We start from the raw sequence: 57,671 nt of genomic DNA, 5'->3' as shown, positions 1-57,671 counted from the left end.
GCGCTCGCCGACCGGCGCTGGCCGTCGCGCCGCATCGAGCGCGCGCCCCGCTGGTGCTCGGTGGATCTCCGGGACGGGAACCAGGCGCTCGAGGATCCGATGGGCCCGGAGCGCAAGCGGCTGCTGTTCGACGCCCTGGTGCGCGCGGGGTTCCGCGAGATCGAGGTGGGCTTCCCGTCCGCCTCCCGGCCCGAGCGGGAGTTCGTCCGCGAGCTCGTCGAGCGCGGCATCCCGCACGGCGTGACGATCCAGGTGCTCACGCAGGCGCGCGAGCACCTCGTCCGCGCGACCTTCGATGCGATCCGCGGCGCGCCGCGTGCGGTCGTGCACCTGTACAACTCGACGTCCGAGCTGCAGCGGCGCGTCGTGTTCGGCAAGGACCGGGCCGGGATCCGGCAGATCGCGGTGGACGGCACGCGGCTCGCCCGCCGGCTGGCGGAGGAGCTGCCGGAGACCGAGGTGATCCTCGAGTACACGCCGGAGAGCTTCACCGGCACCGAGCTCGACTTCGCCGCCGACGTCTGCGAGGCGGTGATGGACGCGTGGGGCGCCTCGGCGGAGCGGCCGGTGATCCTCAACCTGCCGGCCACGGTGGAGATGTCCACGCCGAACGTGTACGCGGACCAGGTCGAGTGGTTCGCGCGGCACGTGCAGGGGCGCGAGCGCTACGTGCTCTCGGTGCACCCGCACAACGACCGCGGCACCGCGGTGGCGGCGGCGGAGCTGGCGGTGATGGCGGGCGCCGACCGGGTGGAGGGCACGCTGTTCGGGAACGGCGAGCGCACCGGCAACGTGGACCTGGTGACGCTCGCGCTCAACCTGCACACGCAGGGCGTCGATCCCGGCCTGGACCTCGCCGACCTCGACGCGCTGGTCGAGGTGGCGGAGCGGGCCACGCGGATGCCGGTGCACCCGCGCCACCCCTACGCCGGGGCGCTCGTCTACACCGCGTTCTCCGGCTCGCACCAGGACGCGATCAAGAAGGGCTTCGCCGCGCTCCGCCGCACGAGCGGCGACCGCTGGGAGATGCCGTACCTGCCCATGGATCCGGCGGACGTGGGCCGCACGTACCAGGCGGTCATCCGGGTGAACAGCCAGTCCGGGAAGGGCGGGGTGGGCTGGGTGCTCGAGGAGCACGGCGGCATCACGCTCGGGCGCGAGGAGCTGGTCCGCTTCGCGGCGGTGATCCAGGGCATGGCGGAGGCGCGCGGGACGGACCTCACGCCGGCCGAGATCCTCGAGGTGTACGCGCGAACGCACGGGGGCGCGCCGGGCGTCCGCGCGGTCGCGCAGGGATGACGCGGCGGAGCGCGGCGCGGGCGGTTATGAGTCGCCCCGCCGCGCCCTCCGGCGCGGCCGGAGGCCATCACATGGAGCGGCGCACGCTGGGCACGCAGGGGCTCACGGTCTCGGCCGTCGGCCTGGGCTGCATGGGCATGAGCGACTTCTACGGCGGCGCCGACGAGCGCGAGTCGGTCGCGACCATCCACCGCGCCATCGAGCTCGGCGTCACCTTCCTCGACACGGCCGACATGTACGGTCCGTTCAAGAACGAGGAGCTGGTCGGGCGGGCCGTGCGCGACCGCCGCGACCGGGTGGTGCTCGCCACCAAGTTCGGGAACGAGCGCCGCGCCGACGGCACCTTCGTCGGCATCAACGGGCGACCCGAGTACGTGCGCGCCGCCTGCGACGGCTCGCTGCGGCGGCTCGGGGTGGACCACGTGGACCTCTACTACCAGCACCGGGTGGACACGACTGTGCCCATCGAGGACACCGTCGGCGCGATGGCCGACCTGGTGAAGGCGGGCAAGGTCCGCTACCTCGGCCTCTCCGAGGCCGCGCCGGGCACGATCCGGCGCGCGCACGCGGTGCACCCGATCTCGGCGCTGCAGACCGAGTACTCGCTGTGGAGCCGGGATCCCGAGGACGAGCTGCTGCCCACCCTGCGCGAGCTCGGCATCGGCTTCGTCCCGTACAGCCCGCTCGGCCGCGGCTTCCTCACCGGCCGGTTCCGCTCGCCCGACGATCTCCCCGAGGGCGACTTCCGGCGGACCTCGCCGCGCTTCCAGGGCGAGAACTTCCAGCGGAACCTCGACCTGGTGGACCGCATCCGCGACATGGCGAGCGCGAAGGGCGTCTCGGCCTCGCAGCTCGCGCTGGCCTGGGTCCTCGCCAAGGGAGACGACATCGCGCCCATCCCCGGCACGACCACGCGCCGGCACCTGGAGGAGAACGTGGCCGCGGCCTCGATCCGGCTCACGCCCGAGGACCTCGCCGCCATCGACCAGGTGGCGCCGAAGGGCGCCGCCGCCGGCGATCGCTACCCCGCGTCCGGCATGGTGCGCGTCAACCTGTAGCTGCGCCCGCTGACGGCGCGTAGCTGCGCCCGGTCACGGCGCGCCGGCCTCCGCGCCGGCCCCGAGGCCCATCTCGGCGGCCAGCTCGGCGAGGCGCGTCGCCAGCGCCGGCCCGCGCGCCTCGTCCTCGTGCTTGAAGTACGCGTACGCCTCCGCCCAGGGCTGCGCCGCGATGGCGTGCAGGGCGGACCGCAGCGCCGGGTCGCCGTACTCGGTGCGCCGGAGCCGCAGGTAGCCGAAGCCGGCGGTGGCCGCGAGCGGCGTCGAGCCCTCGTCCGCGTCGGTGATGCAGAGCGCGGCCCCGGCCTCGGCCAGCGCGGACCGCACCGCGTCGGCGTGCCAGCTCGGGTGGCGGAGCTCGAAGGCGAAGCGGCCGCCCCGAGGCAGCAGCGACAGGAACTCCCGCAGGAGCGCCAGGTCGAGACGGATCGAGGGCGGCAGCTGGAACAGGATCGGCCCGAGGGCCGGGCCGAGCTCCGCCGCCGCGCGCAGGAACCAGGCGAGCGCGGCCTCGGCGTTCACCAGCTTCAGGCGGTGCGTGATCCGCTGGGGCGCCTTCAGCGCGAAGGTGAAGCCGGGCGGCACGGCCGCGCGCCAGCCCGCGAGCAGCTCGGGGCCGGGCATCCGGTAGAACGTGTTGTTCACCTCCACGGTCCTGAGCCGCGCCGCGTAGGCGGGGAGCATCTGCCCGGAGGGGAGGCCCGCCGGGTAGAACGTCCCGCGCCAGGCCGGGTAGCTCCAGCCGCTCGTGCCGGTGAGGAGGCGCACGCGAGGGATCTGCGCACGCGCGGGGTGAATCGCCCGTCCGGTGCGGGGCGCGTCGGCCGCCGAGCGCCCGCCCGGACCCCCGCCGTCAGGGCTCGCTCGAGGCGCCGTCCGGCCGCACATTCCAGCGTCTCCCGGCCACGAAGGTTCGGGCGGGTTCCCCGCATGTGAGGGAACCCGGCCGGACGCTCCATCGCGGGTCAGCCCGCCGTACGGTGTCCTCCATGTCCGATCCCCTCGAGCTCACGCCCGTCCAGCGCCTGGTCCTCGCGTTCTGGGCGCTCTTCGCCGTCCTCTTCCGGCCCGACGTGGCCCGCGCCGTCCACATGCTCCGCGTGACGCAGGGTGCGCAGGGGTTGCCGCCCCGGCCCGCGGCTCCCGAGCCCTGGCACGCAGCGCCTCCGCCGGTCGCGACGCCGCCGGTGGCGCCGCCCGCGCCGCTGCCGACGCCGCCGGAGCGGGCCCCTGCGCCGCCGCCCACGGTCGCGGCGCCGTCCTCCACGCGCACGCCCGCGCCCGAGCCGGCGAAGCCCGGGGCCGTCGGCCCGATCCCGCCGCCGGCCGCGTCGCCGGCGCCCGCGAGGCCCGCCGCCGCCGAAAGGGCGGTGCCGGAGAAGTCCGCGGCGGCCGCCGTCCGCGCCCCGGAGCCTCCGCGCGCCGACCCGCGCGCCGCGGCGCTCCAGCTCCTGGCGGCGCTCCAGCGCGAGGGGCGGCTGGTGGACTTCCTCGAGGAGGACCTCACCGGCTTCCCGGACGCGTCGATCGGCGCCGCCGCGCGGACCGTTCACGCCGGGTGCAAGCGCGCGATCGAGGCGATGTTCCAGCTCGAGCCGGTGTTCCGCGAGGCGGAGGGCGCGCGCGTCACCGTCGCGGCCGGCTTCGACGCGGGCGCGATCCGGCTGAGCGGCAACGTGGTCGGCCAGCCGCCGTTCCAGGGTGCCCTGCGCCACCACGGCTGGCGCGCCCGCGAGGTGAAGCTGCCGCCGCCGCCCGACGGCAAGGACCTGACCGTCGTGGCGCCGGCCGAGATCGAGCTGTGAGGGACGGCTGATGGCGGACGCCCCGCTGGCGGTCGGCATCGACCTCGGCACCACCAACTGCGCCATCGCCTGGCGCGCGCTGGACGCCGGCCCCGCGCCGGACGGCGCGCGCGCCGAGGCGCTCGCGATCCCGCAGCTCGTGCGCCCGGGCGAGGTGGAGCCGCGCCCGCTGCTCCCGTCGTTCCTGTACCTCCCGCACCCGGCGGAGCTGCCGGCGGGGGCGGCCGGGCTGCCGTGGGCGCCGGACGCCGCGGGGGAGCTCGTGGGCGAGCTGGCGCGCGACCTGGGCGCGCAGACGCCGATCCGCCTCGTCTCCTCCGCGAAGAGCTGGCTCTCCCACCCCACGCTCGACCGGCGCGCCGCGACGCTGCCGGCGGGCGCGCCGGCGGAGGTCCCGCGCGTCTCGCCGGTGGAGGCCTCGGCACGCTACCTCGCGCACCTGCGCGCGGCGTGGGACCGCGAGGTGGCCGCCGGGGATCCCGCCCGCGCGCTGGCGGCCCAGCGGGTGACGCTGACCGTCCCCGCGTCGTTCGACGCCGTGGCGCGCGAGCTGACGGTGGAGGCGGCGCGGCTCGCCGGGCTGCCGCAGGTGGTGCTGCTGGAGGAGCCGCAGGCCGCGCTCTACGCGTGGGTGGAGGCGATGGGCGAGGGCTGGCGCAAGGCGGTCCGGCCCGGCGACCTGGTGCTGGTGGTGGACGTGGGCGGCGGCACCACCGACCTCTCGCTGGTCGCGGTGGTGGACCGCGGCGGCGACCTCGGCCTCGAGCGCGTGGCGGTGGGCGACCACATCCTGCTCGGCGGCGACAACATGGACCTCGCGCTGGCGCACGCGCTCGCGGGGCGGCTGGAGCGCGACGGGCGCACGCTGGACCGCTGGCAGCTGCTCGCGCTGGGGCACTCCGCCCGGCGCGCCAAGGAGGCGCTGTTCGCGGATCCGTCGCTGGACGAGCTGCCGGTCGCCATCCCCGGCCGCGGCTCCTCGCTGGTGGGCGGGGCGCTGCGCACCGCGCTGACCCGCGCCGAGCTGGAGGCGGTGCTCACCGACGGCTTCTTCCCGCGCGTGGACGCGGACGCGAGGCCGCAGGCGCCGCGCCGGGTCGCGCTCACCACGCTCGGCCTGCCGTACGCCTCGGACCCGGGCATCACCCGCCACCTCGCCGCGTTCCTCGCCCGCCACCGCGCCGCGCTCGGCTCGGGCGGGCACGCGGAGGTCCCGCTCGCGGGCGGCGCGTTCCTCCACCCGACGGCCGTGCTGTTCAACGGCGGCGTCATGAAGGCCCCGCCGCTCGCCGCGCGCGTCGTGGAGGTGCTGGCGGGCTGGCTCGCCGCCGAGGGCGCGCCGCCGCCCCGCGTGCTGCCGGCCGCCGATCTCGACCTGGCGGTGGCGCGCGGCGCGGCGGTGTACGGGCGCGTCCGCGCCGGCCACGGGATCCGGATCCGGGGCGGCACCTCGCGCGCGTACTACGTCGGCGTGGAGGCGTCGATGCCGGCGGTGCCGGGCGTCGCGCCGCCGCTCCGGGCGGTGTGCCTCGCGCCCATGGGCATGGAGGAGGGCACGCGCGCGGAGCTGCCGGGCGAGCCGCTCGGGCTGGTGGTGGGCGAGCCGGTGGACTTCCGGCTCTTCAGCTCCTCGGTCCGGCGCGACGACCGGCCCGGCGACGTGGTGGAGGACGCCGGCTCCCTCGAGGAGGGGCCGCCGGTGACCGCCACCATCGCCGCCGGAACGCGCCCGGCGGGCGAGGTGGTGCCGGTGCGGCTGCGCGCGCACGTCACCGAGATCGGGACGCTGGAGCTGGACTGCGTCGGCCCGGACGAGCGCTGGTCGCTGGAGTGGAACCTGCGCCAGCCGCCTGGCGCCGGCGGCGAGCCGGAGCCGGCGGCCCCGCCCGCCTGATCCGGCGCCACATGTCCGGCCCGCGCTACGTCGTCGGCATCGACCTCGGCACGGTCAACTCCGCGCTCGCCTCGGTGGACCTCGCGCGCGCGGGCGACCTCGCCGAGGCGGTCGAGGCGCTGCCGGTCCCGCAGCTGGTCCGGCCGGGCGAGGTGGAGCCGCGGCGCCTGCTGCCGTCCTCGGCCTACCTGCCCGGCCCGGAGCTGCCGCCGGCCGCCACCCGGCTGCCCTGGGGCGAGCGCGCCATCGTGGTGGGCGAGCTGGCGCGCGAGCAGGGCGCCCGCGTGCCGGGCCGGCTGGTGGCGTCGGCGAAGAGCTGGCTCGCGAACCCCCGGGCCGACCGGACCGCGCCGATCCTTCCCTGGGGCGCCCCGGAGGGCGTGCCGCGCATCTCGCCGGTGGCCGCCTCGGCGCTGGTCCTGGGCCACCTCCGCGATGCCTGGGAGGCCGCCCACGCCGGCGCACCGCTCGCCGAGCAGGAGCTGACGCTGGCGGTTCCCGCGTCGTTCGACGCGGCCGCGCGCGAGCTGACCCTCGCGGCCGCCCGCGACGCGGGGCTGCCGCGCGCGGCGCTGGTCGAGGAGCCGCAGGCCGCGTTCCACGACTGGGCCTCGCGCCACCGCGCCGACCTGGGCGCCGCGCTGGGCCTCCCCGGCGGCGAGGGCGCCGCGCAGGTGCTGGTGGTGGACGTGGGCGGCGGCACCACCGACCTCACGCTGGTCCGCGCCGAGGTGCACGACGGACGGCCGGCGCTCACCCGCATCGCCGTCGGCGATCACCTGCTGCTCGGCGGCGACAACGTGGACCTGGCGCTGGCGCGGGCGGTGGAGGGGAGGCTGGGCGGACGGCTCGACCCGGCGCGCTTCGGCGCGCTGGTGCAGGCCTGCCGGCTCGCGAAGGAGCGGCTGCTCGCGGCGGGCGGCCCGGAGCGCGTCCCGGTGGCCGTGGCCGGCCCGGGGAGCCGCCTCGTCGCCGGCGCGGTCTCGGCGGAGCTGACGCGCGACGAGGTGCGCGCGCTGGTGCTGGACGGCTTCTTCCCTCGGGTCGGTCCGGGGGACCGCCCCCGCCGCGCGCCGCGCACGGCCGGGCTGGCGGAGCTGGGGCTGCCCTACGAGCCGGACCCGGCGGTCACCCGCCACGTCGCCGCGTTCCTCGCGCTGCACGCGGCCGAGGCGGGCGCCGTGGGGGGCGGGCCGGCCCGGCCGGACGCGGTGCTCCTCAACGGCGGCACCTTCGCGGCGCCGGAGGTGCGTGCGCGCCTGGCCGAGGCGGTGTCCGCGCTGTTCCCGGGCGCGCCGCCGGTGCGCGCCCTCGCCAGCCCCGCGCTCGATCTCGCGGTGGCGCGCGGCGCGGCGCTGTCGGCGCTGGCCCGGCGCGGCGTGGGCCTGCGCATCGGAGGCGGCACCCCGCGGGCGTTCTACGTGGGCATCGCCGCGCCGGAGGGCGAGCGGGCGCTCTGCGTGGTGCCGCGCCACGCCGAGGAGGGGACGCGGGTCGCGGTGCCGCGCACGTTCCGGCTGGCGCTGGGGCGGCCGGTCCGCTTCGCGCTGCTCGCGTCGTCCGCGCCGCGGCTGGAGGGCCCGGGCGACGTGGTCGAGCCCGGCGACGACCTGGTGCCGCTGCCGCCGGTGGAGACGGTGCTCTCGGCGCCGGGGCAGGGCGACGCCGAGGTGCCGGTGCGCCTCGAGGCGGTGCTCACCGAGATCGGGACGCTCGAGCTGTGGTGCGCCGCCACCGATCGCGACGCGCGCTGGCGGCTCGAGTTCTCGCTGCGGGCGGGCGCCGCCGACGCGGCGGCGCCGGCACGTCCCGCGGAGACGGCGGCGGTGCCGCGCGGGCTCGAGGAGGCGCACGCGCTGGTGGACCTGTTCTACGGCAGGAAGGGGACGGTCGAGCGCAAGGAGGTGAAGGGGCTGCTCCGGGCGCTGGAGAAGGTCCTCGGGCCGCGCGACGCCTGGTCCACGCCGGTGGTGCGCGACCTGTGGGCGGCGCTGCACGCGGGCCGGGGGCGGCGGCGGCGGACCGCCGACCACGAGCGCACCTGGCTCCAGCTCACCGGCTTCTGCCTGCGCCCCGGCTTCGGCGCGCCGCTCGACGCCTGGCGGGCCGGGGAGACCTGGAAGGCGTTCGGCGAGGGGCTGCAGTACCAGGGCGACGCGCGCGCCTGGGCGGCCTGGTGGGTCACCTGGCGGCGCATCGCCGGCGGGCTCGAGGCCGCCGCGCAGCGGCGGCTGCTCGAGACGGTGCGGCCGTTCCTCCGGCCGCGCGATCCCCGCCGCCCGCCACCGAAGGTGGCCGGGGTCCGGCCGATGGCCGAGGACGAGATGGTCCGGCTCGCCGGGAGCCTCGAGCGGATCGATCCGGCGGAGAAGGAGGAGCTCGGCGGCTGGCTGCTCGCGCGCGCCGAGGCGGAGGGCCCGGCGGCGCACCTGCTCTGGGCGATCGGCCGCCTGGGCGCGCGCGTCCCGTTCCACGCCAGCGTGCACCAGGTGGTCCCGCCCGCGGTCGCGGAGGCCTGGATCGACCGGCTGCTCGCGGCCGCGCCGCCGCGGGAGGTGGCGTTCGCGCTGGGGCAGCTCGCCCGCCGGAGCGGCGATCGGGTCCGCGACGTGGGCGAGGCCGCGCGCGCGCGGGCGCTGGCCGCGCTCGCGGCCGCCGGCGTCCCGGAGGAGCAGGCACGGCCGGTGCGCGAGGTGGTCGAGGCGAGCGCGGAGGCCGAGCAGCGGATCTTCGGCGAGAGCCTCCCGGCCGGGCTCCGGCTGGTCGCGGAGGAGGAGGACCCCGCGCCCCCGCCCGCGTGACGAGCAGTGAAGCGCGCTCGCCGGGGCGAACGGCGCGCCGTCGCGCCGGCCGGCGGGGTAGGATGCGCCCCATGGTTCGCCTCAGCTGGCCGCTCGCGCTCCTGCTCGCGGTGGTGATCGCGGTCGTGGCGCGCAGGCCGCGGCTGATCCTGCCGATGCTCATCGTGCTCGGCGTGTGGTTCCTGGTGGAGACCGCGCGCGCCCGCCGGCGGTGAGGCGCGCGCCGGAGCACGCGTGCCCTGCCGCCCGCCCGCCCGCGCCGCGCACGCCCGCTCCCTCGGCCGGTGGGCGCGGGTCCGGCCCGCGCCGGCTCCCCCGCGTGACCATCTTCAGCGGCACGGGGGGATCGGCATGCGGCTGCCCGGCGACGGCATGAGCTGGAGGGAGTTCGGCAAGGGGCTCTACCACGAGCTCGACCACGACAACGTCACCGACCTGGCCGCCACGGTCACCTACTACGGCGTGCTGGCGCTGTTCCCGTTCCTGCTGTTCCTGGTGGCCCTCGCGAGCGTGGTCATCACGCCGGCCCAGGCGCAGCAGCTCGTGCACCAGCTCGCGCAGGTCGCGCCGGGCGAGGTGACGAAGATCGTGGGCGACCGCATCCAGCAGCTGGGGGCCCAGCAGAACGTGACGCTGCTCGGCTTCGGCGCGCTGGGCGCGCTCTGGGCTGCGTCGGGCGCCACGCTCGCGCTCATGCGGTCCCTGAACACCGCGTACGACGTGGGCGAGTCGCGGCCGTTCTGGAAGGTCCGGGCCATCGCCCTGCTCATGACGGTGGTGGCGGGGGTGCTCGCGCTGGTGGGCGCGCTGGCGGCGGTCGCGACCGAGCCGCTGGCGAACGCGATCGGCGGGCGCGCCGGCGCGGCCATCCTGTGGCTGCGGCTCCCGGTCGCGGCGCTGGTGATGATGTTCCTGTGGGCGCTGCTCTACTACGTGCTGCCCGACGTGGAGCAGCGGTTCAAGTTCATCACCCCCGGCTCGGTGTTCGGGGTCGTGCTCTGGGTGCTGGCGTCGTGGGGGTTCGGCAAGTACGTCGCGAACTTCGGCCACTACGACAAGACCTACGGCTCCATCGCCGGCGTCATCGTGCTGCTCTTCTGGATGTGGCTCTCCGCCCTGGTCCTGCTGGTCGGGGCGGAGATCAACGCGCTCATCGAGCACCGCTCGCCGGAGGGGAAGCGCGAGGGGGCGAAGTCCATGCAGGACACGGGGATGGGACCGGTGGCGCGGGCGTCCGCGCCCGACGGGCCGGCCCGGGCAGCCCCGGCGCCCCTGCGTGCGCCGCCTCGCCGCCGGCGGATCGGGGGCCTGACCGCGCTCGTCGCCGGCCTCGCCGCCGGGATCCTGATCGGCCGCAGGGAGGCGTGACCGCAGGCCACGCCCGTCCGGCGCCCCCCGGGCGCCGCGAACCGGGCTAGAATCCCGCGCCCCGCGCCCTCCGGCCCGGGCCCCACGCCATGGAACCGACCGCGCCCGTCCCGACGCCCGCCGCCCCGCGCAACACCGAGTCGACCGCCAAGATCGTCTACGTCCTCTATCTCCTGTCCTTCGCGGCCGGCATCACCACGCTCATCGGCGTGGTGATGGCGTACGTGAACGAGGGCGACGCGCCCGAGGGCCTGCGGACGCACTACCGGTTCCAGATCCGGACGTTCTGGATCGGCCTGCTCTACGCGGTGGTCGGCGGCCTGCTCACGATCGTGGGGATCGGCGCGCTCATCCTGCTGTTCGTGGCGGTCTGGCTGGTGATCCGCTGCGTCAAGGGGCTGAGGTGGCTGGACCAGCGCCAGCCGGTCCCGAACCCGGCCACCTGGCTCTGGTAGCGCCGGCCGCGCGCTCCCCCGGGCGGCGGACGCGCCCCGCGGCGGTGCGGCGGCGGCCGCGTTCGTCTACGCTGGCCGCATGGCCCGCCCGAAGCTCCGCCTCGGCGTCTCGTCCTGCCTGCTCGGCCAGGAGGTCCGCTACGACGGGCAGCACAAGCGCGACGACTTCCTGACCGAGGTGCTGGGCCCGTTCGTGGAATGGGTGCCGGTGTGCCCGGAGCTGGAGCTGGGCCTGGGCGTGCCGCGGGAGCCGATCCGGCTGGTGGGCCGGCCCGCGGCGCCGGCGCTCGTGGCGGAGCGGAGCGGGCTCGATCACACCGAAGCCATGCGGGCCTTCGCGGAGCGGCGCGTGGCCGCGCTCGCGCGCGAGGACCTCTCCGGCTACGTGACCAAGAAGGACTCGCCGTCGTGCGGGATGGAGCGCGTGCGCGTCCACCCGGCGAAGGGCGGGCCGCCGCGGCGCGAGGGGGTGGGCGCGTTCGCGCGCGTGCTGATGGAGGCGTTCCCGCTGCTCCCGGTGGAGGAGGAGGGCCGGCTGCACGACCCGGCGCTGCGCGAGGGCTTCGTGGAGCGGGTGTTCGCGTACGCGCGCTGGAAGGAGGCCGTCGCCGCGGGGATGACCCGCGGGGCGCTGGTGGCGTTCCACACCGCGCACAAGCTGACGCTCCTCGCGCACAGCCCCGCGGCGTACCGGGCGCTGGGCGCGCGCGTGGGCGGGCTGCGCAGGGGCGCGATCCGCGCCGACGTCGAGGCGTACGGGGCCGGGCTGATGGCGGCGCTGAAGGTGCCCGCCACCCGCGGCCGCCACGTGAACGTGCTGCAGCACGCGGCCGGCTACCTCCGCGACCGGCTCCCCGCCGCCGACCGCAAGGAGCTGGAGGAGAGCATCGCCGACTTCGGCCGCGGGCTGGTGCCGCGCATCGTGCCGCTCACGCTGCTCCGCCACCACGTGCGCGCCCAGGGCCTCGAGTACCTCGCCGGCCAGGTGTACCTGGATCCCGATCCCAAGGAGCTCATGCTCCGCAACCACGCGTGAGCCGCATGCCCGTCCCCGCCGAGCGGATCCGCGCCCTGAACGCCGCGCCGCTCCGCCCGGAGCGGGCGGTGGTGCTCCACTGGATGACGAGCGCGCGGCGGACCCGCTCGAACCCCGCGCTCGAGCGGGCCGCGGAGCTGGGCCGGGAGCTGGGCCGGCCGGTGCTGGTGCTCGAGCCGCTGCGGTGCGGGTACCCGCACGCGAGCGACCGGCTCCACACGTTCCTGCTGGAGGGCATGCGCGACAACGCCGCGGCGCTCGCCGGACGGGCGCTGTACCACCCGTGGGTGGAGCGGCGCGCGGGGGAGGGGGACGGGCTGCTCGAGGCGCTCGCGGCGCGCGCCTGCGCCGTGATCGCCGACGACTTCCCCACCGGCTTCCCCGCGCAGGCGATCCACGCGGCGGCGGCGCGCCTCGACGTGCGCCTGGAGGCGGTGGACGCGAGCTGCGTGGTGCCGTTCCGCCTGGCCGGCAAGGACTTCCCCACCGCGCACGCCTACCGGCGGCACCTCCAGCGCACGCTGCCGGCGTGGCTGGATCGCCTGCCGGCGGAGGACCCGCTCGCGCGCGCGCCGCCGCCCTGGGGTGCGTCGGTGCCGGTGGAGATCCGGCGGCGCTGGCCGGCCGCCCGCGGCGCGGAGCTGGACCGCCCGGCCGCGCTCGCCGCGGGCCTCCCGATCGATCACGGGGTCCCGCCGGCGGGCCGCGGCGGGAGCGTGGCGGCCCGGCGGCGGCTCGCGGCGTTCCTGCGCGACGGGCTCGACGGCTATTCCGAGCGCCGCAACGCGCCGGACGAGCCGCGGGGATCGAGCGGGCTCTCGCCCTGGCTCCACTTCGGGCACGTCAGCAGCTTCGAGGTCCTGCGGGCGGTGCTGCGCCGCGAGGGCTGGACCCCGCCCGCGGTCGCCGCGCCGCCCCGGGGCGCCCGCGCCGGCTGGTGGGCGCTGTCCCCCTCCGCCGAGGCCTTCCTCGATCAGCTCCTCACCTGGCGCGAGCTCGCGTTCGTCACCTGCGCGCACGTCCCGGACCACCGCGCGTACGCGTCGCTCCCGGCCTGGGCGCGCGCGACCCTGGCCCGGCACGCCGCCGACCCGCGCCCGGCGAGCTACGGGCGCGCCGCGCTGGAGGCGGCCGAGACGCACGACCCGCTCTGGAACGCCGCCCAGCGCCAGCTCCTGCGCGAGGGCGTGGTGCACGGCTACCTGCGCATGCTCTGGGGCAAGAAGATCCTGGAATGGAGCCCGACGCCCGAGGAGGCGCACGCGACCATGCTGGAGCTGAACGACCGGCACGCGCTGGACGGCCGCGATCCGAGCTCGGTCGCCGGCGTCGCCTGGTGCCTCGGCCGCTACGACCGGCCCTGGGGCCCGGAGCGGCCGGTGTTCGGCACGGTGCGCTACATGTCCTCCGCGAACACCGCGCGGAAGTGGCCGGTGCGCCGGTACCTGGAGCGCCACGGTCCGTGAACGCCGCGCGGCCCCTCCCGACGGGAGTGGCGCGGGCCGGTCGCGGCGCGGAAGGATGCTCGAATGCCCCCAGTCCACCGCACCGTGCTCGTGACCGGGGCGACCGGCTTCGTGGGGAGCGCGCTGGTGCCGGCGCTCGCCGCGGCCGGGCACCGGGTCCGCGCCACGAGTCGCCGCCGCCGCGCCGGGCCGGGCGGGACGGTGGAGTGGATGGCGGTGGACGTGCGGCGTCCGGCCGACCTCGAGCGCGCGCTGGAGGGCGTGGACGCGGCGTACTTCCTGGTGCACGGGATGGCCGCGGGCCGGGGCGACTACGTCGAGGAGGAGCGTCGCACCGCAGCCGGGTTCGCGCGGGCGGCGGAGCGGGCCGGGACGGGACGCATCGTGTACCTGGGCGGCGTCGCGCCGCAGGGAACGCCCTCCCGGCACCTCGCCAGCCGCCTCGCGGTCGGGGAGGTGCTGCGCGCCGGGCGCGTGCCCGCCCTGGAGCTGCGCGCGTCGATGATCGTGGGCGCGGGCAGCGCCTCCTGGCAGGTGGTGCGCGACCTGGCGATGCGCCTGCCGGTGATGCTGCTGCCGGCGTGGGCCCGCTCGCGCACCTGCCCGGTCTGGATCGGCGACGTGGTGGGCGCGCTGGTGGCCGGGCTCGAGCTGCCGCTGCAGGCGAGCGCGGTCCACGACGTGCCCGGCCCGGACGTGCTGGCCGTGCGGGAGATCCTGGAGCGGGTGGCCGCGCTCCGCGGGCGGCGCCTGCCCGCCGCACGCGTGCCGCTGCCGGTGCCACGCGTCTCCATGCTGTGGCTGAAGCTGATCTCCGGCGCGGACTGGCGGGTGGTGCGCGAGCTGGTGCAGGGGCTGGCGACCGACCTCCTCCCGCGCGACGCCTGCTTCTGGGAGCTCGCCGGGCTGCCCGCGCCCCTGGCGTTCGACGAGGCCGCGCGCCGCGCGCTCGCCGGCGAGGCCGCTGGCGAGGGGCTGCGGGGCGCGCTGGCGGCGGTCGAGGAGGCGCTGGTGGACCGCTGCGCGCCGCGTCTCGGGCCGGTCAGCCCGGGGGAGCGACGGTCGCGATGAGCACGCTCCAGGCGGAGTGCGACACGAGCGCCGGCACCAGGCTGCCCCGCCACGCCGCCAGCGCACCCCACGCGGCGTAGGTGGGCAGCGCGGCGAGCGCGAGCAGCCCCTCGCCGCTCGCGAGCGCGAGCGCCGCGGCGAGGGCGGTCGCGGCCGCCACCGCCCGCGCCGGACCGAGCCGCCGGGCGAGGCGCGCCTGCACCAGCCCACGCCAGAACGCCTCCTCGGCCGGCGCGATGGCGAGCGCGATGGCCAGCCCGGGCCCGAGCGCCCGGGTGCGGAACCGCTCGAAGATGGCGGCGGTGGGCGCGCACAGCGCGTCGGTGGCCCCGCCGCAGCCGGCCCACAGGAACGCGCGGGCCCCGACGTAGAGTGCGCCCGCCACGGCGAGGCCCAGCAGCACGTCGGTGCCGCGCGGACGCAGCCTGGCCCGCAGCCCCGGCGGCGCGCCGGCGAGGGACAGGGCCATCCACGCGAGCGCGAGCGGCGTGGCCCAGGCGAAGAACCGGGGCGGGCTCGCCGCCACCAGCAGCGCCCACCCCAGCGCCGCGAGCACCGCCGCCGTCGTCCAGGCGCGGTCGCCGGCGCACCGCCCGCCGGACGCCTCGCCGGGCGGCCGGCGGCCCGCGGGCGTGGTATCTGTGGGCATCCGCGCCACATTACCATCCGCGCAGCACGCTCCACGAAAGGAAGGGACGCCCATGGCCACCATGTCGTCGGTGAACCCCGCCACCGGTGAGGTGCTCGCCCGCTTCGACGAGATCGCCGACGCCGAGCTGGAGCGGCGGCTCGCGCTCGCGGCCGCGACGTTCCGGTCCTGGCGCCGCGTCCCGCTCGCGGAGCGCGCCGGGCGCATGCAGCGCGCCGCGGAGGTCCTGGAGGCGCGCAAGGACGCGCTCGGCCGGACCATGACGCTGGAGATGGGCAAGACGCTCCGCTCGGCGGTGGCCGAGGCCGAGAAGTGCGCCTGGGTCTGCCGCTTCTACGCCGAGCACGCGGAGCGGTTCCTCGCCGACGAGGTGCTCCCCTCGAGCGCCGCGCGGTCGTACACCCGGTGCCTGCCCATCGGGCCGGTGCTGGCGGTGATGCCCTGGAACTTCCCCTTCTGGCAGGTGTTCCGCTTCGCCGCGCCGGCGCTCATGGCCGGCAACGTCGGCGTGCTGAAGCACGCGTCCAACGTGCCGCAGTCGGCGCTCGCCATCGAGGCGGTGTTCCGCGAGGCCGGGTTCCCGGAGGGCTGCTTCCAGACGCTGCTGGTCGGCTCGTCGCGGGTGCAGCGCATCGTGGAGGACCCGCGCATCGCGGCGGCCACCCTCACCGGCAGCGAGGGCGCGGGCAGCGCGGTGGCCTCCGCGGCCGGCCGCGTCATCAAGAAGACCGTGCTGGAGCTGGGCGGCAGCGACGCGTTCGTGGTGATGCCGTCCGCCGACCTGGACGCGGCGGTGGCCACCGCGGTCACCGCGCGCACCATCAACAACGGCCAGTCCTGCATCGCGGCCAAGCGCTTCATCGTCCACGAGGCGATCTCCGAGCGCTTCGAGCAGGCGTTCGTGAAGCGCATGGCCGCGCTGAAGGTGGGCGACCCGCTCGACGCCGCCACCGACGTCGGGCCGGTGGTGAGCGAGGCGGAGCTCCGGAAGCTCTCGGAGCAGGTGGACGCGGCGGTGAAGGCGGGAGGGCGGCTCCTGCTCGGCGGGGCGCCGTCGGGCGGACGCGGGTTCTACTACCCGCCCACCGTGATCGCCGACGTGCCGCCCACCTCGCCGTCCTACCGCGAGGAGATCTTCGGCCCGGTGGCGCTGCTGTTCCGCGCGCGCAACGTCGACCAGGCCATCTCCATCGCCAACGACGTGCCGTTCGGCCTCGGGTCGAGCGTCTGGACGCGCGAGCCGGCCGAGCGCGACCGCTTCGTGGACGAGCTGGAGGCGGGCGCGACGTTCGTCAACGCGATGGTCGCCTCGGATCCGCGGCTCCCGTTCGGCGGGGTGAAGCGCTCGGGGTACGGCCGCGAGCTGGCGCGCGAGGGCATCCGCGAGTTCGTGAACCTCAAGACGGTCGTGCTGCAGGACGCCGCCGCGGCGGCGGGGCAGCCCGGCGCGGCCATGGAGTAGCCGTCAGGCGTCGGGCGCGGCGACGAGCAGCGCCGAGTCCTCCAGGTCCTCGCCGGCGGGGCCGAGCAGGTCCACGCCGTTGCGGGCGAACCGGCGCGCCGCGGCCGTCGCGCGGCGCCCGCGCCCGGCGTCGAGGGCCCACTGCGCGTGCGCAGCGAGGTGGGCGAGCGCCAGCGTCCGCCCGAGCGTGAGCGCCAGCCGGCGCGCTCCCGCCTCCCGCACCTCCGGGGCGTCGCCCGCCGCGAGCGCGGCCCGCGCCCGGGCGAGCGCGCCGGTGGCGGCCTGCACCGCCGGGCGGAGCGCCGGGTCGCGCGCCTGCGAGAGCCGCTCCTGGATCTCCGCCGCCAGCGCCTCGGCCGCGCCCTCGGCGGCGAGCGCGCGCTGCGCCTCGAGCGCGAGGACGTTCGTGGTCCCCTCCCAGATCGGCAGCACCTGCGCGTCTCGGAGCAGGCGCGGCAGGCCGGTGTCCTCCACGTAGCCGGCGCCGCCGAACGCCTCGATCGCGTCGGAGGCGACCGCCACCGCCTGCTTCCCGGTGGTGAGCTTCGCGAGCGGCGTCACCGCGCGGAGCAGCGCGCGCGCGCCCGCATCGGCCTCGCCCGCCTCGGCGCGCCCGAGCAGCTCCACCGCGCGGAACGCGAGCAGGAACCCCGCCTCGCGCTCGGCCTCGAGGGCCGCCAGCGTGTCGGCGTGGAGCGGGCGCGCCCGCAGCGGCGTCCCGAAGGCGCGCCGCCGGCCGGCGTAGTCGCGCGCCAGCGCGACCGCGCGCGCCATGTACGCGGCCGCGACGAGCGCGTTCCAGGTGCGGGTCACGTTCAGCATGGGGCTGATGGCGCGCACGCCGCCAGAGAGCCCCACCACCGGGAGCGCCAGCGCCCCGTCCAGCGTCAGCTCGGCCGTGGGGAGCTTGCGCGTCCCGAGCTTGTCCTTCAGCCGGTTCACCAGGATCCCGTTCGATGCGCCGTCCGGCAAGCGCGTCTCCAGGTAGAACAGGGCCAGGCCCGCCGAGCCGGGCGGGTTGCCCTCGGGGCGCGCCAGGGCGAGCGCCATCTCCGCGGTGGTGGCGGAGCTGAACCACTTCGTGCCCCAGAGCCGGAACGCCTCGCCGTCGGGGCGGGCCACCGTCTCGGTCCCGGACACGTCGGAGCCGCCGGCGCGCTCGGTCATCCACTGGCCGCTCGTCCACGTGCGCGCCGGATCGCGGGAGGTGAGGCGCGGGACGGCCCGCTCCACCAGCGCGCGCGGGGCGAGGTCGAGCAGCGTGCGCGCCGCGCCGTCCGTCATGGCGAGCGGGCACGCGTACACGTCCATCGAGGGCTCGAGCAGGTACACCATCGCCATCTGGTGCACGCGCGAGAGGACGCCGTGGCGCCGCTCGTAGGCCGCCGCCACGAGCCCATGGCGTGCGGCGAGCCGGGCCGCCTCGCGCCACAGCGGCGTGGGCTCGATGCGGTCCACGCGGCGCCCCCAGGGATCCCACTGCACGAGGGTGGGCTCCACCAGCCGCTCGGCGAGCTGCTGCGCCGCGAGCGGGCCCGATGCGAGCGCGCCAAGCTCGCGCAGCTCCGGCGAGATCTCGGACAGGACCTCCGGCGGCAGCGTCCTCGCGAGATACTCCTGCAGGAGCGGGTCGGCGTCGAAGGCGTGCGGCAGGACCGGGGGATCCTGGTGGAAGGCGGTCATCCCGAGCCGATAACGCCGGACGGGCCGCGGGGCAGCGCCAGGCCCGGACGCCCCCTCTGCGCGCGCCCGAAAGGAACCCGATGCACCCCTCGCGAGCCCGCCAAGGATGGGGCTCGGCGGGATGGGATTCACGGTGCGTCACGACCCGGCTCCGGCCGGCGCGGCTGCAGGGTTTGGAGGACAGGAGGTGGTGGGCGCGGGCGTCTGGGCGCGGGCGTCATGGTGCGGCAGGAGGCGAGGGGTAGCCCGGGGGGCGCGGCGCGGTCCCGCGGGCATGCGACAGGGACCGTTGCTTGCGCAGCGCGCGATCGCGCCGGTAGGATCCCCGCGTGAAATTCTCCTGCGACCGGTGCGGCAAGCGGTACGCGACCGCGGACACGCCCGTGCCCGGGCGCGTGTACAAGCTCAAGTGCCGGGCGTGCGGGCACGTCATCGTGCTGAAGGGGCCCGCCGCCGGTGCGGACGGCACCCCGGCCGGCGCGCCCCCGCGTCGCGCCGCGGTTCCCCCCGCCGCCCCACCACCGCGGCCCGCGCCGACCCCGGCGCCGACCGCCACCGCGGTGGAGATCCCGTCCCCGCCTGCTCCCGAGGACGAGAGTGCGCCCCCGCCCGCGGTCGATGCCGTCGAGCCCGTTCCCCCCGCCCCGCCAGCGCCGCCCGCCGAGCCGCCGCTGCCGCAGGCGTTCGACGAGAGCGGTGCCAGGCCCGTCCCCGCCGCGTCCGCTCCCGACCCGCGCGCCGAGCCCGAGCCCAGCGACGCCGGCTACGTCGATCTGTTCGAGGAGGGTTCGCTGGGCGACGGCACCGGCCTCCCGCTCGCCCGCGGCCCCCGCTCCGGCCCGCCGCCGTCCGGTGACGAGGGGACCGGAGAGCTGCCCGCGGTGGAGGCCGAGCCTGCGGTGCCCCCCGCGCCGCCGCTGCCCACGCCTCGCGTTCCAGATCTCCCCCGGCCACCCACCGAGCAGCGCGGCGCCCCGCTGAAGCTCATCGGGATCGGCGTGCTGGTGATGCTCGGGATCGTGGCGGTGGCCGTGTGGCGCGGCGCCGGCCGCACCGGGGCCGCGCGCCCGCCCGGCCCCGCCAGCGCGCCCGCCGCGAAGGCCCCCGAGGCTGCTCCCGCGCCACTGCCCCCGGCGCCGGTCACGCCCGAGCCGGCGCCCGGCGGCGCAGCTCCACCGGCGCCCGGCACCGAGGCTCCGGCCGCAGCCCCCGCGCCCGAGCGAGCCGCGCCGGCGCCAGGCCCCGCCGCCGAGCCCGCCCGCCCGTCTCGGGCCCAGGCCACGCCCCCCGCGGCCGCCGACGACGCAGGCGAGGCGTCCGCCGGCCTCACGCCCGAGCGCATCCAGCAGGTGATCGCGACCTCGCGGCCGCGGTTCGACGCCTGCCTCGCCCAGGCGCGCCCCGCTCGCGGGCTGGCGCTGGATGGACGCACCGTGAACCTGCGCGTCGCCATCACGCCCGCCGGCGCGGCCACGTACCCCACGTTCGACGACGTGACCATCGGGTCCACCGAGCTCGGCGCCTGCCTGAAGTCCGCCGCGCGCCAGATGGCGTTCCCGCGGTTCGAGGGCGAGCCCGTGCGGATCGAGGTGCCGATCACGCTGCCGAAGCGGTAGCCGCCAGGGCGCGCGAGCACCTCAGGGCGAGCCGCCGCGGCGTCTCGGCGCGTACGCGTCCATCAGGGCGTCTCCGAGCACCCGCCGCGCCTCCGCCAGGTTGTGCCCCTTGCAGCGGATGCGGAGGTTCTCGACCGTCGAGGCCCCGCCGCGCGCGAGCGGCACGACATGGTCCAGCTCGAGCCGGTGCGTGGACCCGCATGGCTCGCCGGACGGGAGCACGAAGGTGCAGCGCCCGCCGTCCCGCTTCCAGACCTCCCGGCGCACGTGGGCCGGGATGTGATCCGGCTTCGAGGGCCGAACGGTCTTCTGCGGCCGAGCCGTGAGCCCCGTGCGCCGGCCGCGCTCCGCCAAGAGCTGGTCGAGCGCCGCCTCGAGGACGTCCTCGCGGGAGGCGCCCGGCATGGCGTGGGACAGTGCGTCCCGCGCGGCGTCGAGCTTCTCGAGGAACGCCCTGGAGACGGTGAGGTGCATGCGGGCCTGTTCCCCGTCGAGCCAGTCCACCGAGCTGGGCTTCGGAACCGGTGGCGCGGCGCACGGAGCCGGGGCGAGCTCCGGGGCGACCGCCGGTTCGGGTGGCGTTTCATGCGCATGAAGTAAAACGACCCGGATGGATTCCGGCGACGCCGCGTCGCGCGCGGCCGCCTCCGGGATCGCCGGAGCCACAGCGGCCCGGAGCGGAACCACGACCTCGCGCCGGGGCGGGTTCTCCACCGGTCGGATCGAAGCCGCCACCGCCGCCGCATCCCGGCTCGACAGCCCGAAGAACCGCGGCAGCACCTCGTCGCAGTTCTCGGTGGTCACCACCTTGGCCAGCTCGCAGACGGAGGACAGGCAGAGCTTGCCCTCGCGCAGCGCGTCTTCGACCGCCGGGTACCGTTGGATGAGCTCCGCCGCGGTCTTGCGAAGCTGGGCCGAGCCCGCCGAGAGCTTCAGCTCCCGATGGAGGAAGGAGAAGAGCGAGGTATGCCCCCGGTCCCGCCAAAGCCCTCGGCGGTCGAAGTCCGCCAATGCCACCAGGAACTCCGCCATGGCGTGGCGCTCCGAGCGGAGCAGCGAGGCGAGACGCTTCGTGAACTCGAGTGCGGTGTCCATCAACGAAGCATCGCACGCGATTTCCGCGCTCCGTGAAACGCGCCAGGATGGCCCAGGACGAGAGAACGCGGCCAGGGGTCCGCGACCCCTCGGCGCACCGACGAACGCCGCAGCACCACTCTGCGCGAGCGCGGAGGCCCTGTGCGCCAGCGCGTTCGTCCACCGGAGCCGCCCCGAGCCCAAACCCGTCAAGCATTCACCCATAGACAAACGGGTGCAGCCGCGCTCCACGGCACCGCCCGTGCCTCGCGCCCCTCGCGCCCCTCGCGCCGAGCCCTCGCGTCCCTCGCGCCCCGCGTCCCTCGCGTCCCTCGCGTCCCTCGCGTCCCTCGCGTCCCTCGCGTCCCTCGCGTCCCTCGCGTCCCTCGCGTCCCTCGCGTCCCTCGCGTCCCTCGCGTCCCTCGCGTCCCCCGCGCCCCCCGCGCCCCCCGCGCCCCCCGCGCCCCCGCGCCCCCGCGCCCCCGCGCCGAGCCCCGCGCCGCGTCCCGCGCTCCGCCCGCGCGCCTCTCGCAAGCCGATCCCCGCAGCCCCGGTTCCGGTCACGCGCAACCGCCCCGACCGCCATTGCACCCTCATTGCCCCGAAGAAGCACGAAGCGCCCGTTCCCCCGACCCCCGCCGCCCCCTCATTGCCGCCTTCCCGCACCTTCGCAGGCCGCGCCCCCCACGAACAGAAAAGGCCCGGCGTCGCCGCCGGGCCCTCGAACCACGAAGCCTCGCCCCGCCGCGGCGGGACGGAGCCCACGCGCTCAGGATCAGATCAACCCGTGCGCCACCATCGCCTTCGCCACCTTGATGAACCCGGCGATGTTCGCGCCCACCACGTAGTTGCCCGGGGCGCCGAACTCCTCGGCGGTCTCGTAGCAGTTCTGGTGGATGTTCTTCATGATGTTCGCGAGCCGCTTCTCGGTGTACTCGAACGTCCAGCTGTCGCGGGTCGCGTTCTGCTGCATCTCGAGCGCGCTCGTGGCGACGCCGCCGGCGTTGGCGGCCTTGCCCGGCCCGTAGGAGATCTTCGCGTCGAGGAACACCTTGATGCCCTCGGGCGTGGTGGGCATGTTCGCGCCCTCGCCGACCGCGATGCAGCCGTTCTTCACCAGCGTCTTGGCGTCGTGGCCGTTGATCTCGTTCTGGGTGGCGGACGGCATCGCCACCTGGCACGGGATCTCCCAGATGTTCCCGCCGGCGACGTAGCGCGCGTGGCTGCGGTACTCGACGTAGTCCTTGATGCGGCGCCGCTCGACCTCCTTCAGCTGCTTCACCAGGTCGAGGTCGATGCCCTTCTCGTCGAGGATGTAGCCGTTGGAGTCGGAGCACGCGACCACGCGGCCGCCGAGCTGGGTGATCTTCTCGATGGTGTAGATGGCCACGTTGCCGGAGCCGGAGACCACGCAGCGCTTGCCGTCGAAGGAGTCCTTCCGGACCTTCAGCATCTCCTCCACGAAGAACGTGGCGCCGTAGCCGGTCGCCTCGGTGCGGACCAGCGAGCCGCCGTAGTCGAGGCCCTTGCCGGTGAGCACGCCCGCCTCGTAGCGCGAGGTGAGGCGCTTGAACTGACCGTACATGTAGCCGATCTCGCGGCCACCCACGCCGATGTCGCCGGCGGGCACGTCGGTGGTGTCGCCGATGTACCGCCACAGCTCGGTCATGAAGCTCTGGCAGAACCGCATGATCTCGTTGTCCGACTTGCCCTTCGGGTCGAAGTCGGAGCCGCCCTTGCCGCCGCCGATGGGCAGGCCGGTGAGCGCGTTCTTGAAGATCTGCTCGAACCCGAGGAACTTGATGATCCCCAGGTAGACGGACGGGTGGAAGCGCAGGCCGCCCTTGTACGGCCCGAGCGAGCTGTTGTACTGGACGCGGAACCCGCGGTTGACGTGGACCTCGCCGCGGTCGTCCTGCCACGGCACGCGGAAGATGATCTGCCGCTCCGGCTCGCAGATGCGCTCGATGATCTTGCGCTCGCGGAACTCGGGGTACTTCGCGAGGACCGGCCCGAGCGTCTCGAGCACCTCGCGCACCGCCTGGTGGAACTCGGCCTCGCCCGGGTTGCGGCGAAGCACGTCCTGGTACATCGACTCCAGCCTCTCATCCATCTTGTTGGTCATGCTCTCCCTTTCGTTGCGGGCGCGATCCCGCGTTCGAAGATCGGGCAGTCTGCACGCATCGCAGGCACCTGAGAAGGGGCCGGGCGGGAAATCGACTGATCCGATCGAGGGAGGGCGGCGCGGCGGCGCGGCGGTCGATCACCATGGGTGAACGCAGCCGGTGCGCGCGCGCGCGCACCGGCGCCGCGCGGCGGCGCCGGCGGGGAGGGACGGCGCCGCCTCAGAAGTGCACGGCGTGCGCGCGCGCGGCGTTCGACCGGAACAGCTCCAGCCAGCCCGGACCGCTGATGCGCTCCGCCAGCGCGATGGCGAGGTGCTTGGGCTGGACGCCGATGGGCGTGTTGCGGCCCAGGCCCTGGACGCAGGACGGGCAGTTGGTGAGCACCGTGGCGCCGCCCGGCCGCGTCTCGAGCGCCTCCGCGAACGCGGCGCGCTTGCGGTGCAGCATGGCGTCGGTGATGTCCGGCCGCGAGAGCGTGAGCGTCCCGGCCTCGGAGCAGCAGTGCGGCACCGCCTCCACCTTGCCGAAGCCGCCGAGCTTCACCAGCACCTCCTGCGCCTTGCCGTCGAGCGAGTCGTGGCAGGGCGCGTGGTACAGGAAGTCGCCGGAGCCCTCCAGCCGCAGGCCGCGCTCCAGCGCGTAGCGGGTGACGTCCACCAGCCGGCCGCCGAAGAGCTGGCCCGCCTCCATCTCCGCCAGCCCCTCGCGGCAGGTGCCGCAGGTCACGATGCAGCCGTCGAACTGCAGGTGCGCGAACATGTCGCGGATCTGGCTGAACAGGATCGTGTCGCGCAGCATGGTCTGCGAGTGCGTGTCCGCCTTCCCGTTCACCTGCTGCGGGAACCCGCAGCACATGAACGGCGGCGGCAGGATCACCCGCGTGCGCAGCTGGGTGAGCACGTGCAGCGCGGCCATCGAGATGTGCGACTGGAGCCGCTCCGAGCCGCAGCCGGGGAAGTAGAAGACGGTCCGCTCCGCCTCCGCGCCGCCGTCCGGCTCGAACACCAGCACCTGGTCCTGCTCGCACGCGGGGATCACGTCGCGCAGCGTCTCGGGCGGCGCGGGCGGCATGGGCGCGCGCAGCAGCTGGAGCGGGTAGAGCCGCGGCGCGGCGTCCTCCGGCTGGAACGGCGCGGTCACCTCGCAGCCGGCCCGCTGCAGCGCGCCGCCGATCTGCACCACGCCGGCGCGGAACAGCTTGTTGTAGGTGGGCGACCGGCTGTCGAGGTAGCCGAGCGTGGCGCGGGTCGCCGCGGTGGAGTGCTTGTAGCCCCAGCTCGCCAGGATCTCGCGCTCCAGGATCGACACCTTGCCGGAGTCGATGTCCACGGGGCAGGGCTTCAGGCACTTGTGGCAGATGGTGCAGTGGTCGGCGATCTCCTCCAGCCACCGCAGCAGCTCGAAGCGCGTGGAGCGCTTGCGCTGGGCGTCGTAGAGCAGCGCCTCGATGAGCGAGCCGATCGCCAGGTTCTTGTTGCGCGGGTGGAAGAACATGCCGCGCGCCGGGTGGTAGACGCAGCAGTCCGGCTTGCACTTGCCGCACCGGACGCAGTGCGCGATGGCGCGGGCCAGCTCCTCCAGCTGCCCGTGCTTGAGGATGCGCGCCTCGAGCTCGAGGAGGTTGAACGAGGGCGTGAAGACGCGGTCGAGCACGTCCACGTCCTCGAGCTTGCCCGGGTTCATCAGGCCGCCGGGGTCCACGTCGCGGCGGTGCGCCGACAGCTCCTCGATGCGCTCGGGCTCGAGGTACTTGAGCTTGGTGATGCCGATGCCGTGCTCGCCGGAGACCACGCCGCCGAGCGAGACCACCTTCTCCATCACCACGTCGAGCACGTGCTCGGTCCGCCGCAGCATGGGCCGGTCGTTGGACAGCACCGGGATGTTCACGTGGACGTTGCCGTCGCCCGCGTGCATGTGCGTCGCGAGCACCACCAGGCGGTCGCGCACCTCCTGGTGCGCGCGGTCCACCGCGCGGGTCAGCTCCGGCCAGCCGCGCATCAGCTTCGCGAGGTCGCGGCGGAAGTCCTCCAGCAGCGCCAGCGCGCGCAGGTCCTTCGGCCCCGCGCGCGAGATGGCGTCGCGGGCGCGGGCGCAGCGCTCGAGCGCGGCGGGGATCTTGCCGGCCAGCCACTCCGGGTCCTCGCGCGGCGGCTCGGTGCTCCGCAGGAGCTCCTCGGCCCGGTCCACCAGCCGTCCCTGCGCGTACCGCTCCTCCTCCACGTTCATGTCCTCGACGAACCGCGCGAACCCGGCCAGCTGGTCGAGCGGGAGGACGATGTCCTCGTTCATCTTGAACGCGTTGGTGCGCCGGGCGATGGCGCCCAGCTTCTTGCGGTCGGCCCAGAAGCGCTTGCCCTCGGCCGCGTCGCGCGCCTCGAACAGCTCGGTGTTGGGGTGCTCGTCGAGGATGCCGCGGATGGTGCCCACGCCGCGCGCCGCCTCCTCGGCGGAGTGGCCCACCACGTCGATGAGCAGCACCGCGCGCGGCGTCTCGGCCCGCGCCGCCTTCACCTTGTAGTCGATGGCGCGGACGTACTCGTCGTCGAAGTGCTCGAGCGCGGTGAGCGTCTCCTTGCCGTCGTTCGGGAACGGGAACGCGCGGGCGAGCTGCAGGATCACCCGCGAGGCCTCGTCGAAGTCCGGCCCGAAGAACTCCAGGCACAGCGTCCGCTTCACCTCGAACTCGGGGTAGAGGATGAACTCCGCCGAGGTGATGACGCCGTCGGTGCCCTCCTTCTGCAGGCCCGGCACGCCGCCCAGCGCCTTGTTGGTGATGTCCTTCCAGAGCCCCTTCTTGCGGACGTCGGCGCCGCGCAGCGCGACCGTCTTCACCACCGCGCCGTCCTGGTCGGCCACCTGGAAGGTGACGGTGTCCTCCGGGAGGATCTTGCGCAGCGGGTGATCGGTGCGCCGGACGGTCCAGAGCCGGCCCGACGGCATCGCCATCCGCCAGGAGATCAGGTTGTCGATGCAGGTGCCCCACTGCACGCAGTCCTTGCCGCCGGCGTTCTCGGCGATGTTGCCGCCGATGGTGCAGGCCCAGGCGCTGGTGGGGTCGGTCGCGAACACCAGGCCGCGCGCGGCGGCGTGCTCCATGGCGGTCTCGGTGACCACGCCCGCCTCGAGGTCCACCACCTGCGCCGCCGCGGTCCGGCCGTCCGCGAGCGTGAACGCGCGCTCGGAGACGCCGCGGATCCGGTTCAGCTTCTCGGTGTTCACCACCACGCAGCCGGGCCGCAGCGGCACCGCGCCGCCGGTGAGCCCGGTGCCGCCGCCGCGCGGGATGGCCTTCAGGCCCAGCCGCGCGATGCCCGCCAGCACCGGCGCGACCTGGCGCTCGTCGTCGGGCATCACCACCGCGACCGGCAGGTGCAGGCGCCAGTCGGTGGCGTCGGTGGCGTGCGACACCAGCGTGAACGGGTCGAACAGCACCGCGTCCTTGCCCACCACCGCGCCCAGCTCGCGCAGCATCCGCCGCCGCAGCTCGGGGGTCCCCTCCACCTCCTGGCGGAAGGCCACCAGGAGCTGCCGGCTCTCCGAGAGGACCTCCAGCACCCGGGCCTCGCCGTTCGCGTTCCGCTCGACCAGGCCGAGGTCGGTCTCGATGTTCGAGAAGAAGCGCCGGCGCCGGGCGCGGGACTCGACCAGCTCCTGGAACAGGAACGGGTTGCGCCGGTGGATGAGGATCTCGCCGAAGAACCGCATCAGCAGGCGCGCGCTGCGGCCGGTGACGCGGAGGCCGCGCAGCTCCTCGAGCTTCTGCCAGACGTGCGGACCGAGCAGGTGGGAGATGGCCTGCCGGTCGTCGGCCGAGGTGTAGTTGAACGGGATCTCGCGGGGGGAGGTGCTGGCCGTCATCGTCGAGGTGCCTTCGGAGGGGTTCCACGGCCCCATGTGGAGCGGAACTGGCGAAGATAGCAGCTTTCGTGCCGCGCGTCTTCGCCGGACGCCCTGCTTTTTCGCGGGGTTGGCTCCACCTCGCGCGGCGCGGAACCGGCAAGGTTTTCGCGCACGCGCACGCTTGGGGACAGGGGTGCGCGGTCGCCGGGACGAGGGACTACCCCGAATGCGCCGGCCGGGGGACTGTGCCGCCGGGGGAGTCGAGGGGGAAACCGGATGAGCGCGCGCTGGAGCCCGGCGCTGGAGCTCGGTCACGACGTGATCGACCGGCAGCATCAGGAGCTGTTCCGCAGGTACGAGTCGCTGGTGCAGGCCATGGCGCGCGGGGACCGCGCCGAGGTGGCGCCGCTGTTCGAGTTCCTGGGCAGCTACGTGGTCGAGCACTTCGCGGACGAGGAGCGGCTCATGTCCGAGACCGGCTTCCCCGGCCTGACCGTGCACAAGGCCTCGCACGACCGCTTCGTGCGCGAGTACCACGCGCTCCGCGAGCTGTTCGAGCGGGCCGGGCCGAGCGCCGCCATCACGGTGCGGGCGGAGACCTGGATCGCCGACTGGCTGGCCACGCACATCGGCGCGACCGACGCCCACCTGGCGCGGCACCTGCGGGGAAGCCGGTGACCGGGGCTGCGGCGCCGGGGCCGTGGCGGCGGGGACCGCGACCGGGGATACTGGGCGCCCCATGGTGATCGAGTGGACGCCGTCGCTCTCGGTGGGGGTGGCCGAGATCGACGCCCAGCACCAGGAGCTGTTTCGCCGCGCCGAGCGGCTGATCGTGGCGCTGCGCGCCGGCGACCGGTCCGAGGTCCAGCCGCTGCTCGAGTTCCTCGCCGACTACGTGGTCGAGCACTTCGAGGCGGAGGAGCGGGAGATGCGCGCGGTGGGGTTCCCGGAGTACGCCGCGCACAAGGCGGCCCACGACGCGTTCCGGCGCGACTTCGAGGACCTGGCGGGTGAGGTCCAGCGCAGCGGCGCCAGCCCGCTCGCCGCGCTCACGCTGCACAACTGGATCTCCGACTGGCTCCGGCGCCACATCGCCGGCGTGGACCAGGAGCTCGGGCGGTACTTGCTGGCGCGCGGGTAGCGCGGCGCCGCGTCGCCGCGATCCGCTCCGGCGCGTTCACGATCGGTCTCGTCGACCGCTCAGGTCGCCGACCGGAGAATCAGGCGGGAGCCCTGCGACGCCCCTCGACACGGTGCGGCAGGCTGTGCTCCACTTCGCACCCGACGCCGAACCGCTGGACCGAGCCGAGCCCGCGACGCCCGACTTGATCCTCGACGCCCCGTTCCTCGCCCGCCCCGAGCGGACGGCGATCGCCATCGACCCTCGACCCCGCCAACGGCGCGCGCCTCGCGTGCGCGCGCCGCCTCGTCGTCCCGGAGCCCGACATGACGATCCCGTTCAAGCGCGTGATGGCAGCGAACCGCGGCGAGATCGCGATCCGGATCTTCCGAGCCTGCACCGAGCTCGGCATCCAGACCGTCGCGATCTACTCGGAGGAGGACCGCCTCTCCCTGCACCGCTACAAGGCCGACGAGGCGTACCTGGTGGGCAAGGGGAAGCCGCCCATCGACGCCTACCTCGGCATCGAGGAGATCGTGGAGCTGGCGAGGCGGCTGGAGGTGGACGCGATCCACCCCGGCTACGGCTTCCTCTCGGAGAACCCGGAGTTCTCCGAGGCGTGCGAGCGCGCCGGCATCGCGTTCGTCGGCCCGACCTCCGAGATGCAGCGCAAGCTGGGCGACAAGGTGGCCGGCCGCAAGGCCGCGCAGGCCGCCGGCGTGCCGGTGGTCCCCGGCACCCCCGAGCCCATCCTCCACGACGAGGAGGCGCTCATCTTCGCGAAGCAGCACGGCTACCCCATCATCATCAAGGCGAGCGCCGGCGGCGGCGGCCGCGGGATGCGCGTGGCGCGCAGCCAGAAGGAGCTGCTGGAGGGGCTGGTCTCGGCGCGCAGCGAGGCGCGCGCCGCGTTCGGCAACCCGGCGGTGTTCCTGGAGCGCTACATCGAGCGCCCCAAGCACATCGAGGTCCAGGTGCTGGGCGACCACCACGGCGAGCTCGTCCACCTGTTCGAGCGCGACTGCTCCATCCAGCGCCGCCACCAGAAGGTGGTCGAGTTCGCGCCGTCGCTCGCGCTCACCGAGGCGCAGCGCGAGGCGATCTGCGGCGACGCGCTGAAGATCGCGCGATCGGTGAGCTACCGGAACGCCGGCACGGTGGAGTTCCTGGTGGACCCGCAGGGGCGCCACTACTTCATCGAGGTCAACCCGCGCATCCAGGTGGAGCACACGGTCACCGAGAGCATCACCGGCCGGAACCTGGTGCAGGCGCAGCTCCTGGTGGCGCAGGGCAAGCGGCTCTCCGACCCGGAGATCGGGATCGCGCGGCAGCAGGACGTGCAGCGGCGCGGGTTCGCGGTGCAGTGCCGCATCACCACCGAGGACCCGCAGAACGGCTTCGCGCCGGACTACGGCGTGCTGAAGGCGTACCGCTCGCCGGGCGGCTTCGGCGTGCGGCTCGACGCGGGCTCGGCGTTCACCGGCGCGGTGATCACGCCGCACTACGACTCGCTGCTGGTGAAGATCACGACGTGGGGGCTGACGCTCGACGCCGCGGCGCACGTGATGGACCGGTCGCTGCAGGAGTTCCGCGTCCGCGGCGTCAAGACGAACATCGCGTTCCTCGAGAACGTGATGCGGCACCCGGTGTTCCTGTCCGGCCGCTGCGACACCTCCTTCATCGAGGACCACCCCGAGCTGCTGGCGCAGTCGGAGCGCAAGGACCGCGGGACGAAGCTGCTGCGCTACCTCGCCGACGTGACCGTGAACGGCTCGCCCGGCGTGTCGCGCGCCACGCGCCCGGCGGAGCTCCGCGAGCCGCGCCTGCCGAAGGTGGACCTGACCCGCCCGCGGCCCAAGGGCACCCGCGACGTCCTGCTGGAGCGCGGTCCGGAGGGGCTGGCGCGCTGGGTGCTCGCCGAGAAGCGGCTGCTGTTCACCGACACGACCATGCGCGACGCGCACCAGTCGCTGCTCGCGACGCGGGTGCGCACCCACGACCTGCTCCGCATCGCGCCCGCCACCAGCGTGCTCGGCGCCGGGCTGTTCTCGCTGGAGATGTGGGGCGGCGCCACGTTCGACGTGGCCATGCGCTTCCTGCGCGAGGACCCCTGGGAGCGGCTGCACAAGCTGCGCAAGGAGGTCCCGAACGTCCTGTTCCAGATGCTGCTCCGCGGCTCGAACGCGGTCGGCTACACGAACTACCCCGACAACGTCGTCGAGCGCTTCGTGGAGGAGGCGGCGAGGTCCGGGATCGACGTGTTCCGCGTGTTCGACTCGCTGAACTGGACCCGGGGCATGAAGGTCGCCATGGAGGCGGTGCGCCGGCAGGGCAAGGTGTGCGAGGCGGCCGTCTGCTACACGGGCGACATCGACGACCCGAGGCGCGACAAGTACCCGCTCGACTACTACGTGAAGCTCGCGAAGGAGCTGGAGCGGATGGGCGCCCACTTCCTCGCGGTGAAGGACATGGCGGGCCTGCTGAAGCCGTTCGCCGCCGCGAAGCTGGTGAAGGCGCTGAAGGACGCCGTCGGCCTCCCGGTGCACCTCCACACGCACGACACCTCCGGCGTGGCCTCCGCCACGCTGCTCGAGGCGACGAAGGCCGGCGTGGACGTGGTCGACGCGGCGCTGTCGCCGCTCTCCGGCCTCACGGCGCAGCCGAACCTGAACTCGCTCGCGGCCGTGCTGGAGGGGAGCGCCTGGGACCCGAAGCTCGATCGCGGCGGGCTGCAGCAGCTCGCGAACTACTGGGAGACGGTGCGGGACTATTACGCGCCGTTCGAGTCGGGCCTGAAGAGCGGGACGGCCGAGGTCTACCGGCACGAGATCCCGGGCGGCCAGTACTCCAACTACAAGCCGCAGGTGGCCGGGCTGGGCCTCCTCGACAGGTGGGAGGAGTGCAAGGACATGTACCGCAAGGTGAACCTGCTGTTCGGCGACATCGTGAAGGTGACGCCGTCGTCGAAGGTGGTCGGCGACATGGCCATGTTCCTGGTGAAGAACGGGCTCGAGCCGGAGGACCTGTTCACCGACAAGGCGAGCGAGCTCGCGTTCCCGGAGTCGGTGGTGGGGCTCGCCCGCGGCATGCTCGGCCAGCTCCACGGCGGGTTCCCGGAGCGGCTGCGCGAGATCGTGCTCCGCGGCCAGGAGCCCATCACCTGCCGCCCGGGCGAGCTGCTCGAGCCGGCCGACTTCGAGGCCGAGCGGCGCAGGGCGGCGGAGCGGGTGGGGCACCCGGTGGATGACAAGGCGCTCGTGTCCTGGCTGCTCTACCCCAACGTCTGGCCGGAGCTCTCGCGCCACCGCGAGGCGTTCTCCGACACCTCGGTGGTCCCGACGCCGGTGTTCTTCTGGGGCCTCGAGCCCGGCCAGGAGACCAGCGTCGAGATCGAGCCCGGCAAGACGCTCATCGTGAAGCTCGTCTCGATGGGCAAGCTGGAGAAGGACGGGACCCGCGACCTGATCTTCGAGCTGAACGGCGAGGGGCGCACCATCAACGTGCGCGACGCCTCCGCCGCGCAGGCGTCGGCGGCGCGGGTGAAGGCGGAGCGCGGCAACCCGGCGCACGTGGGCGCGCCCATGCCGGGCAAGGTGCTGAAGGTGAACGTGAAGCCGGGCGACGAGGTGAAGGCCGGCGCCGTGCTGCTCGTCACCGAGGCGATGAAGATGGAGACGAACGTCAAGGCGAAGGGCGACTGCCGCATCGCCGAGGTCCGCTTCAAGGAGGGCGACAAGGTCGAGAAGGAGGACCTGCTGCTCGTCCTCGGGTGATCGCCCGCTGAAACGTGAGGGGCGGCCCCCGCGCGGAGCCGCCCCTCACCCCCGTCCGTGCACTACGGCCGGTACACCCCGCCGTCGAGCGGCTTCACCGCGCCGTCGATGGTCACCGCGCCGGCCGCGCCGGCCGGCGTGCCCGCGCCGCCGCGGGCGGTGAGCGGCGCCGCCACCACGGTCGCCGCGGTGGCGGAGGCCAGGTCGACGGTCCCGCCGACGCCGCCCGCCATCGCGGACGACGCGCCGCCGTCCACCGCCACCGCGCCGCAGGCGACCTGCGAGCCAGCCAGCTGGACGTGGCCGCCCACGCCGCCCTCGCCGGCGCCCCCGGCGCCCCCGGCGGCGCGGAGCGCGGCCTCGACCGCGATGCCGTCCGCGGCCACCGCCGCCGCCGAGATCGTCGGCGCGCTCGCGCCGTCGACCCCGATCCAGCCGCCGTTCCCGCCGCCGTCGGCGCCGTCACCGCCGCCCGCGTCCACCGCGCCGGTCCCCACCTCGACGCGCACGTCGCCGTCGGCGAAGCCCTCCTGCCTCACCACCACCGCGCCGGCGTCGCCGCCCACGGTGCCGTCGCCGCCGCCCGAGTCGAGCTGGGCGAGCACCACCGCCCGCACCGCGCCGGTCGAGCCGGTCGCGAGCACCTGCACGCCGCCACCGGCGCCGCCGGGCCCGTTCGCCGCGCGCCCGCCGCGCGCCCGCAGCACGCCGGCCACGAGCGCCCGGCCGTCCGACGCCTCGAGGGCGGTCCCCGCGGCGCTGCCGCCGGGGCCGTCCACGGTGGCCGCGCCACCCGAGGCGTCCAGCTCGCCCGCGCTGAAGGTGTCGCCCACGGCGCAGCCGGACAGGTACACGTACCCGCCGTCGCCGCCGCCGCTGGTGCCGTTCCCGCCGCGCGCGACGATGCGGCCGAGGTTGTGGGCGTCGCAGGTGCCCGCCTCGCCCCAGATGCCCCACAGCGAGGCGGCGATCGCGGAGCCGCCGGCGCCGTCGGTGCCCTCACCGCCGGACCCGTCGATGATCCCGGTGTTCACCAGCGGCCCGTCGGAGGCGCCGAGATCGAGCTCGCCGGCGTGGCCGCCGGAGGTGCCGCGGCCGCCGCGCGCGAGGATGGCGCCCGCGTTCACGATGGCGCCCGAGGTGCGCACGGTCACGCCGCCCGACCCGAGCCCGTCACCGGCCGAGTCCGGCGGCGTGCCGTCGATCCGGCCGCTCGCGGAGACGTGCAGCGCGGCGGCGCGGAGCGAGATCGTCGCGGTGGACTGGCTGGCGTCGTACAGGGTGGTGAGGACGGTGCCGTCCACCCGGATCGCGCCGTCCACCAGCAGGTACGCCACGGCGGATCCGTCCGGATCCAGCGTGAGCGTCGCCCCCGCCTTCACCCAGAGGCCGGTCGCCGGGTTCGCGCCGTCGTCGCCCAGGATCGGGCCCGCGGCGAGCAGCGTCGTGTCCGAGGAGAGGGTCCGCGGGTTCGCGCCCAGGTCGGGCGCGGGCACGATCGGGATGGCGAGCGCGGGCGGCGCGACGCCGGGGCGAAGCGAGACGCCGCCGCCCGGCGTGACCGAGACGATGAACGCGCCGCCACCGCCGCCGGTGCTGGTGCGGCCGGTCCCGCCCCGCGCGCTCACGGCGGGCGTCGCGGCGGACGGGCCGTCGCCGCCGCCGCTCGAGCAGGCGGCCAGCGCGAGCGCGCAGGCGAGGGGAAGGGAGGTCCTCAGGTCGAGACGGATCAAAGGTGCTCCTCGGGGCCCGCCCGCGGAGCGCGGGCTCGAGCGGGGGCAGGAGTGCCCGCCGCGACGGCGCCGGGCAAGCGGACGCGCGGGGGCCTGCCCGGGGGGCCAGTGGGCCGGGACGCGGACGCGAGGCGCGAGCACGGGATGCCCGCGCGGGTCGCCGACGGGTACCGACCCGGGGGCTGGCTGGCGCGGCCCCCACGCCCCGTTATCTCCGTCCCGTCGATCTCTCGTGCACCCGGAGCGCCATGCTCGAGCACAGCACTGCAGCGGGGGAGGCGGGGGCCGGCCGCGCGTCCCAGCCTCCGCTCGTCAACGATTTCTCCATCCAGGTCGCCACCGCGAACGGCTCGGGCTCGCAGAGCTCGAACACCGTGCTGCTGCGGTCGCTGTTCCAGATGGGCATCCCGGTCTCGGGCAAGAACCTGTTCCCCTCCAACATCGCGGGGCTGCCCACCTGGTACACGGTGCGTGCGTCCCGGGACGGCTGGACCGCGCGCAAGAAGGAGATCGACCTGCTGGTCGCGATGAACCCGGAGACCGCGCGCGAGGACGTGCGCGCGCTCTCGCCGGGCGCAGCCGTGGTCTACGACGCGCCCCTCGCGCTCGCCTCGCTGCGAGACGACCTCGTGTTCTACCCGGTCCCGTTCGACGAGGTGATCGCGCCGGTCGCGAGCGAGGCCCGGCTCCGGAAGCTCCTGCGGAACATGGCGTACGTGGGCGTGCTGGCGCGGCTGCTCGGGATCGAGATGGGCGAGGTCGAGCGCGCCATCGGGCGCGTCTTCGGGCAGAAGGCGCGGGCCCGCGAGCTGAACGTGGCCGCGGCGCGCGCCGGCTTCGAGCACGCCGGCACGCTGGAGAAGCGCGACCGCCTCTCGGTCCGGCGCATGGACGCGACCGCCGGGAAGATCATCGTGGACGGGAACTCCGCCGCGGCGCTCGGGGCGCTGTTCGCCGGCGTCACCGTGGTGGCCTGGTACCCGATCACGCCGTCGTCCTCGCTGGTCGAGACGCTCATCGGCCACCTCCGCGAGCACCGCGTGGACGCGGACGGCCGGGCCACCTACGCGGTGGTCCAGGCCGAGGACGAGCTGGCGGCGGTGGGCATGGCGATCGGCGCCGGCTGGGCGGGCGCGCGCGCCATGACCGCGAGCGCGGGCCCGGGGCTCTCGCTGATGGCCGAGTTCGTCGGGCTCGCCTACTACGCCGAGATCCCGGTCGTGATCTTCGACGTCCAGCGCGTCGGCCCGTCCACCGGCCTGCCCACCCGCACGTCGCAGGGCGACGTGCTCTCCACCGCGTTCCTCTCGCACGGCGACACGCAGCACGTGCTGCTGTTCCCGGGCTCGGTGGAGGAGTGCTTCGCGATGGGCGTGGAGGCGTTCGACGTCGCCGAGCGGCTGCAGACGCCGGTCTTCGTGATGACCGATCTCGACCTGGGGATGAACAACTGGATGGCGGACCCGTTCCCGTACCCCGACCGCCCCATCGACCGCGGCAAGGTGCTCTCGAAGGAGGACCTCGAGCGGCTGGGCGGCTTCGCCCGCTACCGCGACGTGGACGGCGACGGGATCGGCTGGCGCACGCTGCCGGGGACCGATCACCCGCGCGCCGCGTACTTCACCCGCGGCACCGGCCACGACGACGCGTCGGCGTACAGCGAGAGCCCGGCGGTCTTCGAGCAGAACATGGCCCGGCTGGCGCGGAAGCTCGACGGCGCCCGCGCGCTCCTGCCAGCGCCGGAGCGGCACGGCGGCGGCAGCGCGAAGGTGGGCATCATCGCGTACGGCTCGTCCCACCCCGCCATCCTGGAGGCGCGCGCGCAGCTCGCGGCCGAGGCGGGCCTCGAGACCGACTACCTGCGCGTCCGCGCCTACCCGTTCTCGCGGGAGGTGGAGGCGTTCGTGCGCGCGCACGAGCGGGTCTACGTGGTCGAGCAGAACCGCGACGGCCAGCTCGCCGCGCTGCTGAAGCTGGATCTCCCCGCCGAGCTGGTGCCGCGGCTGCGCGGCATCGCCCACGTGCACGGGCTCCCGCTCGACGCGCGCTCGGTGACCGACGAGCTGCTGGCGAAGGAGGCGAGGTGACCATGGCCGCTCCCGTTCCCCCCGGCGCCGCCGCCCCTCGCCAGAACCGCCTCGGCCTCGCCATCGCGGACTACAAGGGCGGCAAGACCACCCTGTGCGCCGGCTGCGGGCACAACGCCATCTCCGAGCGCCTGCTCGAGGCGATGTTCGACCTGGGCGTCCCGCCGGAGCGGGTGGCCAAGTTCTCCGGCATCGGCTGCTCGTCCAAGACGCCCGCCTACTTCATGAGCCGCTCGCACGCGTTCAACGCCGTGCACGGGCGCATGCCGGCGGTCGCGACCGGCGCCCTGCTCGCGAACCGGACGCTCGTCGGCGTGGGCGTGTCCGGCGACGGCGACACCGCGTCCATCGGCATCGGCCAGTTCGCGCACCTCATGCGGCGCAACCTGCCCATCCTCTACGTCATCGAGGACAACGGCGTGTACGGCCTCACCAAGGGCCAGTTCTCCGCCACCGCCGACGTCGGCTCGCGCCTGAAGAGCGGCATCGCGAACGAGCTGCCGCCCATCGACACCTGCGCGCTCGCCGTCCAGCTCGGCGCCACCTTCGTCGGCCGCTCCTTCTCCGGCGACAAGCGCCAGCTCTCGGCCATGCTCAAGGCGGCGCTCTCGCACCGCGGCACCGCCATGCTCGACGTGCTCTCGCCCTGCGTCACGTTCAACGATCACGAGGGCTCGACGCGCTCGTTCGCCTACGTGAAGGAGCACGACGCGCCGCTGCAGGAGCTGTCGTACGTGCCGGCGTTCGAGGACGTGACCGTGGACTACGATCCCGGCACCACGGTGGACGTCGAGCTGCACGACGGCGCGCACCTGCGGCTCCGCAAGCTCGAGGAGGGGTTCGACCCCCGCGACCGGACCCGGGCGGTGGCGCGGCTGATGGAGGCGTCCGCCCGCGGCGAGGTGCTCACCGGCGTGTTCTTCGTGGACGCGAAGGCGGCCTCGCTGACCGACCAGCTCCGGATGGTGGAGGCGCCGCTGGCGACGCTGCCGGAGGCGCGGGTGCGGCCGCCGCGGGCGGTGCTCGACGAGATCATGGCGTCGCTGCGCTGATCAGCGCGCCAGGAGCCGCGGCCAGACGCGCCAGCTGCAGGCGCCCTGCGCGTCCTGCTGCGACACCGTGCCGTCCCAGCCCTGGTCCACCGCGCCGGTGGTGCAGGCGCCGGCGCCCGGCCGGCGGAGCCAGATCCGCCCGCACAGGCGCCCCGAGGGCGCGCGCAGCTCGATGGCCTGGGCGCAGTCCGCCGCGGCCGCGCCGGGCGGCGGCAGCAGCGCGTAGCCCGCGTTGCCGCGCGTGAAGCGCAGGCTCCACCCGGCGCGGCCGGCCAGCCACCCGGGGAGCGGCGCGCTGGTGGTGGCCAGCCGTGGGTAGACCCGCCGGAACGCGCCGTCGGCGCGCAGGGCGAGCGCGCCGTCGAGCAGCGGCACCAGCTCCAGCTCGTGCCGGAGCGCGCCCGAGCCGGTGAGGTCGGCGGAGCGCTCGACCAGCTCGCCCGCGGCGAGCGCGCCGCCGGCGCCGTCCAGCCAGGCCACGTCCACCCAGGCCGAGCGCTGCCACACCGCGAGCGCCTCGCCGCCGCGCGAGACGCCGCCCACCAGGAACGTCACGTCGGACTCGCTGCGCGCGCCGAAGCGGGCCGGCTCGGCCCAGCGCGGCGCGCCGGCCGCGTCGAAGCGCTGGGCGTGGAGCGCGCTCCAGTGGTTGCCGGCGACGGCGGTGTCGGCGACCAGCGCGAGCGCGCCGCCGGACGGATCGCCGGCCAGGCTCGCGCCGCGCAGCACGGCCAGCGCCGGATCGGAGGACACGGCCTCGGCGCCCGCCGCGGCGCCGTCGCTCGCGAGCGCGACGACGCGCACCGCCGGGCCGCCCGGGGCGGCGTCGTCCTGAACCAGCCCGAGCCAGCCCGAGGGCTGCGTCAGGAGCGGCCGGGCCCGGAACGTGCGCCCGGGCGCGCCGCCCGGGTCGAACACCTGCCAGCTCGTGCCGCCGGCGTCGCGCGCCGACGCGGCCACCTGCCCGGTCCCATCCGACAGCGCCGCGCCGCAGGTCGCGTCCGCCGGCGCGGCGCGCGCGAGGGTCACCGGCTCGGGCGCACCGTCCGGCACCAGGCCGGCGCACTCGCCGGACGCGTCCAGCCGCTCGATGGTGAGCGCGGCGGAGGGCGCGGCGGAGGGCGGCGTGGGGACCGGGTCCGGCGCCCCCGGCGGCGGGGGGATCGCGGCGGGCGGCGCAGGAGCGGGGCCGCCCCCTCCGCAGGCGAGCGAGAGGGCGAGCACGGCGGGGAGGGCGGTGCGCACGGGCCGAATCTCGGCACGCCGCCCCGCCCGCGCCTGCCCGCCTGCCCGCCCGGCCTGCGGCGAACCGGGCGGTGCGCGCGAATGGCGGCCGGGTTAGGAGGGATGCATGCGCGCGATCCGGTTCCACGAGCACGGCGGCCCCGAGGTCCTGAAGCTGGAGGACGTCACCTTGGGTGATCCCGGGCCGGGCGAGGCCCGGCTCCGCATCGCCGCCGCCGGCGTGAACTTCGTGGACGTGTACCAGCGGTCCGGCCTGTACCCGATGCAGCTCCCGGCCGGCCTGGGCGTCGAGGCGGCGGGGCGGGTGGAGGCGGTGGGCGCGGGCGTGGACCACGTCCGCCCGGGCGACCGCGTCGCGTTCGTCGGCGGGCCGGGCTGCTACGCCGAGGCGCGGGTGGTCCCGGCCGACCGGCTGGTGCGCCTGCCCGACGCGATCTCCGACCGCACCGCGGCCGGCGCCATGCTGAAGGGGCTCACGGCGCAGGTGCTCATCCGGCGCACCTACCCGGTGAAGGCGGGCGACGTGGTGCTCTGGCACGCGGCGGCGGGCGGGGTCGGGCTCATCGCGATCCAGTGGCTGAAGGCGCTCGGCGCGACCGTGATCGGCACGGTGGGCAGCGACGAGAAGGCGGCGCTGGCGCGGGCCCACGGGTGCGACCACGCCATCGTGTACACGCGCGAGGACTTCGTGGCGCGGGTGCGGGAGATCACCGGCGGCGAGGGCGTGCCGGTGGTGTACGACTCGGTCGGCAAGACCACCTTCGCCGGCTCCATCGACTGCCTGCGGCCGCTCGGCATGATGGTGACGTTCGGCAACGCGTCCGGGCCGGTGCCGCCGCTGGACCCGCTGCTGCTCTCGCGCAAGGGCTCGCTGTTCCTCACGCGGCCGAGCGTGTTCACCTACGTGGCGCGGCGGGCGGACCTGGAGCGCAGCGCCGCCGAGCTGCTCGAGGTGGTCGGGAGCGGGGCGGTGAAGGTGGAGGTCGGCCGCGCGCTCCCGCTGGCGCAGGCGGCCGAGGCGCACCGCGCGCTGGAGGCGCGCGCCACCACCGGCTCGCTGGTGCTCGAGCCGTAGCCGGCGCGGCGCGGCGCGGTCCTCGCGACGATCGTGGGTGACGCGCGGCGTCGCGCACGCACACCCTTCCACCCGGGCCCGCGCGCGTCTAGGATTCCGCCCCCGTTTCCCCTCCCGGAGGCAGAGCCTTGAACGCACCATCCTACGTCAGCGGGCCGTCCACCACGCCGCTCCTCGGCGAGACCATCGGCGAGAACCTGCGCCGCACGGTGCAGCGGTTCCCGGATCGCGACGCGCTGGTGTCGGTGTACCAGGGCTACCGCGCGACGTACCGGCAGTTCTGGGAGGAGACGTCGCTGGTGGCGCGCGGGTTGCTGGTCCGCGGCGTCAAGAAGGGCGACCGCGTCGGCATCTGGGCGCCGAACCGGTACGAGTGGGTGGTGATCCAGTACGCCTCGGCGCGCATCGGCGCGATCCTGGTCAACATCAACCCGGCCTACCGCGTGCACGAGCTGGAGTACGCGCTCAAGCAGTCGGGCGTGTCCACGCTGCTGCTCGCGCGGACGTTCCGCAACGCGGACTACGTGGCCATGGTGCGCGACGTGCGGCTCCGCTGCCCCGAGCTGCGCCAGACCATCGTCATCGACGACGAGTGGGGCGCCCTCAAGCACGACGCGCTGCGCTTCAGCGAGGAGGAGCTGGCGCGCCTCGAGCGCGACCTCCAGTTCGACGACCCCATCAACATCCAGTACACCAGCGGCACCACCGGGTTCCCGAAGGGCGCCACCCTCTCGCACCACAACATCGTCAACAACGGCTTCTTCATCGGCGAGTTCCTGCGCTACACCGACGCCGACCGGGTGTGCATCCCGGTGCCGTTCTACCACTGCTTCGGCATGGTCCTCGCCAACATGGCCATCACCACGCACGGCGCGGCCATGGTGATCCCGCTCGACAACTTCGACCCGCTCACGGTGATGCGCACCGTGCAGCAGGAGCGCTGCACCGCGCTGTACGGCGTGCCCACCATGTTCATCGCGGAGCTCGATCACCCGGAGTTCCAGGCGTTCGACTTCTCCTCGCTGCGCACCGGGATCATGGCCGGCTCGCCCTGCCCGGTGGAGGTGATGAAGAAGGTCCAGAAGGACATGCACATGCCGGAGGTCACCATCTGCTACGGCATGACCGAGACCTCGCCGGTGTCGACGCAGTCGCGCACCGACGACCCGCTGGAGAAGCGGGTGACCACGGTGGGCCAGGTCCACCCGCACGTCGAGATCAAGATCGTCGATCCCACCACCGGCCGGATCGTGCCGCGCGGCACGCCCGGCGAGCTGTGCACCCGCGGCTACTCGGTGATGCTCGGCTACTGGCGCGATCCGCACGCCACCCGCGAGGCCATCGACGACGGCCGCTGGATGCACACCGGCGACCTCGCCACCATCGACGAGCACGGCTACGTGAAGATCGTCGGGCGCATCAAGGACATGGTGCTGCGCGGCGGCGAGAACATCTTCCCGCGCGAGGTGGAGGAGTTCCTCTACACGATCCCGGGCGTCTCCGACGTGCAGGTGATCGGCGTGCCCGACGTGAAGTACGGCGAGGAGCTGATGGCCTGGGTGAAGCTGCGGCCCGGCGTCTCGCTCACCGGCGACGAGATGCGCGCCTACTGCAAGGGCAAGATCGCGACCTACAAGATCCCGCGCTACTACAAGTTCGTGGACGCCTTCCCGATGACGGTCTCAGGCAAGGTCCAGAAGTACAAGATGCGCGAGACCGCCATCCAGGAGCTGGGCCTCCAGCAGGCGGCCTCCATCGAGACCGCGTGAGCGCCGGGGCGCCGGGGGACGCGCACCCTCGCACGGTGCCCGGGCGCCCGCTCCCCCCGCCGCCTTCGCGGCGCGTCGCGCTCGTGCGGGCGCGTGCCTACCTTCTGCGTCGGACGGGCAGACGCCCGCCAGGAGGGGACCATGCGTAAACTGGCTGTGTTGATGGGCGCGCTGCTGCTCGCCGGGACGGCGGCGGCGAACGACCGCCTGGGGAGCACCAAGGAGGAGACGAAGGAGGCCGGGCAGGCGGCCGCGCGCGACACGAAGAACTCGGCCGATCGCGCCGGGCAGTGGACGCGCGACCAGACCGGCACCGGGAGCGCGAACGAGCCGGGCATGCACCAGAACACGGCGCAGGCCGAGCAGCGCCGGGACGAGATGTCGAAGAAGGACTTCGACATCAAGGGCAAGATCTCCAAGGTGTCGCAGACCGCCATCACGCTGGATCGCGACGACGCGACCACCGCGACGCTGCACTGCGACCGGAACACCAAGGTGGAGCTGGACGGCAACACCGCCCGGCTCTCGCAGCTCAAGCCCGGACAGGACGTGAAGGCGTCCTTCAACCTCAAGGGCGACAAGCCCATGGCGATCGAGGTGAAGGCCGACTCGAACAAGTAGCGCCGTTCGCGCTGGAGGCAGCACGGGCCTCGCGCGTCGTGCGCGGGGCCCGTGCCGTCCTCGCGTCGCCGGCGCCCCCCGGCGCTGGGCGCGCCGCGAGGCTCAGGACTGCTGCTTCACCTCGTGCACCAGCTTCGCGAGCGAGGCCTTCGCGTCGCCGAACAGCATCGAGGTGTTCTCGGCGTAGAACAGCTCGTTCTCGATGCCCGCGAAGCCCGGGTTCATCGAGCGCTTCATGACGATGACCTGCTTCGCCTTGTCCACGTCGAGGATGGGCATCCCGTAGATGGGCGAGGCGCGGTCGTTCCGCGCCGCGGGGTTCACGACGTCGTTCGCGCCGATGACGAGGGCCACGTCGGCGTTCTGGAACTCGTCGTTGATCTCGTCCATCTCCTTGAGCTTGTCGTAGGGGATGTCCGCCTCCGCGAGCAGCACGTTCATGTGGCCGGGCATGCGGCCCGCCACCGGGTGGATGGCGTAGAGCACCGTCCCGCCGTTCTTCTCGACGAGCTGGGCCAGCTCCCGGACCTGGTGCTGCGCCTGCGCCACCGCCATGCCGTAGCCGGGGACCACGATCACGAGCCGCGCGAACGCGAGCTGGATGGCGGCGTCCTCCGGGGTGATGGACCGGACCGTCAGCCCCTGGGCGGTCTTGGCGGACGCCGCCGGCGCCGAGCCGAACGCGCCGAACAGCACGTTCGTGAACGACCGGTTCATCGCCCGGCTCATGATGATCGACAGGATGAAGCCCGAGGCGCCGTCGAGCGCCCCGGCGATGATGAGCACGTTGTTGCCGATGGCGAAGCCCGTCGCGGACGACGCCAGGCCGGCGTACGAGTTGAGCAGGGAGATGACCACCGGCATGTCTGCGCCGCCGATGGGGAGCACCAGCGACACCCCGAACAGCAGCCCCAGCCCCACCATGGCGTAGAACGCCGCCGGGTGCGCCCCGGGATCGTAGATGAGCCAGGCGAACAGCCCGAGCGCCGCGGCGAACATCAGGAGCGAGACGACGTTCTGGCCGGGGAAGGTGACCGGCCGCGAGGGGAGCAGCTCCTGGAGCTTCCCGAACGCCATGAAGCTGCCGGTGATGGTGAGGGCGCCGAACAGCACCTCGAAGCCCAGGGCCGCCATGGTGCCCCGGCCCACCTCGGCGCCGTTGCCCAGGTGCCAGTACTCCGCGACGCCCACCAGCGTGGCGGCGACCGCGCCGAACATGTGCGAGATCGCGATGCGCTGCGGCATCGCGGTCATGGGGACGTAGACGCCGAGCGGGTAGCCGATGGCCGACCCGAGCGCCAGGCCGGCCAGGATCCACCCGTAGTGGACGACCTCGTGGTGCACGAGCGTGCCCACGATCGCGAGCAGCATGCCGACAGCGGCGAGCTGCATGCCGCGCCGGGCCTTGTCCGGGATGGTGAGGCTGCGGAGGCCGAGGATGAACAGGACCGACGCGGCGAGGTACGCCGCCTCGATGAACAGCGTGCGCGGGCTCACTTCTTCTGGCCTCCCGCCCGGTCGGCGCGCTTGAACATCTTGAGCATGCGGTCGGTGATGATGAAGCCGCCCACCACGTTGATGGTCGCGGAGGTGACCGCCACGAACCCGAGGACGTTCGCGAGCAGCCCGCGCTCCGCCCCGGCCATCACCAGCGAGCCCACCAGCGAGATGGCGCTGATGGCGTTGGTGGCCGACATGAGGGGGGTGTGCAGCAGCGCCGGGACCCGGGTGATGACGAAGAACCCGACGAAGCCGGCGAGGACGAAGACGTAGATCTGGATGAGCTCGAGCATGGGTCAGGCCCGCACCTTCCCGCCGTGCACCACCAGCATGGCGGCGGCGATCTCCTCCTGCGCGTCGAGGTCCGCCTTCCCGTCCTTGAACAGGTGGGCGAGCAGCGTGACCACGTTGCGGCCGTACATCTGGCTGGCGTGGAACGGCACCGTGGACGGGAGGTTGACCGCGCCGATCACCGACACGCCGGCGTCCACCACCGTCTCGCCGGCGCGCGTCAGCTCGCAGTTGCCCCCGGTCTCGGCGGCCAGGTCCACCACCACCGAGCCGGGCCGCATGGAGCGGACCATGTCCGCGGTGATCAGGCGCGGCGCCGGCCGGCCCGGGATCTGCGCGGTGGTGATCACGAGGTCCATGTCCTTCACGTGGCCGGCGATGGCGGCGAGGACGCGCTCCTGCTCGGACTGGCCCAGCTCCTTCGCGTAGCCGCCCGTGCCCTCGGCGGCCACCGCGGGCACCTCCACGAACGCGGCGCCGAGCGACTGCACCTGCTCCTTCACGACCGGCCGCACGTCGAACGCGGACACCACCGCGCCGAGCCGGCGCGCCGTGGCGATCGCCTGCAGCCCCGCCACGCCGGCGCCGACCACGAACGCCTTCGCGGGCGCGAGCGTGCCGGCCGCGGTGGTCATCATGGGGAGGATGCGGGGGAGGGCGCCCGCGCCGAGCAGCACGGCCTTGTAGCCGGCGAGCGTGGCCTGCGACGAGAGCGCGTCCATGGACTGCGCGCGCGTGGTGCGGGGGACCTTCTCCATGGCCATCGCGTCCACGCCGCGCGCGGCGAGCCGCTCGAGGAGCGGCCCGGCGCCGTGCGGCGCGAGCAGGCCGACCAGCAGCGCGCCGGGCGGGAGCCGCTCCACCTGCGCCTCGGAGGGCCGCTGCACCGCCGCGACCACGCGCGCGCCGTCGAGCGCGGCGGCCGCGTCGCCCACCTGCGCGCCGGCCGCCGTGTAGGCCGCGTCGGGGAAGCCGGCGGCCTCGCCCGCGCCGCGCTCCACGCGGACCTCGTGGCCCTGCTTCACCAACCGTGTGACGTTCTCGGGGACCAGGGCGACCCGGAGCTCTCCGGGCGCCGCCTCACGTAGCACCGCGATGCGCATCGTCGTCGTAGACCTCGGTCCATCGGGGGTATCCCCCGGACGTGGGCAAGAGAAGGCCCCACGCGGGGAATACCCGCAAGGCGAGCCGGCTCGTCCCGCCGGCACCGTTGACGGACCGTGAACGCCTGCGCGCCGTCGCGCAGCCGCGGCGCGGGTGCGTCAGCGGCCGTCGATGTACGTCTGCAGCTGCTCGATGAGGAACTGCTTCTCGTCCAGCATGAGCTGGATGATGTCGCGCATCGAGACCACGCCCACGACCTGGCCGCCCTCCTCGACGAGCAGGTGGCGGGTGGTGTGGTCGCGCATCAGCCCGGCCACCTCCACCTCGGTGGCGCTGCTGGAGACGCGCGGGAGCCCCTGGCGCATCGCCTCGCGCATGGGATGGTTCGCGTCGCCGCCGCGCGCGAGCACGGTCGCGACGAGATCGCGCTCCGTCACCAGCCCGACGATCCGGCCGCCGTCGCGGACCGCCACCGAGCCGATCTTGCGCTCCGACATGAGGCGCGCCGCCTCGCGGATCGGCGCGGTCGCCTCGAGGGACACCATCTCGCGGGTCACGTGCTTGTGGATCGACGCCATCGGGCGCCTCCTTGTGAAAGGATGGCCTAATCGGCCGCGGCCGCCGCGCATCCCACGTCGGAGCGCGCCTGGTGGGGGCGGGGGCCGCGGCGCGCCGCGTCAGCCGGGGGCCGCGGCGGCATCACAGCGCGTCCGTCCCCACCGGCCACATGCCGAGGCGGATGCCCTGGTACCGCTTGCGGCACTCCGCGGGCGCGTCGGGCCGGTCCCAGACGATCCCGGCGAACGCCGCGTCCACGTCCTTCCACCGCGGGTTCGAGTGGGTCGGGTCCCCCAGCTTGTAGTGCCCGAGCTCGTGCAGCAGCTCCGCCGCCTCGAAGCAGCCCCCAGAGTCGTCGGGCACGTGCAGCGACAGCGTGTGCTGGATGTAGTCGGTGCAGCCCTCGTTGCGGGTGGCCAGGTAGCAGACGTACTCGGTCGTGTCCCGGTACTGGATCCGCCAGCCGGACAGCGAGTGAAGGTTCCAGAACGGCAGCTCCAGCTCGAGCAGGCGGTCCATCCTGGCTTTGGCCGCCTCGAGGTCGGCGGGCGGCGACTCGAACTCCACGCAGGCGCCGTGGCTCTCGAACGAGCAGTGCCAGGGATCGCAGGCCGCCAGCGACAGGAGCGCCGCGGCCGCGGCCACCGCCGCACCCGCCCCCCGGAGCCTCCCCGCCCGCCCGACCGCCGCGCCCGCCACCGGCCGTACGCTGCGCACGCGGCCGGCCGGCGCGGAACGCCCCTCGCAGCGCAGGACCCGCCGCCGCACGGCCGCCCGCCGGCGCGGAGCCGCCCCGCGCAGCGGCGCGCAGGCCGCGGGCCGGCCCGGAGGGGCGCCGCGCGCGCGTCCTCCGCGCGGGGAGGGCGGTCCGGATGTACCTTACGGACTCGCATCAGGACGCGCGGGCCCGGCCGGCCCGGGGAGGCACATGGCGATCTCGCAGCGCAGGCGGGCGGTCGATCCGCTCTGGTTCAAGGACGCGGTCATCTACGAGACGCACGTGAAGTCGTTCTACGACTCCAACGGCGACGGCGTGGGCGACCTGCGCGGGCTGGTGGAGAAGCTCGACTACCTCCAGGACCTCGGCATCACCTGCCTCTGGCTGCTGCCGTTCTTCCCGTCGCCGCTGCGCGACGACGGCTACGACATCGCCGACTACAAGGGCATCCACCCCGACTACGGCACGGTGGACGACTTCCGCCAGCTCGTGGCCGCGGCGCACGCCCGCGGCATCCGCGTGGTGGTGGAGCTGGTGGTGAACCACACCTCCGACCAGCACCCCTGGTTCCAGCGCGCCCGGCGCGCACCGCCCGGCTCGCCGGAGCGCGCCTACTACGTGTGGAGCGACACCGACGAGCGCTACCGCGACGCCCGCATCATCTTCACCGACACCGAGAAGTCGAACTGGACCTGGGATCCGGAGGCGAAGCAGTACTACTGGCACCGCTTCTTCTCGCACCAGCCGGACCTGAACTTCGAGAACGCGGTGGTGCTCGGCGAGGTGCTGGACGCGCTGCGCTTCTGGGCCGAGATGGGCGTGGACGGCTTCCGGCTGGACGCGGTGCCGTACCTGGTCGAGCAGGAGGGGACGAGCTGCGAGAACCTGCCCGGCACGCACGAGCTCATCCGCCGGATCCGGGCGTACGTGGACCAGCACTTCCCCGGCCGCATGCTGCTCGCCGAGGCGAACCAGTGGCCGGCCGACGTGCGCCCGTACTTCGGCGAGGGCGACGAGTGCCACATGGCGTTCCACTTCCCGCTCATGCCGCGCATCTTCATGGCGCTGCGGCTCGAGGACGTGGAGCCCATCGTCGAGATCATGCGCCGCACCCCGGCCATCCCGGACACCTGCCAGTGGGCGCTGTTCCTGCGCAACCACGACGAGCTGACGCTGGAGATGGTGACCGCCGACGAGCGCGACTACATGTACCTCGCGTACAGCCAGGACCCGCGCATGAAGCTGAACGTCGGGATCCGGCGCCGGCTCGCGCCGCTGGTGGACAACAGCCGCCGGCGCATGGAGCTGCTCAACTCGCTCCTGTTCTCGTTCCCGGGCACGCCGATCGTCTACTACGGCGACGAGCTCGGCATGGGCGACAACATCTACCTCCACGACCGCAACGGCGTGCGCACGCCCATGCAGTGGAGCCCGGACCGGAACGCCGGCTTCTCCCGCGCCGACCCCGGCCGGCTCTACTCCGCGCCCATCTCCGACGCGGTGTACGGGTACCAGGCGGTGAACGTCGAGGCCCAGCTGCGCGACCCGTCCTCGCTCCTGCACTGGATGCGGAACACGATCGCGCTGCGGAAGCTGTTCCGGGCGTTCGGGCGCGGCACGATGGAGTTCCTGCCGGTGCAGAACCGCAAGGTGCTCGCCTACGTCCGCCGCCACGACGAGGACGTGATCCTGTGCGTGGCGAACGTGTCGCGCTTCGCCCAGCCGGCGCAGCTCGACCTCTCCCACCTCGAGGGCTACGTGCCGGTGGAGATGGTCGGGTACACCGAGTTCCCGCGCATCGGGCGGCAGCCCTACGCGCTGACGCTCGCGCCGTACGGCTACTTCTGGTTCGAGCTGCGCAAGCCCGCCTGAGCGGGCGCGCGCCCGTACACGGTCGCGAGCCGCCGCAGCCGGTCGGCCAGCCCGGCGTCGAGCGCCTCCTCGCGCACCCGCCAGCGCCAGTTGCCGCCCAGGGTGGCGGGCGTGTTCATGCGCGCCTCCGACCCGAGGCCCAGCGCGTCCTGGAGCGGGAACACCGCCGTGTCGGCGACGGACGCGAGCACCGCGCGGATCATCGCGCCCGGCACGTCGCGCCCGTCCACCCCGAGGTACTCGAGCGCGAACGCCTTCTCTCGCGCCACCGCCTCGGCCGTCCGGACGCTGTCGCCCGCCCCGCCCCGCCACCAGCCCGCCACGGTGTCGTTGTCGTGCGTGCCGGTGTACGCGACCAGGTCGGGCGCGTAGTTGTGGGGCTGGAAGGTGGGCGCCTGCGGGTCGTCCCCGAACGCGAACTGCAGGATGGCCATCCCCGGCAGGCCGAAGCGCCGCCGGAGCGCCTCCACCTCCGGCGTGATGACGCCCAGGTTCTCGGCCACGAACGGCAGCGGGCCGAGCGCGCGGAGGAGCGCCTCGAACAGCCTCGCGCCCGGGCCGGGCACCCAGCGGCCGCGCTCGGCGGTGGGCGCGCCGGCGGGGATCTCCCAGTAGGCCTCGAAGCCGCGGAAGTGGTCGAGCCGGACGCGGTCCACCAGCGCGAGCGTGCCGCGCACGCGCTCGATCCAGAAGCGCCAGCCCTCGCGCGCCACCGCCTCCCAGTCGTAGAGCGGGTTCCCCCAGCGCTGGCCGGTGGCGCTGAAGTAGTCCGGCGGGACGCCGGCGATCACCGCCGGCTCGCCGGAGGCGTCGAGCCGGAACAGCTCCGGCCGGGCCCACACCTCCGCCGAGTCGTGGGCCACGTAGATGGGCAGGTCGCCCATCAGCTCGATCCCGAGCGCGCGGCAGCGCGCGCGCAGCGCCGCCCACTGGCGGGAGAAGGCGAACTGCGCGAACACCTCGGCGAAGACCTCGTCCGCGAAGCGCGCCCGCGCCGCCTCGAGCGCCCTCGGCTCGCGCCGGGCGAGCGGCGCCGGCCAGGCCGTCCAGGGCCGGCCGCCGTGCGCCGCCTTCAGCGCCGCGAACAGCGCCCAGTCCTCCAGCCACGCCCCCTCGCGCGCGCGGAAGTCCTCCAGCTCCGCCGCGCGCTCGCCGTCGGCGCCGGCCCGGAACGCCCGCGCCGCGCGCGCCAGCCGCTCGCGCTTCCACTCCAGCGCCGCGTGGAGGTCGGCCCGCCCCGGCTCGCCGGCGGGGGCGCCGGCGAGCTCGCCGTCCTCGAGCCAGCCCTCGTTGCGGAGCACCTCCAGCGAGACCAGCAGCGGGTTGCCGGCGCGCGAGGAGAGCGCCTGGTAGGGCGAGTCGCCGAAGCCGGTCGGGCCGAGCGGCAGCACCTGCCACAGCCGCTGGCCGGCGTCGGCGAGCCATCCCGCGAAGCGGTGCGCCGCGCCGCCGAGGTCGCCCGCGCCGTGGGGGCCGGGCAGCGAGGTCGGGTGGAGCAGGATGCCGGAGCGGCGGTCGCGCATCGCGGGCCTAGAGGTGCTGGATGCGCCGCGGGTTCTCGCGCGGATCCTCGGCGCCGCGCGGCCCCTCGGCCGGGAGCTGCCGGTCGAGCGCGCGGGAGACGGCGTCGCGCGCGCCCAGGCCGAGCGCCAGCGAGGCGGTGAGCACGAGCCCGCCGAGCACGATGGCGAAGGCCATCGTCGGCAGGCCGCCGCCGACCCCGACGTGCTCGAGCGCCATGGCCGCCGCGAGCACGAGCAGGAACCACTTCACCGCGAGCGACAGCGGCCGCGCCTGGCGGATCCCGAGGTTCACCGCGCCGATGAGCACGCTGCGCTCGAGGAACCGCGCCGCCCCGATGCCGACGATGAGGATGACGGCGCCGACGACCAGGCGCGGCAGGAACGCGAGCAGCGAGTGGCCCGCGGCGGTGGTGGTGGCGGCGCCCAGGACGTCGAGGGAGAGCGCCACCGCCAGCAGCACCAGGAACCAGAACGCGCCGCGCGCCACCAGCCAGGAGGGTTCGTGCTGCGGCTCGATCCCGCGCCCCGTGGTGAGCCCCCACTCGCGGGCCCGGCGATCGAGCCCCACCCGGGCGAGGAGCCGGCGCAGCCCGGCGCGGACCGCGAACGCGATGAGCACACCACCCCCGAGCACCACCACCATGGCCACGAACGCCGGCAGGTCCGCGGCCAGCGCCGCCCCCAGCCGCCCGAACGCCTCCGCCAGCACCTGCTGCACGCGCTCCCACATGGCGCCTCCTAGGGCGTGAAGCGGTCCGGCCAGCGCCACCTCGAGATGAGGTAGGGCTTCTCCGCCTCGAACGCCTCGCACAGCCGCTCCACCCGAGCCTCCGTCTCCGGCCGTCCCAGCCCGCCCACCTCGTTGACGAAGCTGGCGGCCCATCCCAGGTACAGCGGGGTCATCGACCGCAGCAGCTGCTCCCGATCCATGATCTTCACGCGCCAGCCCACCGCGAAGTCGTAGACCACCCGGGCCCAGACCGCGTCGGGCATGCGGAACGCCTCGGGCGGATCGCGGGGGATGCGCTGCAGGGCCAGCATGGTCTGGGGCGGCAGCACCGCGCCCCAGAGCGCGCGCAGATCCTGCCAGCCCAGCCCGAACGCCGACACCAGCGGACCGGGCGCGGGCGGCGGGTTCGGGTCGCCCGGGAGGTGCTCCTCCCCGAACGTCGGGACCGGGCGCGAGCCGCGCACCCGCTGCCAGCGCGGCGCGTGCTGCGCCATGTCCTGGAACACCGTCCCGAGCACGCGCGCGACCGCCTGCGAGACGTCGGCGGGCTGCGGCGGCGGGCGCGTGCGAGGCCCGAGGTACACCTGCGCGATGCGCGTCTCGTGCGCGGCGGCCTTCGCGATCACCCAGAGGTCCGCGGTCGCGCTGGACGGGTCGCTGCGCCAGGCGCCGTCGGCGATGAGGCGCTCGGCCAGGGCGCGCGAGACCACCACCTCGCGCCCGAGCGGCTGCCGGAGGCGCTGCCCGAACAGGGCGCGGGTGAGCGGGTAGACGACGCCGGTGACCAGCACGCCGTCGAAGCGGCCGCGGGCGTACGCCGGCGCGACGAGGTCGAAGGAGCCGTCCAGGACCGGGTCGAGGAGCTGGCGTATCCAGGCCGGGTCCGCCGGGCGCGGCATGGGCTCGAGCAGGGCGCAGGCGGGCGCGCCGAGCGTCAGCTCCACCTCGAGCAGCGTCGGCAGCGCGGCCTCCAGGCCGTCGTGACTGCCGGTGTAGACCGCCGGGGGATCGCCCTCCGGGGAGGAGGGGGGGAGCGGCTCGCCGGGAGGCGCCGCGCCGCGCGGGTCGCCGGTGAGCACCACCGCCACGCCGGGGCGGGAAGGGTAGGCGGCGCGCAGCGCGGCCTGGAGCGCCTGCGCCGACTCGCTCGCCGCCAGCCGATCCGGTTCCGCGGGGACGCCGACCACGAGCTCCGGTGCGAGCGCCTCGCCCGCTCTGGTGGGATCGAGCACGCCCGACAACGTAACCGATTCCGGCGCCGGCGGCGGGGTCTCGTTGGCGCACCGACTTGCGCGGGGCCGCAGGGGAGCGGCCGGCCGCGCGGAGCGCGAGGCAGCGCGCCCGCTCCCTCCCCGCGCGCGGCGAGGAGGGAGCGGGCGGCGGGTCGGCGGGCGCTACGCGAGCGCCGGGACGAGCAGGAGCTCCTTGCGCTCGTGGTCGGCGATCTGCGCCGCGACCTCGCTCGCCAGGCGGCCGAGGTCGGCCGGCGCGGGCGCGGACGGGCCCCGGGCGCGCTCCACCAGGCCGGTCACCAGCCGGAGGATCTGCTGGTGCTCCTCCACCATCCGCTTCAGCTCGGCCCGGCGCGCCGGGCTGCGCGCGCCCACGATCCCGTACAGGCCCTTGGCGTGCTCCTCGTGCGCGAAGTGCTCGCGCAGCGCCTGGGCCAGCTCCTCCAGCGCGCCGGAGAGCGCGGGCCCGTCCCCGGCGCCGCGCACGCGGGCGACGAGGGCGTGGAGGCGCTCGTGATCCGCCTCGATGGCGCGCGCCACCTGGTCGGCGCCGTGCGCGGGCGCCGCCTCCGCGGGGTGGAACTGCGCCGCCTCGGTGGAGCCCTCCAGCGCGAGCGTGGAGGACGTGCCGCCGGACACCGCCTGGGCGACCAGGTCGAAGTAGCCGGTCCCGACCTCGCGCTGGTGACGGGTGGCGGTGTAGCCCTGCGGCTCCGCGGCGAACTCGGCCTGCTGCAGCTCGGTGTAGGCCGCCATGCCGCGCTCGCGGTAGCCGCGCGCGAGCTGGAACATCGAGTGGTTGAGCGCGTGGAAGCCGGCCAGCGTCACGAACTGGAACTTGTAGCCCATCGCGCCGAGCTCGCGCTGGAACCGGGCGATGGTCGCGTCGTCGAGCTTCTTCTTCCAGTTGAACGACGGCGAGCAGTTGTACGCGAGCAGCTTGCCCGGGAACCGGGCGTGGATGCCCTCGGCGAAGCGCTTCGCCTCGTGCAGGTCGGGCGTCTGCGTCTCGCACCAGACCAGGTCCGCGAACGGCGCGTAGGCGAGGCCGCGCGCGATGGCGGTGTCGATGCCGGGCCGCAGCCGGTAGAAGCCCTCCGGCGTGCGCTCGCCCTCCTCGAGGTACGGGTGATCGTACGGGTCGATGTCGCTCATGATGAGCTTCGCGCCCTCGGCGTCGGTCCGCGCGACGATGATCGTCGGCACGTCCATGACGTCGGCGGCGAGCCGCGCGGCGGTGAGCGTGCGGATGAACGTGGAGGTCGGGACCAGCACCTTGCCGCCCAGGTGGCCGCACTTCTTCTCCGAGGCCACCTGGTCCTCGAAGTGCACGCCGGCGGCGCCCGCCTCGATCATCCCCTTCATCAGCTCGAACGCGTTGAGCGGCCCGCCGAAGCCGGCCTCGGCGTCGGCCACGATGGGCGCGAACCACGTGGTGCCGTCCCTGCCCTCGGAGTGCTCGATCTGGTCGGCGCGCTGCAGGGCGGCGTTGATGCGCCGGACCACCTCGGGCACCGAGTTGGCCGGGTAGAGGCTCTGGTCCGGGTAGGTCTGGCCCGCCTGGTTGGCGTCGGCCGCGACCTGCCAGCCGGACAGGTAGATGGCCTTCAGGCCCGCCTTCACCATCTGCACGGCCTGGTTGCCGGTGAGCGCGCCGAGCGCGTTCACGTACGGCTCGGCGTGGAGCAGCTCCCACAGCCGGAGCGCGCCCATGCGCGCGAGGGTGTGCTCGACCTGCACGCTGCCGCGCAGCCGCTCCACCTCGTCGCGCCCGAAGCGGCGCACGATGCCCTCCCAGCGGCGCGGGTCGGGGTGGTGCGGCGCGGGGGAGGCGGCGCCGGCGGGCGCGCCGCCGGCCAGGATGCGCGCGCGCTCGTCGCCGCGCGCCTCCAGCAGGTCGTACGCGGGGAGGGTGATGAACTCGGTGAACTCGGCCTGGGTGCTCATCCGCTCGAACAGCGCGCGCGCCTCCTCGAAGCGGCCGCCGGCGAAGCGCGCCTCGCCCACCTCGAGGCGGATCCGGTCCATCTCCTCGGCGAGCACCGCGCGGAAGCGCTCCGCGGTGAGCGGCTGGCCGTCGTCGAGCGCCACGCCGTGGTGGATCCACTGCCAGGCGAGCGCGCGCGAGATCTCGGCGGTGGCGGCGTCCTCCATGAGGCCGTACAGCGGGACGCAGCCCGAGCCGCGCAGCCAGGCCTCGAGGTACTGGACCGAGACGCGCACGTTGTGGCGCAGGCCGGCCTCGGTGCGCGTCCCCTCCACCGGGCGCAGCAGGTCGCGGGCGCCGATCCGCGCGGCCTCGCGCGCGACGCCGATCTGGTTCGGGCCCGCCATGTGCTCGTCGAACACGGCGCGCGCGACCGGGACCAGGCCCGGGTGCGCCACCCAGGTGCCGTCGTGCCCGCCGGTCACCTCGCGGAGCTTGTCGGCGCGGACCTTGGCGAGCGCGGCCTCGTTGGCCGCGGCGTCGTCCTTGACCGGGATCTGCGCGGCCATGCCGCCCATGGCGTGCACGCCGCGGCGGTGGCAGGTCTGGACGAGCAGCTGCACGTACGCGCGCAGGAAGCCCTCGTCCATCGTCACCTGCGCCCGGTCCGGCAGCACCGCTCGCGGATCCGCGCGCAGCCGCTTCACGAACGAGAAGATGTAGTCCCAGCGCCCGCAGTTCAGGCCGGCGGAGTGCTCGCGCAGCTCCCAGAGGATCTCGTCCATCTCGAACGCGGCCGGGAGCGTCTCGACCAGGCAGGTGGCGCGGATGGTGCCGCGGGGGATCCCGAGCGCCGCCTGGGCGTGGACGAACACGTCGTTCCACAGCCGCGCCTCGAGGTGGCTCTCCAGCTTCGGCAGGTAGAAGTACGGGCCGGTGCCCCTGGCGACGAGCGCGCGGGCGTTGTTCCAGAAGTAGACGCCGAAGTCCCAGAGCGCGGCGGTGGCGGCCCGGCCGTCCACGAGCGCGTGCCGCTCCAGCAGGTGCCAGCCGCGCGGCCGGACCATGAGCACGGCGGTGCGGTCCTTCAGGCGGTACTGCTTCCCGTTCGGCGAGGCGTACGCGATGGTGCCGGCCACCGCGTCCCTCAGGTTCACCTGTCCCTCGACCACGTTCTGCCAGGTGGGCGAGCTCGAGTCCTCGAAGTCCGCCATGAACACGCTCGCGCCGGAGTTGAGCGCGTTGATGATCATCTTGCGGTCGGTCGGGCCGGTGATCTCGACGCGGCGGTCCTGGAGGTCGGCCGGGATGGGCGCCACCGTCCACGCCGCCTCGCGGATCTCCTCGGTCGTGGAGAGGAACGCCGGGCGCTCGCCGGCGTCCCAGCGGCGCTGCAGCTCGGCGCGGCGCTCGAGCAGCTGCTCGACGCGCGGGCGGAAGCGGCGCACCAGGTCGGCGACGAAGGCCAGGGCGTCGGCGGTGAGGACGGTCTCGTGTCCGGTGGGGAGGGGGCCCCTAAGGTCCATCCCGGGGGGGAGCGGCGGGCGCTGCGCGTCGGTCGTCTCGGGCATCGTGTGTGTTCCTCCTGTGCCCGAATCGTTATCGTGATTTGGATCAAGCACAATAGCCGCTGTTATTCCGCGTGGTTAACCTGTCGGCGCGTTGTCAAGGCACGGCCGTCAAGCCGTAAATCTTGAAAATGGCGTGACGCGCCATGATGTTCGGGAGGCCACCGTCCGGCCGCCCGGCAGCCCGCCGCGCGCGGTCGATCCTCCCCGCCCGACCCGGCGCGGGGACGGCGCCCCGAGCGGCGCGCGCGGCGGCGAGGAGACCGCCATGCGCGAGCCCGGCCAGCACCTCGGCGCCAAGGTCCGGGCGCTCCGCCGCCAGCGCAACCTCACCCAGGTCCAGCTCGCCGATCGGCTCGGCATCTCCGCGAGCTACCTGAACCTCATCGAGCACAACCGCCGCCCCCTGCCCGCGCAGCTCCTCATCAAGCTCGCGGACCTGTTCCAGCTCGACCTGAAGTCGCTCTCGACCGAGAACCACGCGCGCGTGGTGGCGGACCTGATGGAGGTGTTCGGGGATCCGCTGTTCGAGGCGCACGACGTCACCAACGCCGAGGTGCGGGACCTCGCCTCCTCGTCGCCCACCGCCGCCCGCGCCGTCCTGGCGCTCTACCAGGCGTACCGCGGGGCGCGGGAGGCCTCCGACACGCTCGCCGCGACGCTCTCCGACGGCGATCTCGACGGCGTGGACTCGTCGCACCTGCCCACCGAGGAGGTCTCGGACCTCGTCCAGCGGCACATGAACCACTTCCCGGAGCTGGAGGCGGGGAGCGAGGCGCTCTGGCGCGAGGCGCGGCTCGACCCGGACTACCTGTACACGAGCCTGGTGCGCTTCCTCGGCCAGCTCGGCGTGACCGTGCGGATCGTCCACACCGCCGAGGCGGGCGGCGCGATGCGGCGCTACGACCCCGAGGCGAAGGTCCTCTCCCTCTCCGAGCTGCTCCGCCGCGGCAGCCGCAACTTCCAGCTCGCCTACCAGATCGGCCTGCTCACGCAGGCGGACGTGCTCGACCGCTTCGTGGCCGACCCGCACCTCACCAGCGACTCGTCGCGCGCGCTCGCCCGCGTGGCGCTCGCGAACTACTTCGCGGCGGCGGTGCTCATGCCCTACGGGCCGTTCCTGGAGCAGGCGCGCGCCGAGCGCTACGACCTCGACCTGCTCGGCCACCGCTTCCGCACCAGCTTCGAGCAGGTGTGCCACCGGCTCACCACGCTGCGGCGGCCCGGCGCCGAGGGCGTCCCGTTCCACCTCGTGCGCGTGGACATCGCCGGGAACATCTCCAAGCGGTTCTCCGCCTCCGGCCTCCGCTTCGCCCGCTTCTCCGGCGCCTGCCCGCGCTGGAACCTGTTCGAGGCGTTCACCACCCCGGGCCTGGTGCGCACGCAGCTCTCGCAGATGCCCGACGGCGCGACCTACTTCTGGATCGCGCGCACCGTCAACCGCGAGGGCGGCGGGTTCCACGCGCCGCGCTCGGTGCTCGCCATCGCCATGGGGTGCGAGGCCTCGCGCGCCCGCGAGCTGGTCTACGCGGACGGCGTGAACCTCGAGGCGCGCGAGGCGGTGGTGCCGGTGGGCCTGACGTGCAGGCTGTGCGAGCGGATGGACTGCGAGCAGCGGGCGTTCCCGCCGCTGCAGCATCCGCTCAAGGTGAACGCGGACGTCCGCGGCGTGTCGTTCTACGCGCCGGTCCAGGGCCGCTGACGCCGCGGCCCCGGACCGGCTCCGGCCTAGCCGGCCACCTCCAGCCGCTCCGCCGCGCGCTCCAGCAGGATGGGGCGCGCCGCGGGGCGCTCGGCGGCGCCGCGCGCGCCGGCGGTGGCGCGGCGCAGGTAGGCGTAGCGGTCCAGCTCGAGCGCGCCGGCGAGCGCCTCGGAGAGGCGCTCCAGGCGCCGGGCCTCGGCGCGTGCCGCGCGCGCGTCGGCCTCGTCCACCTCCACCGCGCGCCGCTCCAGCGCCCGCAGCCGCCGCCGCACCTCCTCGCGCTCCGCCTCCACCCGCGCCAGCGCCGCCTCGGCCTCCGCGACCACCCCGGCGCGCCGGCCGCGCTCCACCATGTCGCGCGTCCGCTCGCGATCCCACTCCAGCGCCGCCGCCTCGGCGGCGTCGCGCTCGGCCGCGCGGCGCGAGGCCTCGCGCAGGCACGCCACCGCCGCGAGCGGAACGGCGAGCAGCAGCACCGCCTCGGTCCAGCGCCCGGGCGCGGCGCCGGACGCGGCCACCGCCGCGGCGAGCGCGGCCGAGCCGGCGGAGCCCACGGCCAGCAGGAAGCCCCGCCGCGCGGCCGCGGCGCCGTCCGCGACCTCGAGCCCGCGGCGCACCGCGACGCCGAGCAGCGCCAGCACCGCGCCCGCTGCGCCGGCCGCGAACGCGAGCGAGAGCCCGGCCGCGAGCGGCGCGCGCTGCAGCGCCCCGGGCAGATCGTCCACCGAGAGCCCCGCCGCGCCCAGGACCGGCCGCGCCAGGCGCCAGGTCTCCGCCAGCAGCAGCGCGAGCGCCGCGCCGCGCAGCGCCATCACCGGGAACGGCGGCGGCACCGGCGGCCGCCCGAGCTGCTCGGCGGTGGCCTCGATCTCGACCGGCGCCGTGATGGCGCCCCGGGCCAGGTCCTCGGCGAGCGCGCGCGCCGCGGCCTCGATCCGGTCGCGCGCCGCCGCCGAGCGCTCCGCCAGGGCGTCCAGCGCGGCCTCCGCGTCGCGGATCTCGCGCAGCGCCCCGGCGCCCTCGCGCTGCAGCAGCGTGCGCACCCAGCGCGGCTCGCCTCCCCGCCCCGAGGGCGTCGGCCCCAGCGCCGTCGACGCCTGCGGGCGCGCGCGCACCACCGGCTCGCCGCCGTCCACGTCGACCGAGACCGGGAGCGCCTCGAGCGGCACCGGCAGGCGGGCCGCGTAGCGCGCCAGCCGGTAGCGGAGGAAATCCTCGAGCCGCACGCCCGAGCGCACCGCCAGGCGCGCCTCCAGGGCCACCCCGAGCCGCGATCGGGGCAGGCGGGGCGCCCGGGCGGGCGCCGGACGCCCTGCGCCGGTCCTCACCGGGCGGAGCGACCGCACCGCGTCGCCGAGCCCGTCCAGCAGCCTGCGAAGTCCCGCCGCGCCCCCGCCCCAGCCTGCGATCACCCCTGCTCCACGCATCGCGCGCTCGCCTCCTCGACCCCTGTCCTCGCGGAACCTAGGGAGGCGGCCAGGGGCGGGCCAGCGGTACCGGCGGGGCGGCATCGGACGAGGGGGCCCGGCGCCGGCCCCGCGATGCCCCGTCGCCGGGCCACGGGATAGCTGCGCCGCTCACGAGGGGGCTACGTTGCCTACATGGACGCACCGGCTCCGCACCGGATCCTGGTGGTCGACGACAACGAGATCCTGCGCACGCTCCTGGCGCAGGCGCTCGAGTCGGGCGGCTACGTCGCGCTCGCGGCCGACTCGGCCGAGAGCGCGCTCGACGTGGTGCGGTTCGATCCGCCGGACCTGTGCGTGGT

General features: G+C 75.0%; 42 protein-coding genes (2 of these 42 only partly in view). 24 read left to right on the top strand and 18 right to left on the bottom strand.

Features of this window, described 5'->3' with window-relative positions; translation table 11 throughout:
- Positions 1–1,299 carry the 3' portion of a 2-isopropylmalate synthase gene (locus tag ANAEK_RS15770; RefSeq protein WP_012527130.1) on the top strand. 45 nt of this gene lie to the left of the window's left edge, so only the last 1,299 of its 1,344 coding nucleotides appear in the window; the start codon falls outside the window, past its left edge; the stop codon is at positions 1,297–1,299.
- 71 nt (positions 1,300–1,370) lie between these two features.
- Positions 1,371–2,357 (top strand): aldo/keto reductase, encoded by a 987-nt coding sequence (locus ANAEK_RS15765; protein WP_012527129.1) that lies wholly within the window; start codon positions 1,371–1,373, stop codon positions 2,355–2,357.
- Between the two features lie 33 nt (positions 2,358–2,390).
- Here ANAEK_RS15765 and ANAEK_RS15760 read toward each other — a convergent pair whose 3' ends face one another.
- On the bottom strand, positions 2,391–3,125 hold the full coding sequence (locus ANAEK_RS15760; RefSeq protein WP_012527128.1) for a DUF72 domain-containing protein: 735 nt from the start codon (positions 3,123–3,125) through the stop codon (positions 2,391–2,393).
- 221 nt (positions 3,126–3,346) lie between these two features.
- On the opposite strand from ANAEK_RS15760, the gene ANAEK_RS15755 reads away from it, so the two are divergent.
- The 9 genes from ANAEK_RS15755 (at position 3,347) to ANAEK_RS15720 (ending at position 14,253) form a co-directional block, all read left to right on the top strand.
- A complete protein-coding gene (locus ANAEK_RS15755; protein ID WP_012527127.1) occupies positions 3,347–4,162 on the top strand; it encodes a DUF2760 domain-containing protein in 816 nt (271 codons plus the stop codon).
- Positions 4,163–4,172: 10 nt separating this feature from the next.
- A complete protein-coding gene (locus ANAEK_RS15750; RefSeq protein ID WP_012527126.1) occupies positions 4,173–6,056 on the top strand; it encodes an Hsp70 family protein in 1,884 nt (627 codons plus the stop codon).
- An 11-nt stretch (positions 6,057–6,067) separates the two neighbouring features.
- Positions 6,068–8,857 carry an Hsp70 family protein gene (locus ANAEK_RS15745; RefSeq protein ID WP_012527125.1) on the top strand — a complete coding sequence of 930 codons (2,790 nt, stop codon included), beginning with the start codon at positions 6,068–6,070 and terminating at the stop codon, positions 8,855–8,857.
- A gap of 71 nt (positions 8,858–8,928) precedes the next feature.
- Positions 8,929–9,072: a hypothetical protein gene (locus tag ANAEK_RS23045; protein ID WP_012527124.1), complete on the top strand. Its 144-nt coding sequence runs from the start codon at positions 8,929–8,931 to the stop codon at positions 9,070–9,072.
- A 136-nt stretch (positions 9,073–9,208) separates the two neighbouring features.
- Entirely contained in the window at positions 9,209–10,225 is a 1,017-nt protein-coding gene (locus tag ANAEK_RS15740) for a YihY/virulence factor BrkB family protein (RefSeq protein ID WP_012527123.1), read from the top strand.
- Positions 10,226–10,314: 89 nt separating this feature from the next.
- Positions 10,315–10,680, top strand: coding sequence for a membrane protein (locus ANAEK_RS15735; protein WP_012527122.1), 366 nt, complete (start codon positions 10,315–10,317; stop codon positions 10,678–10,680).
- Between the two features lie 79 nt (positions 10,681–10,759).
- Positions 10,760–11,716 carry a DUF523 and DUF1722 domain-containing protein gene (locus ANAEK_RS15730; RefSeq protein ID WP_012527121.1) on the top strand — a complete coding sequence of 319 codons (957 nt, stop codon included), beginning with the start codon at positions 10,760–10,762 and terminating at the stop codon, positions 11,714–11,716.
- A 5-nt stretch (positions 11,717–11,721) separates the two neighbouring features.
- Positions 11,722–13,182 (top strand): deoxyribodipyrimidine photo-lyase, encoded by a 1,461-nt coding sequence (locus tag ANAEK_RS15725; protein WP_012527120.1) that lies wholly within the window; start codon positions 11,722–11,724, stop codon positions 13,180–13,182.
- A gap of 63 nt (positions 13,183–13,245) precedes the next feature.
- Positions 13,246–14,253 carry an NAD-dependent epimerase/dehydratase family protein gene (locus ANAEK_RS15720; protein ID WP_012527119.1) on the top strand — a complete coding sequence of 336 codons (1,008 nt, stop codon included), beginning with the start codon at positions 13,246–13,248 and terminating at the stop codon, positions 14,251–14,253.
- On the opposite strand, the gene ANAEK_RS15715 is transcribed toward ANAEK_RS15720, so the two are convergent.
- Positions 14,225–14,902, bottom strand: coding sequence for a type II CAAX prenyl endopeptidase Rce1 family protein (locus tag ANAEK_RS15715; RefSeq protein ID WP_012527118.1), 678 nt, complete (start codon positions 14,900–14,902; stop codon positions 14,225–14,227). The genes ANAEK_RS15720 and ANAEK_RS15715 overlap by 29 nt on opposite strands.
- Before the next feature lie 52 nt (positions 14,903–14,954).
- Here ANAEK_RS15715 and ANAEK_RS15710 point away from each other — a divergent pair, with 52 nt between their 5' ends.
- Positions 14,955–16,364, top strand: coding sequence for an NAD-dependent succinate-semialdehyde dehydrogenase (locus tag ANAEK_RS15710; RefSeq protein WP_012527117.1), 1,410 nt, complete (start codon positions 14,955–14,957; stop codon positions 16,362–16,364).
- Positions 16,365–16,367: 3 nt separating this feature from the next.
- Here ANAEK_RS15710 and ANAEK_RS15705 read toward each other — a convergent pair whose 3' ends face one another.
- The gene (locus ANAEK_RS15705; RefSeq protein WP_012527116.1) at positions 16,368–18,047 is read right to left on the bottom strand and encodes an acyl-CoA dehydrogenase family protein; all 1,680 of its coding nucleotides are present in this window, start codon (positions 18,045–18,047) and stop codon (positions 16,368–16,370) included.
- 329 nt (positions 18,048–18,376) lie between these two features.
- Between ANAEK_RS15705 and ANAEK_RS15700 the strand changes: the two genes are divergently transcribed.
- Complete coding sequence (locus ANAEK_RS15700; protein WP_012527115.1) at positions 18,377–19,663, top strand: zinc-ribbon domain-containing protein; 1,287 nt, start codon at positions 18,377–18,379, stop codon at positions 19,661–19,663.
- Positions 19,664–19,684: 21 nt separating this feature from the next.
- On the opposite strand, the gene ANAEK_RS15695 is transcribed toward ANAEK_RS15700, so the two are convergent.
- From ANAEK_RS15695 to ANAEK_RS15685, 3 genes are all read right to left on the bottom strand, one after another.
- Positions 19,685–20,758, bottom strand: coding sequence for an HNH endonuclease (locus tag ANAEK_RS15695; RefSeq protein WP_012527114.1), 1,074 nt, complete (start codon positions 20,756–20,758; stop codon positions 19,685–19,687).
- A gap of 754 nt (positions 20,759–21,512) precedes the next feature.
- Positions 21,513–22,862 carry an NADP-specific glutamate dehydrogenase gene (gdhA, locus tag ANAEK_RS15690; protein ID WP_012527113.1) on the bottom strand — a complete coding sequence of 450 codons (1,350 nt, stop codon included), beginning with the start codon at positions 22,860–22,862 and terminating at the stop codon, positions 21,513–21,515.
- A 220-nt stretch (positions 22,863–23,082) separates the two neighbouring features.
- Positions 23,083–26,721, bottom strand: a complete 3,639-nt coding sequence (locus tag ANAEK_RS15685; protein WP_012527112.1) for a DUF3683 domain-containing protein — start codon at positions 26,719–26,721, stop codon at positions 23,083–23,085.
- Between the two features lie 258 nt (positions 26,722–26,979).
- Between ANAEK_RS15685 and ANAEK_RS15680 the strand changes: the two genes are divergently transcribed.
- The 3 genes from ANAEK_RS15680 (at position 26,980) to ANAEK_RS15665 (ending at position 31,596) form a co-directional block, all read left to right on the top strand.
- Entirely contained in the window at positions 26,980–27,381 is a 402-nt protein-coding gene (locus ANAEK_RS15680) for a bacteriohemerythrin (protein WP_012527111.1), read from the top strand.
- Positions 27,382–27,442: 61 nt separating this feature from the next.
- Positions 27,443–27,844 (top strand): bacteriohemerythrin, encoded by a 402-nt coding sequence (locus tag ANAEK_RS15675; RefSeq protein ID WP_012527110.1) that lies wholly within the window; start codon positions 27,443–27,445, stop codon positions 27,842–27,844.
- Positions 27,845–28,149: 305 nt separating this feature from the next.
- On the top strand, positions 28,150–31,596 hold the full coding sequence (locus ANAEK_RS15665) for a pyruvate carboxylase (RefSeq protein WP_012527109.1): 3,447 nt from the start codon (positions 28,150–28,152) through the stop codon (positions 31,594–31,596).
- 62 nt (positions 31,597–31,658) lie between these two features.
- Here the strand turns inward: ANAEK_RS15665 and ANAEK_RS15660 are convergent, their stop codons facing one another.
- Complete coding sequence (locus tag ANAEK_RS15660) at positions 31,659–33,329, bottom strand: hypothetical protein (RefSeq protein WP_012527108.1); 1,671 nt, start codon at positions 33,327–33,329, stop codon at positions 31,659–31,661.
- Positions 33,330–33,577: 248 nt separating this feature from the next.
- Between ANAEK_RS15660 and ANAEK_RS15655 the strand changes: the two genes are divergently transcribed.
- Positions 33,578–35,416 (top strand): 2-oxoacid:acceptor oxidoreductase subunit alpha, encoded by a 1,839-nt coding sequence (locus tag ANAEK_RS15655; RefSeq protein WP_012527107.1) that lies wholly within the window; start codon positions 33,578–33,580, stop codon positions 35,414–35,416.
- Positions 35,417–35,418: 2 nt separating this feature from the next.
- On the top strand, positions 35,419–36,468 hold the full coding sequence (locus ANAEK_RS15650; protein ID WP_012527106.1) for a 2-oxoacid:ferredoxin oxidoreductase subunit beta: 1,050 nt from the start codon (positions 35,419–35,421) through the stop codon (positions 36,466–36,468).
- On the opposite strand, the gene ANAEK_RS15645 is transcribed toward ANAEK_RS15650, so the two are convergent.
- A complete protein-coding gene (locus ANAEK_RS15645; protein ID WP_012527105.1) occupies positions 36,469–37,713 on the bottom strand; it encodes a hypothetical protein in 1,245 nt (414 codons plus the stop codon).
- Between the two features lie 106 nt (positions 37,714–37,819).
- Here ANAEK_RS15645 and ANAEK_RS15640 point away from each other — a divergent pair, with 106 nt between their 5' ends.
- The 3 genes from ANAEK_RS15640 (at position 37,820) to ANAEK_RS15630 (ending at position 41,178) form a co-directional block, all read left to right on the top strand.
- Positions 37,820–38,788, top strand: coding sequence for a quinone oxidoreductase (locus ANAEK_RS15640; protein WP_012527104.1), 969 nt, complete (start codon positions 37,820–37,822; stop codon positions 38,786–38,788).
- Positions 38,789–38,916: 128 nt separating this feature from the next.
- Entirely contained in the window at positions 38,917–40,557 is a 1,641-nt protein-coding gene (locus ANAEK_RS15635; protein WP_012527103.1) for an AMP-binding protein, read from the top strand.
- Positions 40,558–40,698: 141 nt separating this feature from the next.
- Complete coding sequence (locus tag ANAEK_RS15630; protein WP_012527102.1) at positions 40,699–41,178, top strand: hypothetical protein; 480 nt, start codon at positions 40,699–40,701, stop codon at positions 41,176–41,178.
- Between the two features lie 102 nt (positions 41,179–41,280).
- On the opposite strand, the gene ANAEK_RS15625 is transcribed toward ANAEK_RS15630, so the two are convergent.
- The 5 genes from ANAEK_RS15625 to ANAEK_RS15605 form a co-directional block, all read right to left on the bottom strand.
- The gene (locus tag ANAEK_RS15625; RefSeq protein WP_012527101.1) at positions 41,281–42,675 is read right to left on the bottom strand and encodes an NAD(P)(+) transhydrogenase (Re/Si-specific) subunit beta; all 1,395 of its coding nucleotides are present in this window, start codon (positions 42,673–42,675) and stop codon (positions 41,281–41,283) included.
- Complete coding sequence (locus tag ANAEK_RS15620; RefSeq protein WP_011422058.1) at positions 42,672–42,971, bottom strand: NAD(P) transhydrogenase subunit alpha; 300 nt, start codon at positions 42,969–42,971, stop codon at positions 42,672–42,674. Before ANAEK_RS15620 ends, ANAEK_RS15625 begins: the two co-directional genes overlap by 4 nt.
- A gap of 3 nt (positions 42,972–42,974) precedes the next feature.
- The gene (locus ANAEK_RS15615) at positions 42,975–44,072 is read right to left on the bottom strand and encodes a Re/Si-specific NAD(P)(+) transhydrogenase subunit alpha (RefSeq protein WP_012527100.1); all 1,098 of its coding nucleotides are present in this window, start codon (positions 44,070–44,072) and stop codon (positions 42,975–42,977) included.
- 159 nt (positions 44,073–44,231) lie between these two features.
- A complete protein-coding gene (locus tag ANAEK_RS15610; RefSeq protein ID WP_012527099.1) occupies positions 44,232–44,651 on the bottom strand; it encodes a cyclic nucleotide-binding/CBS domain-containing protein in 420 nt (139 codons plus the stop codon).
- 121 nt (positions 44,652–44,772) lie between these two features.
- Positions 44,773–45,276 carry a hypothetical protein gene (locus ANAEK_RS15605; protein ID WP_232288237.1) on the bottom strand — a complete coding sequence of 168 codons (504 nt, stop codon included), beginning with the start codon at positions 45,274–45,276 and terminating at the stop codon, positions 44,773–44,775.
- Between the two features lie 283 nt (positions 45,277–45,559).
- Between ANAEK_RS15605 and treS the strand changes: the two genes are divergently transcribed.
- Positions 45,560–47,221, top strand: a complete 1,662-nt coding sequence (treS, locus tag ANAEK_RS15600) for a maltose alpha-D-glucosyltransferase (protein WP_012527097.1) — start codon at positions 45,560–45,562, stop codon at positions 47,219–47,221.
- Here the strand turns inward: treS and malQ are convergent.
- From malQ to aceB, 4 genes are all read right to left on the bottom strand, one after another.
- Complete coding sequence (gene malQ / locus ANAEK_RS15595) at positions 47,188–48,744, bottom strand: 4-alpha-glucanotransferase (protein ID WP_012527096.1); 1,557 nt, start codon at positions 48,742–48,744, stop codon at positions 47,188–47,190. The two genes, treS and malQ, sit on opposite strands and share 34 nt — an antisense overlap.
- A 7-nt stretch (positions 48,745–48,751) precedes the next feature.
- Positions 48,752–49,474, bottom strand: a complete 723-nt coding sequence (locus tag ANAEK_RS15590) for a hypothetical protein (protein WP_012527095.1) — start codon at positions 49,472–49,474, stop codon at positions 48,752–48,754.
- 8 nt (positions 49,475–49,482) lie between these two features.
- Positions 49,483–50,706, bottom strand: a complete 1,224-nt coding sequence (locus ANAEK_RS15585) for a hypothetical protein (protein ID WP_232288236.1) — start codon at positions 50,704–50,706, stop codon at positions 49,483–49,485.
- A 162-nt stretch (positions 50,707–50,868) separates the two neighbouring features.
- Complete coding sequence (aceB, locus tag ANAEK_RS23640) at positions 50,869–54,204, bottom strand: malate synthase A (protein WP_012527093.1); 3,336 nt, start codon at positions 54,202–54,204, stop codon at positions 50,869–50,871.
- Between the two features lie 265 nt (positions 54,205–54,469).
- Between aceB and ANAEK_RS15570 the strand changes: the two genes are divergently transcribed.
- Entirely contained in the window at positions 54,470–55,903 is a 1,434-nt protein-coding gene (locus ANAEK_RS15570; RefSeq protein ID WP_012527092.1) for a short-chain fatty acyl-CoA regulator family protein, read from the top strand.
- Between the two features lie 26 nt (positions 55,904–55,929).
- Here ANAEK_RS15570 and ANAEK_RS15565 read toward each other — a convergent pair whose 3' ends face one another.
- A complete protein-coding gene (locus ANAEK_RS15565; RefSeq protein WP_232288235.1) occupies positions 55,930–57,315 on the bottom strand; it encodes a hypothetical protein in 1,386 nt (461 codons plus the stop codon).
- Positions 57,316–57,504: 189 nt separating this feature from the next.
- On the opposite strand from ANAEK_RS15565, the gene ANAEK_RS15560 reads away from it, so the two are divergent.
- On the top strand, positions 57,505–57,671 hold the beginning of the coding sequence (locus ANAEK_RS15560; RefSeq protein ID WP_012527090.1) for a response regulator. 250 nt of this gene lie beyond the right edge of the window; 167 of the gene's 417 nt are visible here — the first part of the coding sequence; the start codon lies at positions 57,505–57,507; its stop codon lies off the right edge, out of view.

The sequence above is a fragment of the Anaeromyxobacter sp. K genome, assembly GCF_000020805.1.
Classification (GTDB): domain Bacteria; phylum Myxococcota; class Myxococcia; order Myxococcales; family Anaeromyxobacteraceae; genus Anaeromyxobacter; species Anaeromyxobacter dehalogenans.
Note: the sequence above shows the minus strand (reverse complement) of the source record. Positions and strands in the feature narration are given on the sequence as shown.

What these genes read in the sequence shown, in the direction of transcription:
- ANAEK_RS15740 (WP_012527123.1), top strand. Translation starts at nt 9,209, where the DNA reads ATGCGGCTGCCCGGCGACGGCATGAGCTGGAGGGAGTTCGGCAAGGGG.
- ANAEK_RS15570 (WP_012527092.1), top strand. Translation starts at nt 54,470, where the DNA reads ATGCGCGAGCCCGGCCAGCACCTCGGCGCCAAGGTCCGGGCGCTCCGC.
- ANAEK_RS15720 (WP_012527119.1), top strand. Translation starts at nt 13,246, where the DNA reads ATGCCCCCAGTCCACCGCACCGTGCTCGTGACCGGGGCGACCGGCTTC.
- malQ (WP_012527096.1), bottom strand. Translation starts at nt 48,744, where the DNA reads ATGCGCGACCGCCGCTCCGGCATCCTGCTCCACCCGACCTCGCTGCCC.
- ANAEK_RS15745 (WP_012527125.1), top strand. Translation starts at nt 6,068, where the DNA reads ATGTCCGGCCCGCGCTACGTCGTCGGCATCGACCTCGGCACGGTCAAC.
- ANAEK_RS15650 (WP_012527106.1), top strand. Translation starts at nt 35,419, where the DNA reads ATGGCCGCTCCCGTTCCCCCCGGCGCCGCCGCCCCTCGCCAGAACCGC.
- ANAEK_RS15630 (WP_012527102.1), top strand. Translation starts at nt 40,699, where the DNA reads ATGCGTAAACTGGCTGTGTTGATGGGCGCGCTGCTGCTCGCCGGGACG.
- ANAEK_RS15715 (WP_012527118.1), bottom strand. Translation starts at nt 14,902, where the DNA reads ATGCCCACAGATACCACGCCCGCGGGCCGCCGGCCGCCCGGCGAGGCG.
- ANAEK_RS15710 (WP_012527117.1), top strand. Translation starts at nt 14,955, where the DNA reads ATGGCCACCATGTCGTCGGTGAACCCCGCCACCGGTGAGGTGCTCGCC.
- ANAEK_RS15750 (WP_012527126.1), top strand. Translation starts at nt 4,173, where the DNA reads ATGGCGGACGCCCCGCTGGCGGTCGGCATCGACCTCGGCACCACCAAC.
- ANAEK_RS23045 (WP_012527124.1), top strand. Translation starts at nt 8,929, where the DNA reads ATGGTTCGCCTCAGCTGGCCGCTCGCGCTCCTGCTCGCGGTGGTGATC.
- ANAEK_RS15615 (WP_012527100.1), bottom strand. Translation starts at nt 44,072, where the DNA reads ATGCGCATCGCGGTGCTACGTGAGGCGGCGCCCGGAGAGCTCCGGGTC.
- ANAEK_RS15665 (WP_012527109.1), top strand. Translation starts at nt 28,150, where the DNA reads ATGACGATCCCGTTCAAGCGCGTGATGGCAGCGAACCGCGGCGAGATC.
- ANAEK_RS15730 (WP_012527121.1), top strand. Translation starts at nt 10,760, where the DNA reads ATGGCCCGCCCGAAGCTCCGCCTCGGCGTCTCGTCCTGCCTGCTCGGC.
- ANAEK_RS15680 (WP_012527111.1), top strand. Translation starts at nt 26,980, where the DNA reads ATGAGCGCGCGCTGGAGCCCGGCGCTGGAGCTCGGTCACGACGTGATC.
- ANAEK_RS15765 (WP_012527129.1), top strand. Translation starts at nt 1,371, where the DNA reads ATGGAGCGGCGCACGCTGGGCACGCAGGGGCTCACGGTCTCGGCCGTC.
- gdhA (WP_012527113.1), bottom strand. Translation starts at nt 22,862, where the DNA reads ATGACCAACAAGATGGATGAGAGGCTGGAGTCGATGTACCAGGACGTG.
- treS (WP_012527097.1), top strand. Translation starts at nt 45,560, where the DNA reads ATGGCGATCTCGCAGCGCAGGCGGGCGGTCGATCCGCTCTGGTTCAAG.
- ANAEK_RS15735 (WP_012527122.1), top strand. Translation starts at nt 10,315, where the DNA reads ATGGAACCGACCGCGCCCGTCCCGACGCCCGCCGCCCCGCGCAACACC.
- ANAEK_RS15725 (WP_012527120.1), top strand. Translation starts at nt 11,722, where the DNA reads ATGCCCGTCCCCGCCGAGCGGATCCGCGCCCTGAACGCCGCGCCGCTC.
- ANAEK_RS15620 (WP_011422058.1), bottom strand. Translation starts at nt 42,971, where the DNA reads ATGCTCGAGCTCATCCAGATCTACGTCTTCGTCCTCGCCGGCTTCGTC.
- ANAEK_RS15755 (WP_012527127.1), top strand. Translation starts at nt 3,347, where the DNA reads ATGTCCGATCCCCTCGAGCTCACGCCCGTCCAGCGCCTGGTCCTCGCG.
- ANAEK_RS15640 (WP_012527104.1), top strand. Translation starts at nt 37,820, where the DNA reads ATGCGCGCGATCCGGTTCCACGAGCACGGCGGCCCCGAGGTCCTGAAG.
- ANAEK_RS15675 (WP_012527110.1), top strand. Translation starts at nt 27,443, where the DNA reads ATGGTGATCGAGTGGACGCCGTCGCTCTCGGTGGGGGTGGCCGAGATC.
- ANAEK_RS15610 (WP_012527099.1), bottom strand. Translation starts at nt 44,651, where the DNA reads ATGGCGTCGATCCACAAGCACGTGACCCGCGAGATGGTGTCCCTCGAG.
- ANAEK_RS15655 (WP_012527107.1), top strand. Translation starts at nt 33,578, where the DNA reads ATGCTCGAGCACAGCACTGCAGCGGGGGAGGCGGGGGCCGGCCGCGCG.
- ANAEK_RS15695 (WP_012527114.1), bottom strand. Translation starts at nt 20,758, where the DNA reads ATGGACACCGCACTCGAGTTCACGAAGCGTCTCGCCTCGCTGCTCCGC.
- aceB (WP_012527093.1), bottom strand. Translation starts at nt 54,204, where the DNA reads ATGCCCGAGACGACCGACGCGCAGCGCCCGCCGCTCCCCCCCGGGATG.
- ANAEK_RS15590 (WP_012527095.1), bottom strand. Translation starts at nt 49,474, where the DNA reads ATGTGGGAGCGCGTGCAGCAGGTGCTGGCGGAGGCGTTCGGGCGGCTG.
- ANAEK_RS15705 (WP_012527116.1), bottom strand. Translation starts at nt 18,047, where the DNA reads ATGACCGCCTTCCACCAGGATCCCCCGGTCCTGCCGCACGCCTTCGAC.
- ANAEK_RS15685 (WP_012527112.1), bottom strand. Translation starts at nt 26,721, where the DNA reads ATGACGGCCAGCACCTCCCCCCGCGAGATCCCGTTCAACTACACCTCG.